Origin of the sequence: Nakamurella sp. UYEF19, from assembly GCF_040546275.1 — a bacterium.
In the GTDB taxonomy this organism is placed as follows: Bacteria; Actinomycetota; Actinomycetes; order Mycobacteriales; family Nakamurellaceae; genus Nakamurella.
In genome coordinates, this window is sequence record NZ_JBEPNO010000006.1 from 1 (window position 1) to 57671 (window position 57671).

The 57671-nt window shown below is 66.7% G+C and carries 39 protein-coding genes, 1 tRNA gene and 3 pseudogenes (1 of these 43 running past the window's edge); 24 read left to right on the forward strand and 19 right to left on the reverse strand.

Going from position 1 to position 57671, the window contains the following annotated elements; genetic code table 11:
• Together ABIB25_RS10930 and ABIB25_RS10935 are read right to left on the reverse strand one after the other, a co-directional pair.
• On the reverse strand, positions 1–3530 hold a 3530-nt coding region (locus ABIB25_RS10930; RefSeq protein ID WP_354528481.1), incomplete at its 3' end, for a LamG-like jellyroll fold domain-containing protein.
• Between the two features lie 227 nt (positions 3531–3757).
• Entirely contained in the window at positions 3758–4087 is a 330-nt protein-coding gene (locus ABIB25_RS10935) for a hypothetical protein (protein WP_354528482.1), read from the reverse strand.
• Positions 4088–5221: 1134 nt separating this feature from the next.
• Between ABIB25_RS10935 and ABIB25_RS10940 the strand changes: the two genes are divergently transcribed.
• Positions 5222–5995, forward strand: coding sequence for an O-fucosyltransferase family protein (locus ABIB25_RS10940; protein WP_354528483.1), 774 nt, complete (start codon positions 5222–5224; stop codon positions 5993–5995).
• The gene (locus tag ABIB25_RS10945; RefSeq protein ID WP_354528484.1) at positions 5992–7014 is read left to right on the forward strand and encodes a glycosyltransferase family 2 protein; all 1023 of its coding nucleotides are present in this window, start codon (positions 5992–5994) and stop codon (positions 7012–7014) included. Before ABIB25_RS10940 ends, ABIB25_RS10945 begins: the two co-directional genes overlap by 4 nt.
• Positions 7015–7068: 54 nt before the next feature.
• Here ABIB25_RS10945 and ABIB25_RS10950 read toward each other — a convergent pair whose 3' ends face one another.
• Positions 7069–7815, reverse strand: a complete 747-nt coding sequence (locus ABIB25_RS10950; RefSeq protein WP_354528485.1) for a polysaccharide lyase — start codon at positions 7813–7815, stop codon at positions 7069–7071.
• A 2807-nt stretch (positions 7816–10622) separates the two neighbouring features.
• On the opposite strand from ABIB25_RS10950, the gene ABIB25_RS10955 reads away from it, so the two are divergent.
• Positions 10623–11486, forward strand: coding sequence for a hypothetical protein (locus ABIB25_RS10955; RefSeq protein ID WP_354528486.1), 864 nt, complete (start codon positions 10623–10625; stop codon positions 11484–11486).
• Between the two features lie 430 nt (positions 11487–11916).
• Here ABIB25_RS10955 and ABIB25_RS10960 read toward each other — a convergent pair whose 3' ends face one another.
• Positions 11917–12684, reverse strand: a complete 768-nt coding sequence (locus ABIB25_RS10960) for a polysaccharide lyase (RefSeq protein ID WP_354528487.1) — start codon at positions 12682–12684, stop codon at positions 11917–11919.
• A 22-nt stretch (positions 12685–12706) separates the two neighbouring features.
• On the opposite strand from ABIB25_RS10960, the gene ABIB25_RS10965 reads away from it, so the two are divergent.
• From ABIB25_RS10965 to ABIB25_RS29210, 4 genes and pseudogenes are all read left to right on the forward strand, one after another.
• The gene (locus tag ABIB25_RS10965) at positions 12707–13048 is read left to right on the forward strand and encodes a hypothetical protein (protein WP_354528488.1); all 342 of its coding nucleotides are present in this window, start codon (positions 12707–12709) and stop codon (positions 13046–13048) included.
• 1574 nt (positions 13049–14622) lie between these two features.
• Positions 14623–14878 (forward strand): annotated as a pseudogene (locus ABIB25_RS10970) (transposase); the annotation flags it as partial.
• A 721-nt stretch (positions 14879–15599) separates the two neighbouring features.
• On the forward strand, positions 15600–16373 hold the full coding sequence (locus ABIB25_RS29205; RefSeq protein WP_502919792.1) for a reverse transcriptase domain-containing protein: 774 nt from the start codon (positions 15600–15602) through the stop codon (positions 16371–16373).
• A gap of 15 nt (positions 16374–16388) precedes the next feature.
• On the forward strand, positions 16389–16964 hold the full coding sequence (locus ABIB25_RS29210; protein ID WP_502919793.1) for a group II intron maturase-specific domain-containing protein: 576 nt from the start codon (positions 16389–16391) through the stop codon (positions 16962–16964).
• Positions 16965–17086: 122 nt separating this feature from the next.
• Here ABIB25_RS29210 and ABIB25_RS10980 read toward each other — a convergent pair.
• Positions 17087–18369, reverse strand: a pseudogene (locus ABIB25_RS10980) (IS256 family transposase).
• A gap of 114 nt (positions 18370–18483) precedes the next feature.
• Between ABIB25_RS10980 and ABIB25_RS10985 the strand changes: the two are divergent.
• Positions 18484–19111: pseudogene (locus ABIB25_RS10985) on the forward strand (IS256 family transposase); the annotation flags it as partial.
• A gap of 601 nt (positions 19112–19712) precedes the next feature.
• Here the strand turns inward: ABIB25_RS10985 and ABIB25_RS10990 are convergent.
• Positions 19713–20861: a DUF1972 domain-containing protein gene (locus tag ABIB25_RS10990; protein WP_354528489.1), complete on the reverse strand. Its 1149-nt coding sequence runs from the start codon at positions 20859–20861 to the stop codon at positions 19713–19715.
• Positions 20861–21241 (reverse strand): hypothetical protein, encoded by a 381-nt coding sequence (locus ABIB25_RS10995; protein ID WP_354528490.1) that lies wholly within the window; start codon positions 21239–21241, stop codon positions 20861–20863. The genes ABIB25_RS10990 and ABIB25_RS10995 overlap by 1 nt, the downstream gene beginning before the upstream one ends.
• 477 nt (positions 21242–21718) lie before the next feature.
• Between ABIB25_RS10995 and ppc the strand changes: the two genes are divergently transcribed.
• The 4 genes from ppc (at position 21719) to ABIB25_RS11015 (ending at position 28433) form a co-directional block, all read left to right on the forward strand.
• Positions 21719–24562, forward strand: coding sequence for a phosphoenolpyruvate carboxylase (gene ppc, locus ABIB25_RS11000; RefSeq protein ID WP_354528491.1), 2844 nt, complete (start codon positions 21719–21721; stop codon positions 24560–24562).
• Between the two features lie 107 nt (positions 24563–24669).
• Entirely contained in the window at positions 24670–25986 is a 1317-nt protein-coding gene (locus ABIB25_RS11005) for a UDP-glucose dehydrogenase family protein (protein ID WP_354528492.1), read from the forward strand.
• The gene (locus ABIB25_RS11010; protein WP_354528493.1) at positions 25983–27890 is read left to right on the forward strand and encodes a DUF4012 domain-containing protein; all 1908 of its coding nucleotides are present in this window, start codon (positions 25983–25985) and stop codon (positions 27888–27890) included. Before ABIB25_RS11005 ends, ABIB25_RS11010 begins: the two co-directional genes overlap by 4 nt.
• 180 nt (positions 27891–28070) lie before the next feature.
• Positions 28071–28433 (forward strand): hypothetical protein, encoded by a 363-nt coding sequence (locus ABIB25_RS11015; protein WP_354528494.1) that lies wholly within the window; start codon positions 28071–28073, stop codon positions 28431–28433.
• Positions 28434–28520: 87 nt separating this feature from the next.
• Here the strand turns inward: ABIB25_RS11015 and mfd are convergent, their stop codons facing one another.
• Positions 28521–32189, reverse strand: coding sequence for a transcription-repair coupling factor (mfd, locus tag ABIB25_RS11020; protein ID WP_502919797.1), 3669 nt, complete (start codon positions 32187–32189; stop codon positions 28521–28523).
• A 207-nt stretch (positions 32190–32396) separates the two neighbouring features.
• Entirely contained in the window at positions 32397–33365 is a 969-nt protein-coding gene (locus ABIB25_RS11025) for an acyl-CoA desaturase (RefSeq protein WP_354528675.1), read from the reverse strand.
• A 182-nt stretch (positions 33366–33547) separates the two neighbouring features.
• Between ABIB25_RS11025 and ABIB25_RS11030 the strand changes: the two genes are divergently transcribed.
• The 7 genes from ABIB25_RS11030 to ABIB25_RS11060 all read left to right on the forward strand — a co-directional run bounded on the left by ABIB25_RS11030 (position 33548) and on the right by ABIB25_RS11060 (position 41818).
• Positions 33548–33618, forward strand: a tRNA-Gln gene (locus tag ABIB25_RS11030).
• 89 nt (positions 33619–33707) lie between these two features.
• The gene (glmU, locus tag ABIB25_RS11035) at positions 33708–35207 is read left to right on the forward strand and encodes a bifunctional UDP-N-acetylglucosamine diphosphorylase/glucosamine-1-phosphate N-acetyltransferase GlmU (protein WP_354528495.1); all 1500 of its coding nucleotides are present in this window, start codon (positions 33708–33710) and stop codon (positions 35205–35207) included.
• Between the two features lie 39 nt (positions 35208–35246).
• The gene (locus ABIB25_RS11040) at positions 35247–36221 is read left to right on the forward strand and encodes a ribose-phosphate diphosphokinase (RefSeq protein WP_354528496.1); all 975 of its coding nucleotides are present in this window, start codon (positions 35247–35249) and stop codon (positions 36219–36221) included.
• 148 nt (positions 36222–36369) lie between these two features.
• On the forward strand, positions 36370–37866 hold the full coding sequence (locus ABIB25_RS11045; protein ID WP_354528497.1) for a glycerophosphodiester phosphodiesterase: 1497 nt from the start codon (positions 36370–36372) through the stop codon (positions 37864–37866).
• A gap of 763 nt (positions 37867–38629) precedes the next feature.
• A complete protein-coding gene (locus tag ABIB25_RS11050; protein WP_354528676.1) occupies positions 38630–39949 on the forward strand; it encodes a DUF6421 family protein in 1320 nt (439 codons plus the stop codon).
• 13 nt (positions 39950–39962) lie between these two features.
• Positions 39963–40706 (forward strand): SDR family oxidoreductase, encoded by a 744-nt coding sequence (locus tag ABIB25_RS11055; protein WP_354528498.1) that lies wholly within the window; start codon positions 39963–39965, stop codon positions 40704–40706.
• 38 nt (positions 40707–40744) lie between these two features.
• On the forward strand, positions 40745–41818 hold the full coding sequence (locus ABIB25_RS11060) for a threonine aldolase family protein (protein WP_354528499.1): 1074 nt from the start codon (positions 40745–40747) through the stop codon (positions 41816–41818).
• Between the two features lie 25 nt (positions 41819–41843).
• Here ABIB25_RS11060 and ABIB25_RS11065 read toward each other — a convergent pair whose 3' ends face one another.
• Positions 41844–42626, reverse strand: a complete 783-nt coding sequence (locus tag ABIB25_RS11065; protein WP_502919798.1) for a CDP-alcohol phosphatidyltransferase family protein — start codon at positions 42624–42626, stop codon at positions 41844–41846.
• Positions 42627–42990: 364 nt separating this feature from the next.
• On the opposite strand from ABIB25_RS11065, the gene ABIB25_RS11070 reads away from it, so the two are divergent.
• Positions 42991–44112: a glycosyltransferase gene (locus ABIB25_RS11070; protein ID WP_354528501.1), complete on the forward strand. Its 1122-nt coding sequence runs from the start codon at positions 42991–42993 to the stop codon at positions 44110–44112.
• A gap of 13 nt (positions 44113–44125) precedes the next feature.
• On the opposite strand, the gene ABIB25_RS11075 is transcribed toward ABIB25_RS11070, so the two are convergent.
• Positions 44126–45124 (reverse strand): molybdopterin-dependent oxidoreductase, encoded by a 999-nt coding sequence (locus ABIB25_RS11075; protein ID WP_354528502.1) that lies wholly within the window; start codon positions 45122–45124, stop codon positions 44126–44128.
• Between the two features lie 161 nt (positions 45125–45285).
• Between ABIB25_RS11075 and ABIB25_RS11080 the strand changes: the two genes are divergently transcribed.
• Positions 45286–46167: a sugar phosphate isomerase/epimerase family protein gene (locus tag ABIB25_RS11080; RefSeq protein ID WP_354528503.1), complete on the forward strand. Its 882-nt coding sequence runs from the start codon at positions 45286–45288 to the stop codon at positions 46165–46167.
• Positions 46168–46180: 13 nt separating this feature from the next.
• Here the strand turns inward: ABIB25_RS11080 and ABIB25_RS11085 are convergent, their stop codons facing one another.
• Genes ABIB25_RS11085 through iolC form a run of 6 tightly spaced genes read right to left on the reverse strand, consistent with a single transcriptional unit; the run spans position 46181 to position 53494 of the window.
• Complete coding sequence (locus ABIB25_RS11085) at positions 46181–47197, reverse strand: Gfo/Idh/MocA family oxidoreductase (RefSeq protein ID WP_354528504.1); 1017 nt, start codon at positions 47195–47197, stop codon at positions 46181–46183.
• 36 nt (positions 47198–47233) lie between these two features.
• Positions 47234–48769, reverse strand: coding sequence for a CoA-acylating methylmalonate-semialdehyde dehydrogenase (locus ABIB25_RS11090; protein WP_354528505.1), 1536 nt, complete (start codon positions 48767–48769; stop codon positions 47234–47236).
• A 19-nt stretch (positions 48770–48788) separates the two neighbouring features.
• Positions 48789–50690, reverse strand: a complete 1902-nt coding sequence (gene iolD, locus ABIB25_RS11095) for a 3D-(3,5/4)-trihydroxycyclohexane-1,2-dione acylhydrolase (decyclizing) (RefSeq protein ID WP_354528506.1) — start codon at positions 50688–50690, stop codon at positions 48789–48791.
• Positions 50687–51592, reverse strand: a complete 906-nt coding sequence (iolB, locus tag ABIB25_RS11100; protein ID WP_354528507.1) for a 5-deoxy-glucuronate isomerase — start codon at positions 51590–51592, stop codon at positions 50687–50689. Before iolB ends, iolD begins: the two co-directional genes overlap by 4 nt.
• On the reverse strand, positions 51589–52500 hold the full coding sequence (locus ABIB25_RS11105) for a Cgl0159 family (beta/alpha)8-fold protein (protein WP_502919799.1): 912 nt from the start codon (positions 52498–52500) through the stop codon (positions 51589–51591). The genes iolB and ABIB25_RS11105 overlap by 4 nt, the downstream gene beginning before the upstream one ends.
• A gap of 40 nt (positions 52501–52540) precedes the next feature.
• On the reverse strand, positions 52541–53494 hold the full coding sequence (iolC, locus tag ABIB25_RS11110; RefSeq protein WP_354528509.1) for a 5-dehydro-2-deoxygluconokinase: 954 nt from the start codon (positions 53492–53494) through the stop codon (positions 52541–52543).
• 213 nt (positions 53495–53707) lie between these two features.
• On the opposite strand from iolC, the gene ABIB25_RS11115 reads away from it, so the two are divergent.
• The 3 genes from ABIB25_RS11115 (at position 53708) to pth (ending at position 56117) form a co-directional block, all read left to right on the forward strand.
• Positions 53708–54445 carry a GntR family transcriptional regulator gene (locus ABIB25_RS11115; protein ID WP_354528510.1) on the forward strand — a complete coding sequence of 246 codons (738 nt, stop codon included), beginning with the start codon at positions 53708–53710 and terminating at the stop codon, positions 54443–54445.
• Between the two features lie 327 nt (positions 54446–54772).
• Positions 54773–55375, forward strand: a complete 603-nt coding sequence (locus ABIB25_RS11120; RefSeq protein WP_354528511.1) for a 50S ribosomal protein L25/general stress protein Ctc — start codon at positions 54773–54775, stop codon at positions 55373–55375.
• A 148-nt stretch (positions 55376–55523) separates the two neighbouring features.
• On the forward strand, positions 55524–56117 hold the full coding sequence (pth, locus tag ABIB25_RS11125; RefSeq protein ID WP_354528512.1) for an aminoacyl-tRNA hydrolase: 594 nt from the start codon (positions 55524–55526) through the stop codon (positions 56115–56117).
• A 22-nt stretch (positions 56118–56139) separates the two neighbouring features.
• Here the strand turns inward: pth and ABIB25_RS11130 are convergent, their stop codons facing one another.
• Both ABIB25_RS11130 and ABIB25_RS11135 read right to left on the reverse strand, forming a co-directional pair.
• Positions 56140–57024 carry an NAD-dependent epimerase/dehydratase family protein gene (locus tag ABIB25_RS11130; RefSeq protein ID WP_354528513.1) on the reverse strand — a complete coding sequence of 295 codons (885 nt, stop codon included), beginning with the start codon at positions 57022–57024 and terminating at the stop codon, positions 56140–56142.
• Between the two features lie 95 nt (positions 57025–57119).
• Positions 57120–57671: the 3' portion of a FadR/GntR family transcriptional regulator gene (locus ABIB25_RS11135; RefSeq protein WP_354528514.1), read on the reverse strand. Its footprint extends 231 nt past the window's final position; only the last 552 of its 783 coding nucleotides appear in the window; its start codon lies beyond the right edge, outside the window; the stop codon is at positions 57120–57122.

Genomic DNA, 57671 nt, shown 5'->3' on the forward strand with positions numbered 1-57671 from the left:
ATGGTTCCATCCGGATCCACGGCGGCCGAAGCGTCCACACCTACCACCAAATTGCTGGTGGACGTGGTAAACGACGCAGTCGGGAGCTGATTGGCCGCAACGACGGTCACGTCGTGCGCGATCGTGTCGGTGCCACCACGGTTATCCGTCACAGTCAGGGTGACCGTGTAGGTGTTCGCCGTGGCGTAGGTGTGCGACGCAGCGGCGGTAGTACCGGTCGTATCCGGTGTCCCATCACCCCACTTCCACGAGTACGACGCGATACTCCCGTCAGGATCGACCGAAGTCGAGCCGCTCACGCTGGCCACCAAGTTAACGGTCGAGGACGTGAAGGCCGCCGTCGGCGACTGGTTGGCCGCAGCCACCGTGACCTGCCGCGTCGTGGTGCCAATGCCACTACGGTTGTCGGTCACTGTCAGCGTGATCGTGTAGGTGTTCGCCGTGGCGTAGGTGTGCGACGCCGTGGCGCCAGTACCGGTCGTATCCGGGGTGCCGTCACCCCACTTCCACGAATAGGACCCGATGGTTCCATCCGGATCCACGGCGGCCGAAGCGTCCACACCTACCACCAAATTGCTGGTGGACGTGGTAAACGACGCAGTCGGGAGCTGATTGGCGATCCCGGTCTGGTATCGACTCGCGATCGTCGACGCCGGGAGCACGGTGGAGTAAACCGCGGCTTCATCGATCGTGCCCGCGAAGAACGGGCTGCCCGCCCAGGTGCTATCGCCACCGATCCGCCAGTACCCGGTGTAACCCTCGGACCCCGTCTCAGAGTTCGAACCGATTAGCTGACCGTCGACGTAAAGCTGCATGCCAGACGGGCCCTGCGCCGCCGCGACTTGGTGCCACTGCCCGTCGTTGTAAGTGTTCGGCGACGTGATGACCACCGCGGTCCCGGTATAGACACCAAAGTTCAGCCGGCCCTGCGGATCCATGTACACATGCCTGTCGTAATGATTGGAGCTACCCGATGCCGAATCTCCGAAGCCAATGATCTTGCCGCCGGACGTCGTCGAGGTGTTGAACCAGGCCTCCTCGGTGTAGGACGTCGGGTTGCTCACCGGCGTCTGGGAGACCACAGCTCCGTCAGCGCCGTTGAATATCGCAGCGGTGCCGGTGGCTGAGGAGATTCCAAGCACCCCGAAGGAGACGCCACCCTGAGCCTTCCCGGCGTTGCCGAACGGGCCGGAGTCGACGGCCGACGTCGCACCGGCCGACTCGTTCAACCGCCAATACAGCGCGGGGGAGTCGTTGAAGACAGACAGGCCGTAGGCGTCGGTTGGCGCGACCGGCAGGGTCGATGTGCGGCCGGCGGCAACCCAGAGGGCATCGACGTCCTGAACGCTGAGCGCGGTCGGAAAGACGGCCGCGTCGGCGATGGAGCCGTTGACGAAGTTGCTTGAGGGCGTGTTCGGCCAGCCCCCGGTGTTGTCCCCGCCAACTCGCCAATATCCGCTGTAAGGCTGCCCTGATGTCGTGTCAATGCTCGCGGCGACCCGCCGGCCATCGACCGACAGGACCATTCCGGCGGAGCTCAAGCTCGCGACTACCTGATGCCACTGGCCGTCGTTGAAGGCGGCACTGGAGTTCACCGTGCGCACGCCGCCCGGGTAGACGCCGAAGAAAACGTGGCCGGCGTTGTCCAGGTAGATGTGGCGGTCGTAACTGCCAGAGGTCCCGGTTTGCGAGTTGCCAAAGCCCATGATCTTGCCGCCGGACGTCGAGGTCGTCTTGAACCACGCGGTGGCGGTAAACGTGTCCGGACCGACCTGCGGCGTGGTGGAGCCGAGGTAACCGTTGGAGGTGCCGTCGAAGGTCGCGGCCGTGTCGGTGCTGCCGCCGATCGGGCCGGAGGCACCGAGCGTGACGCCCGGTCCGAACAGGCCGTTGTTGGCGCCGGCCCAGTCGTTGGCCGTGGTGCCCGACGCCTCGGTCAGCGGGTAGAAAAGAGACGCACCCAGGGACAGCACCTTTGCCGCGTACGGGCTGACGGTGCCGGTGGAGGCGACGGCCGTAACGGTGGCGGAGGTCTGGAAGTTGCCGTCCTTGTCAGTAGCCGTGACACGGTAGGTGTAACTGGTGCCCGGGGTGACCGCCTTGTCGGTATAGCTGAGCGACGGCATGTTCCAGAACGTGCCGTCGGCCGCGAACGTGCTGACCGGACTGGCAGTGTTGTTGTTACGGATCACGCGGTAGGTCAGCGATATGTCGTCACGGTCCCAATTGGACGGGAAAACAAGCCGGATCTGTCCGGGGACCGCGGTATTGGCGACCGGGGTCCAGGCCGTGGAGCCATTGCGTGGGCCCTGCTTCATCGGCGCGCCGGCGGCCTTGGTCGCATAGCGCACGAGTCCGTATTGAGCCACGTTGTTGACCTTCGGGAACTCGCCGCCCATCACCACGTAGGTGCCGTTGCCGGTGACGTTCCAGGCCGCCTGTCCTTGACCAGTGAAGGTGCCGGCCTGCAACTCGGGATACCAGTTGTACATCGATGCCCCTGGGCGGCCGATCCAGTTGTAGTACGTTCCGCCTGCTGCGTTGTCGTTGCCGATGAGGCCGTCCACACTATTGTCGAACGCCATTGCGCGGCGAGTGTTGGCCGCGCGCGGGTTTGACTCGTCCCACGCACCCATATTGCCGCAGTAGTGGGCGTGGGTGACGACGTAGACCGTCGACTTGTCTGAGTAAGAGTCGTAGGTATCGCCGTGGCAGGCCTCCATCCACTTGATCGTGCCCGAGTTGGGGTCAGCGGAAAATGTGCCCTCCAGGTTGCCGACGGAGCTCGCGGCGTATACCCAGCCGGTGCCGAATACTGACTGGCCGTCGGTGCTCAGTGACCATATGCCGGCCATGCCGGCACCCGACTGGCCCGGGCTGACGCCGTTCTTGATGCTGTCGGTGGCGGCCCAGGGGATTAACTGACTATTTGACGTGCTAACGGCACCCATGCCACGTTGCTCGACGCCGTTCATTTGACCGAAACGCCCGCCCACGATCACCCTCGAGTAGTCGGGGGTGATGACCATTGCATCGACCTGGGCGTCGGTAGTCGGCGTCCAGTTGAGCAGGTCGCCGGTTGCGGTGCTGAAGGCTGCGAGGTTGGTTCGGTTGACGAAATTGGCCTGCGTGAATGATCCGCCGACGTAGACGGCAGAGTCGCTGACCGCGATCGCGACAACCGGACCGTTGAGGTTGGGGTTGAAGCTCGCGATCAGAGCGCCGGTGGCTGTGCTGTACGCGGCGAGGCGGCGGTGCGTAGCACCGTCGGCCGTTGTGAAGTCACCACCGACGTAGATGCGCAAGCCATCCGGCGACTTGACGACCACCCGCACCTGCGAGTTGAGGTTCGGCGCGAAGGATGTGACAAGGTTGCCGTTCGTGATGTTGTAGGCCAATAGGTTGCCTCGGGGCGTCAGACCCTGACCCGCGATCGCCCCCGCCGTGCGCGCGTTCGAGAAACTGCCGCCGGCATAGACGGTGTTGTTTACGACGACCTGGGACCAGACCACGCCGTTGTCGATCTGCACGGTTGGCAGACCATCCGAGCTCACGACAGCCGGGGTCGGCTGCAGGAGCGGCGGCGGTGACGGCAGCGCCACGTTGTCAGCGTGTGCGGACAGCACTGGCATACCGAGCACGCACAACGCGGCGACGCCGAGCACGACAGCCCATCGGCTTAGTCGCGATCTCGGTGTGGATGTGATTAACAAGCCGGTCTCCGGTCTGGCGGTGGGATGAAGGGGACGTTGACGAGTCACGAGGGTTCTCCGACAAAAATGACTGTGGGTGAGGATGCAAACGAGTTCACTGCAATAGTGAGCGGCTTTTGTTCCGCACTGTCGAGCCGGAACAGGTAGGAACCTTCGGCGGTCTTACCTGGGGCGACGGTACCGACGAACGGAACCACGTCCGCTTGGGCAACCTGAACGCCGGGAACCCCAGACTTCCCGGTCACCTCGACTCCCACATTGGTAAGCGAGGCCGCTCGCGGACCGGAGTTAGTCACGCGCAAGGTGATCGTGACACCCGGTCCGCTGGTCTCCCCCGGTCCGCTCGCGGTGACGTTGACGGTGACGATCTTCACGATGCTGGTTGTGATCGACCCAACCTTGGCGGTGCCGGTGAGGGGCCTAGTGGCTGCCGTCGTGGGAATTCCAGAGTGCACGGTCGCTGAGATGTCGCCCGTTCCGCCTGGTGGTGCGACAGGAGTCGTCCTCACTGCCTCCGAAGTGGCGCTGGCGGCCGACACCGAGTCCGAGGTGGGGATGTCGGAAGACACCGAGCCCGTGGTCAAACCTGACGTCACCGAACCGCTGGGTCCCGCCCCCGTCGCAACGGCGCCGACCGATCCGGTAGGTGCAGCCGCACCTGTCGCGGTCGACGACGACGCTGCGATCGTCGAGGATCGAACCACCTGTGGCTGGGATGTGCATCCGGCAAGGAACACCAAGCCGATTGCGGCGGCGGTCGCCGAACTCTTGCCACCCCCGGGACTAAACTTCATGTGCAATCCTCAGGGTGGTCGGTCGGCATGGAGAGACCCGGGGGCAACGCCGCCGTTGCACACAGAATCAGGACTGGGCCGGTCGGTCGGCAGGGCATGCGAAACTCCTCGGGCGCCGGTCGTTGATTCTTCCCCACCTCGCCGACGCAAGTGATGGCTCGCAAAATGTCGCTTTCGGTATTGCATGTCACAATAACACTGGGTAGTCCGGCCGAACAGGCTAATCAGTGCTTCGGGTGCAGCGTTAACTCGGACGATTCGGACTGACCTGTCTCTTCTCCTAAATTCACCCATCTGCCGACCCTGAAGTAGGATGCTGTTCACTCATTAGGGTCCTAGATGGTCTGAGGGACCGAGCTGTTCTGGTGGGTCACGGAAATGTCGGGTCGGACTCCCCGCTAGTCGATGCCTCCGTAGATACTTGCCTACGCCCGCCGGGCACGCAGCGACCCCCTAAAGCAGACGCCGATCGGCAGACATCACGGACGCACACTCCACTGGCTCAGTACGGTCGGACCGGCCTCGCACCTCATACCGATGCGGAACCGGCGTCGAGAGTGGTTGGTTCGGAGGTAGGGTCACGAGGTCCTTGACCACCCGCCAAAGGGCGGCGACAGAACCGGATATTTTTCAATGAAAAGGCGATTCCTTATTGTTTATAATGCTGCATCATCAGGCCTCGGTAACAGAATTCGTGTAGTTCTCGGCGGAAATGTGCTCGCGAACTATCAGAAGCGCGAGTTTGTTTATGTTTGGCCGACGGGAAAGAAATTCGAGCCACGATTGGAGGATCTCTGGAATTTTTCTGAGGGCCGCCGGATCTCAAAGTACGTCTCACGAGCACTGGCAACAGTCGCGCCGTACCACGAGCGGGACCTCACGGGCACCGGCGGACCCGGGGAGGGGCCACGAATCATCCAGGTCCGGACCGGCGCCGAGCTCATCGTGCCGGCTGGACTTCGCTCTTGGCGCGAGGAGTTCTGCCATCTGATTCCGCACCCGGCGATCGCGGCACGGGTGCACCGCATCTTCGAGGAGGAATTGGCCGGTCACCCGTACGTTGGGGTGCAGATCCGCGCTCACGCCGTGTCGCACGAACAGACCAGGGCGACATCACCCGTCTCCTGGTTCGTCGAGCGAATGCAGGAAATCTCCGAAATACACCCCGGGGTCCGCTTCTACCTGTCGTGTGACGTACCCGAGGTGTTCCGCGAAGTTGCTACGAAGATTCCCAACATCGTCGGTATTCCAGACAAGGGCCTGTACAACAGCACGGAAGCGATCCGGGGTGCCATCGTCGACCTCTATCTGCTCGCTTGCTCGGGCTACCTGATCGGTCCCTGGTTCTCCAGCTTCATCCACCTAGCGGAGCACCTCGCCGCCGACCGACAACTACTCGAAACGGGAAAGGCACCTAAGACGGGGCCGATCGACTACGAGTCGCTAGGCGTCGCCGTCGACCCCCTGCGTCCTTTCGAACGACGATGACCGCATCGGGCGATCCCGGGCGGACCGCCACCAAGGCGGGAACGGTCACAGTGGCTCTCTGCACGTACAACGGCGCAAACTGGATCCGCTACCAGGTCCGCTCGATCGTAGAACAGACCATCCCGCCCCGACAGCTGGTGCTCTCCGACGATGGGTCCACCGACCGCACGGTCGAACTCGCCCTCGACGAGTTCGAGGCGGCAGGGGGCGATCGGCTCGGGATCGAGTTGGTGGTGATCCGGAACGGACAAACGCTTGGTGTGGTGGCCAACTTTGAGCAGGCGCTGCGCGCAAGCGGACGCGAGTTCGTTGCGCTCTCAGACCAGGACGACGTCTGGCACCCCCGCCGACTCGAGCGGGCCCTACTTGCATTCGACCGCCGCCCCTCGCTGCTGCTGGTGCACTGCGATGCCCAGTTGGTCGACCGGGACGGCGAGCCGCTCGGCCGCACACTAGCCCACACCCAGGGTCTGACCTCAAAAGAGCGCTCTCAGATCGCCGACGGACGTGAATTAGAGTGCCTGGTCCGACGGCGGCTCGTCACCGGTGCCACCGTTGTACTACGGCGGCAGCTGCTCATCGACGCGCTGCCCATTCCGCCACGGTGGATGCACGACGAATGGCTTGGGGTCGTGGCCGCGGCAAAGAACGGGACCGACTTCATCGACGAAACCCTTGTCGATTACCGCCAGCACGGCGGCAACCAGGTGGGCGTTCGCCGACGCACCCTCAACGAGAAGTTCGAGCTGCTCACCGGAGCCGGCGGAGAGCGAAACCGCCGGCTCGTCGAGCAATGGGCTGCTTTGGTGGACAGACTAACGCTGATCCCGGATGTGCCGCCGAGGAACCGAGCCTTCGCCGCCGGGCGCTTGGCGCACGAGACGTTCCGAGCCGGGCTGTCACGGAACCGGTTGCGTCGAATGGCCCCGGTCGGATTGCGCGCTGTTCGAGGCGACTACCGGCGGTACGCCCGAGGCTCCAAAGACGTGCTCTTGGACCTCATCCAGCCCAGTGACTGAGCAGCCGCTCGGGACGACAACTTGGTCCGGTCGGTATGGTCGGGTGCAGTCAAATTAGCCCTTCGTCACCAATAGGTTGTCGATGTCGATGTAGCCGTCGCGTGCGCCGGCCCAATCTAGCGTGTTGCCTCCCCGGAAGACCGACCAGCCGATCTGATTGACGTGGACCTTGTTGGACAGTCGATAGACCCACGCTGTGTTGTCGACAGTCTTTACACCGTCCATCCACGCCTCCAGCACACCATCAGCCCTGCCGGGAGTGTTCATCGTGTAGCACTGCTTGACGGTGTGCCACACACCTGGCTGGAAGGCACGCTCCCACCGAACATTATCGCCGTACCCTGCCGTCTGGGCCGGTCCGTACATATAACTCACGGCCATATTGGTCGGCTTTGCCCAGGAGTAAGCGCCCGGACCGACCCACATCATCCGGCCCGACCAGCCGTCAGACTGGCGGGCGCCGCCGGCGGGCGCAGTGCCAGACAATGGGTTGGTGCCCTGCAACCCGGGGAGCTTACCGCCGTCCGACCAGTCGAATGAGGCATCGAACCGCACCTGATAGGTGATGCATGCCTTATCGCCGGCGTCCGATAGCGGGATGGTGAACGCTGCTCCATTGGCGGTGCCAAATGTGAAGCCCTTCAGGGAGGTCCTGATCACCTTGCCGTGACCAGCACCGACGTCAACGACCTTCATCTGTCGGAAAGCTGAATCCCCGGCCGGAGTCGGGGCGACGGCCGCATCCCACTCGTTGCCAGTGACCGGGCCGTTGTCCATCCGGTTGAAGTCAGAGTCGATCAACGTGGAACCTGGGTTGGGCGACGGGCTACTCGAAGGTGGCGTCGACGCCGATAACTGCGTCGTGGATGGAGTAATGGTGGTGCCCGCCGTCGTAGTGGAGGTCGTGGGTGGAGTACTGCTGGTGCTCGTCGACGTAGTGGTAGGTCTATTGGGCTTTGTGGTCGTCATTGGAGCAGTCGACACCGGGTGAGTCGAGCTCGGCTCCGTCGACACCGGCTCAGTCGAGGTCGGCTCCGTCGTCACCGGCTCAGTCGAGGTCGGCTCCGTCGTCACCGGCTCAGTCGAGGTCGGCTCCGTCGTCACCGGCTCAGTCGAGGTCGGATCCGTCGTCATCGGCTCAGTCGAGGTCGGATCCGTCGTCACCGGCTCAGTCGAGGTCGGCTCCGTCGTCACCGGCTCAGTCGAGGTCGGCTCCGTCGTCACCGGCTCAGTCGAGGTCGGATCCGTCGTCACCGGCTCAGTCGAGGTCGGATCCGTCGTCACCGGCTCAGTCGAGGTCGGTTCTTGCGGTGTGGGAGCGTCCGAGCTCGGCGACGTTGTCCGGGTCGGCCCGTTTGACTCCGTCGTCGTACCAATGGGCTGGGTGATCGTCGCGGTGGCCGACGGCTGGGAGGCCGACGTGGGCTCGCTAGTCGCGGTGGGATCGGGAGCCTGCGGGTCCGACGGGTCAATGATGGGCGGCTCGGGGACTGTCGGATTTGGCGTCGGAAACACCCTCGACCGCCACAGCGTCCACCAGGCCAGCCAGGGTGGAAGAACATCAGTCTTCTCCGCGCGCGTAGTCCTGTCCCAGCTGGCCCCGTCCATCGGCCCGTCGGAATAGTCGACGGCGGAAAACCCGGTCGGATCCGTCGATACCGAACCCTGTCCATCGGTGGAGCTGACGGATGACGGCGGAGGACTGGCCTCCACCAAGCCCTGGAAGTTCGGTACCTGGAAAAGGGCAATCGCAGTGACGACCAGAGCAGAGGTCAGTACGGCCGTCCAAGGATAATGTGTTCGGTTCCAGCGGCCCACCCCATTGCCCGAGCGGCTGGCTGCCGAGGACCGATTCGAGCGCGTGCCCGAAGATGGTCCCGGTTCGATCGCCGCGACGTGACGACCGACGCGGGCGGTTGCGGCGATCCGCCCACCGGCGGCCTCCCCTGCCCTGCCCGTGGCCAAGTCGGTATTTGCCCCATGGCTAGGCACCGATGCCTGGACCGACGCCATACCGGGATCCCGGTGGGCACCCGCAACGGCTTGGGACCGTGAGGAGCCATCGGGGGTCCGACCAGCCTCACGGCGTCGGCGGTGGGCACGATGCATGGAAAGCCTTCCCGTCGGGCTCGAACGACGCCCGCACCAATCCGGCGGGGCTCCTGTGTTCTGTCATTCGAACGAGCGAATTATGCACACTGAACGTCAAAATGGACCCGTCTGCAAGATCCTTCTGGACTTCATTCGGGTCGCGTGCGCACGCAGGAAGGCAAACTATCCATCCATCCACTCGAATGCGCCCCATCGGAGTCCTCGTTCCGCACTGTTTGCCATGTGTTCACTGCGCTTGGCGCGGCCGTCGGTGACGAGTCGCATCACGGGTCGGGGCCAATCGCATGAAAGTTGAATCACAGACCCATAACAAATGCATCACACACGGTATGCCCGATTTGGTCGGGTTGACCGTACCGGGGCCCCCGCGCAGGTTCGGCCGTCTGCTGACGATCCCACTGCTCGAACTAGAAGGGACCAAGTGGTCGGGCAATTGACGACGGCGGCTACCCAACGGCCACGGCCCCGGAACCAAGGGAGTGACCAGTCAGGATCGGAGAGGGGGCGAGCTGGTAGAAGCCGTGTTGGGATAGTCGGAGCACCCAGTGCGGGATCAAGCGAGCCTTCACAAGCACAGGGGACTGCTCCAGAGCCGGTTGTGGGCAGATAGCCGCGTGGAATTTTCTCGGTATGGTCGGTCACGACGAAGTATCCCGGGAAGATCGGCCGCTGGGCGGGTGGCCCGGTCAGGTAATCCCGTGGCGGTACGTTCCGGAGCCCGTGCGTTTACTCCGCGCCTAGCAGAGGGTCGTCCTCCTACCTGCTGAGGCACGCAGGTACGCCCGTTTGAGCTGTGGCGGACAATCGTTTGTTCGACATGGCCAGCGCGAAGATCTCATTGGTCACGGTCGCCGGCATGCAGATCCCAGGCCGTACCGCTAGGTTCCCAGCCACTCAAGCGCCATTCGCAAGGCCTTTTTCGGCCCCAACTAGCATCTCGCTGCCCTATGCCGCATCGTCGTAAAACCTAGCAGGCGGCAACGGTCTTCTGCTTGGGCCCCTCAAGGGCTGAGCAAGAGCATGGCTCCCATGGGCCTCAATTCATCCACTCCGCCCGCCTCGCGATCACTGCGAACCCTTAAACGGGGTGGTCGTCCGAGATCCAGCCACACGAGGCGAGCAGTTTGCGGCCCACCAGGCCGCACCAGTCGGCGTTGGCGCGGGCCGCAGCAGCCCCGTGGAGGTGGCGGCCGGAACTTCAACCCATGCTCTCAAACTTTGGTGCCAACGGCGAGCTTGTCCAGCATGTCGGCCACCGCACCCCTCTACCTCCCTCACATTGGCGCTGACTGCAATATCTCAGACCGTACGGCCGTTAATGCGGTGTTCGGCCCGTCCTACGCTGACCAGCGGACCTGTCGGCGCGGTGATTCAACACCGAGCCCGAATCGGCTGAACAAGGGACACCACCATCACGACGGGGGTTGGCGCATGGCGACTCCCGCACTTGCAGGGATGACCACGGTCAGCAACCACAATGCCGGTACGATTCGTGGGTGATATTCCCTGTAAGACCGCTCTCGGGTCGTTGGCCGGCGTGGCTCGAACGAAGCGCGAAACGATTCTTCTGGGACGATCCGCGAGCCCTGCTCGACGAGAACGTGTCCGCAGAGTTGTTCCGCCGCTTGATGGCCGCCGTGCACGTCGGCGACACTATCAAGATCACGGAAGCGAACCGGCACCCGATGGCCGACACCCTGCTCATAGAGTCGCTCGACCTCACAGACGCGTCCATCGTCGACATTGGATGCTCCGACGGATCGACGTCGGTCGACCTAATCGCGAAACTGCCCACTTTCGGCACCTACACGATGGCCGACCTCTACTTCCATCTCGACACGATGACGGTGGGTCGGACGGTGTATTTTTACGACCCCGATGGCTCGTGCATCCTCATGTCCGGCCGACGGTTCGTCGCTTGGCCCACCCAGTCAAAGCTGATCCGCTTGCTCAGTCAGCCGCTGATTAGACGCGCCGCTCAACGGCGCGGGGAGCATCGACAGGTGCTGCTGCTCAACCCAGACGCTCGCGCCCTGATGGCTGGTGACGAGCGGATAACCTATCGGGTGCACGACGTGTTCACGCCGTGGGAAGGTGCTCGCCCCGACATCATCAAGGTGGCGAACCTGTTGCGTCGCTTCTATTTCGACGATGAGAAGCTGATGCAGGGCGTCCTTACAATCCTGCGAGTGCTACCGGAGGGTGGCCACTTCCTAGTGGTGGACAATGGCCGAGACGGCTTCCCGCCGCGCGCCGGGCTATACCGCCGGGTTGGCGACAGCTTCGGTTTCGTGGGCAATTCGGGCCTTGACCCGGAGATCCACGACCTGATCACGCAGGTAAGTGTCGCGACTGCTTGAGTCTCCGGTAGGACTCGGCGGCGGCGCCATCGCCCCTGGTCGCCCAGCCAAACTTCTGGACGAACGGACGCCAGCGCGAGCCGGTCACGCTGGCTAAACGATCCCCAGGCCCAGGTCGCCGGTCACCTTCAGAGCGAACGACCAGCGAATGTCGTCCTGCCGGTCGGTGTTCTTGTCGCCAAGTAGGTCGGGTGCAAACCGTGGCTGATCGCTCGGGTTCTGCGTCGATATCCAGCCTCGCGGCGAGGCTGGCACACGTTCGCCCAACGTCCCACCACGACCCGGTGCGGCTGATCAAAGCCAAGAGCGAACGACAAAGGTCTTTGACGTTGTGACGTCGGCCCTCCGTGACGCGACAGAAGCCAGCCGGTCCGAGAGGTTCTCCCGGACCGGTCGGTGGTGATGGTCGTTCAGTCGTACGGAAGCTGCCTCAGCGGCCTGTGACGACAAGGTTGTCGATGTCGACGAACCCGCCCCGGGCCCCTGCCCAGGCGGCGGTGTTACCGCCGCGGAAGAGCGACCAGCCGATCTGGTTCGCATGCACCGACGCGGTCTGACGGTAGAGGAAGCTGTGGTTGTCCTGCACCAACGTGCCGTCCATCCAAGCCTGCAGCACGCCGTCGGCCGTGCCGGGGGTGTTCATCGTGTAGCACTCCTTGATGGAGTGCCACGTGTTGCGGACGAACTCCTTGTTCCAGCGCATGTTCTGACCGTAGTCGTCGGGCTGGTTGGGGTAGTACATGTAGCTGACGCCCATGTTGTTCGGGCCCGCCCAGCGGTAAGCGCCAGGTCCCAGCCACATCATGCGGCCCGACCAGCCGTCGTACTGACGAGCACCGCCGGCTGGCGCGGTGCCGGTCTGGGGGTTCACTCCCTGCAGGCCAGGGAGCTTGCCGCCGTCGGACCAGTCGAAGTTGGCGTCGAAGCGCACGTCGTAGCCAATGCAAGCATAGTCGACCGCCGTGGGCAGCGGGACAGTGAAGGCAGCACCGTTGCCGGTGCCGAAGGTGTTGGCGGCCAACGAGGTCCGGACAACGTTCCCGTGGACACCGCCGACGTTCACGACGGTCATACGACCGTAGGCCGCGTTGCCGGCCGGGGTGGGCGCTACCGCGGCGTTCCAATTATCGCTGGTGACAGCACCAGCGGCCATTGAGTTGAAATCAGCGTTGATCAGGACCGCTGCGGGAGTGGTCATCGGAGGTGTCACGGACGCGGTCGTGGTTGACGGAGCGGTCGAGGTCGACGTCGCAGCTGACGTGGACGGCGGGGTCGAGATCGACGTCGCAGCTGACGTGGACGGCGGGGTCGAGGTCGACGGCCCAGCTGACGTGGACGGCGGGGTCGAGGTCGACGGCCCAGCTGACGTGGACGGCGAGGTCGACGGCCCAGCTGACGTGGACGGCGAGGTCGACGGCGCAGCTGACGTGGACGGCGAGGTCGACGGCGCAGCTGACGTGGACGGCGAGGTCGACGGATCGAGCGACGTCAAGCGGTATATGGAGAGATCGTCGAACTCGGCAGTCGCACCACCGGCGGTAACGTCGGCCGCGGCCGCTTGACCGGAAGCACCAATCCGTGCGGTCGAGCTGTCGACAAACTGGGCCTGCCAGTCGGACGGCGGTTCGGAACCGGCGATCCAGGCGGAGGCCATAATGCTAACTGGGTCCTTTGCGACCACCCGGTAGCGCACCGCCAGGCGGCCGTCGACTGGCACGGACGCAGTGATCGTCTTGTTGAGCAGGACTACCTCCGTTTGAGCGGTGGCCCGGACGAGCTCCAGCGAGATACTGCCCCGCCGGTTGACTACATGGATCCGATAGGCGCGGCCATCGGCCTGGCTGCGGAGCTCGACAGCAACATCGGATACCGCGGGCACTGACTTGTAGTGCAACGTCAGTTCGGCCTCGACATCTTTCAGGTTCAGGTTGGTCCACCGCTGGACTACCCGCGATGTGACCTCCTGGGGTGCCATCGCGGCAGACTGGTGAGCCGGGGCAGCAAGCACGATCGCCTGGGGATCGGAGTTCGAGAACCCGGCCGCGATGCGGTTCGGGCTGGCCGATGCGACGAGCGACGCCCGGTAGCCGTCGGCGGGTGTCGCACTGGCTGAAGCACCCGTAGTGAGGGCCGCGGCCAGGATCGTAGCGGGGATGAGCAGTAGCACTGAACGGCGCCAGCGCGCGATAGAACCCGTTGCGGAAGGGGCGGCCGTCATCAGAGATCTCCCAGTCATATGGGTGAATCCTCAGATTTCGAGGCTTCGATTCGTCTAGATACTTGCTGTAGTCGGAACTCTAAAGGCATTGACTACCGATAGTCAATTCCGGCTACTTTTAGTAACGTATCTATGCAAAATTGCAGGTCACCGTTCGTCACGAAACGCTGGATCCCGACTCACGAGCTGGGCTACTAGGCGGCTTGAGCTCACTTTAAGTGATCTGAGCTTGAGGCACTCAGAGGGCAAACCGTGCTCCGGGGCCAGATGGCGATGCACTATTCGGGTGAACCAGTTCTACCTGAACGAGTCCTGTCAACGTGCCGACGTCCGGGGCCGGCCCCTGCAGGATCGGTACCGGGTAGGAACTTTAACGGCCTGAAGGTCCGCACCGCCCGCCCGCAGGAGTTGATCAAGGTACTGACGGCAGCGATACCGACAGCTAGCTGATTCGGAATCTTCGACATGTAGGCGGTCGGTGGGAGGGGAACAGAATGGGCGGCCGCTGGTCATGTCAGCCGGACCAACTCGGACAGATATGCAGCATCTACACAGGCGGGCCAGACCAGGACTCGTCAGGCATGCGTATTCCCCCGGGATGCGCGTGCACCCGGCCGGATTGCGGATTCCGAGCGCCGCTTCGACATGGGCAGCGCCGATCGCGCTGCTGCTAAGAGGTTGCCCTTGACAGCAGCGGTCGGCCGCAAGTGCTGACGCCATCACCGGAGCAGTCAGCGGACATTGCATTGGAGACCCAGCAGGTCCATTCCGACACGGTATAGGTCGCGCTTGACCGGCTTGTCCTCGAGCAATGATTGAGACCTGTGGATCTGCCGGGGAGGACGTACCTTCCCGATAGACCCAAGTAGCCACTCAAGCAAAGGCCGGCGCGCCAACGCCGGTCGGGATGGTACGTCCGTGCTCACGGTAGTTGCATCGCAGGACGCTTTGAAGTCGACCGATCAGGTCGGCGGTTCGTTGTTGGATGAGATCGTCCGGGACGGGGCCCGCAAGATGTTGGCGGCGGCGTTGCAGGGGTGAGGTTGCCGCCTACATCGACGCGCACGCCGATCAGGTCGACGAGCTGGGTCACCGGTTGGTGGTCCGCAACGGCTCGGCCGTCGCGCGGGAGGTGGTGACCGGCGCCGGCGTTGTGACGGTGGCGGCGCCGAGAAATAGTCAAGACATGTGGATGTGCGCCATGAGGCGCTGCTGGTGCGAGTGGAGGTGAGAGACCTTCGCCGCTGACCCTGTCGCAGCAGGGCGGTGGAGCTGAGGGCAGTCGATCCCGGGAGGTGCCGGGATGGATGGGAGCAGCCCTGACAAAGCCGGGACGGGCCAGTACTGCCAGATGGTGTGGGTCCGGCGAGCGTGATGAAAAGGAGTACGACAGGAACCTGTGATTACGTCCCTTAAGTCTTGACCGGCCCGGAATCTGGCGGATGTGGGCCGGGTGCGGTGCGCACCCTGTGCAGGTGAGTTGGTCTGCGCCAGGGGAACTCTCGGGTGGTTTTATCCACGACTGCCAGGAGGCCACGGTGAAGTGCTGCGGGTTGGCCGTGGCGATACCGCAGGGATACCAGCAGGGCTCCTCCTTCATCGAGCGTGCAGCAGTGAACATGGGAACCGTTCCGGCCCTCACCCTGATCCTCGTGGCCAACGGGGTTGTCTGGGGTTGGGTCCATCGTCGGCCGATCGGGTCGGGACGGGGCGGAGCCGCCGTAGTACTGCGAGGCCGGGAGAGCCGGTCACATCGGGAAGGGCGGCAGCGGAGATGAGGAGGGAAGGACACTGTGATGCCGAAAGATCCACCGGTGAACACCGGCGGTCCTGACCCAGGGCGCGAACCTTGGATCAGGGTATCGGGTATGCAGACCAAACTTCACCGTTGGGCGGTGGCCGATCATGACCGCCGGTTTGATGATCTGTTCAACTTTGTGCACGACCCGGCGACGCTGTTGGTGGCGTTCGCCAGGGTCGCTGGGAATACCGGCGCGAACACGCCCGGGGTGGACGGTCTGACGGCCGACCACCTCGAGCAGGTCGTTGGTGTTTCCGGGTTCCTGGACGATCTGCGCGTCTCGGTGAAGGACGGCTCGTTTCGTCCGTTGCCGGTGCGTCAACGGTTGATCTCGAAAGGGCACGGCTCGGGGAAGCTGAGAAGTCTCGGTATCCCGACCATCGCCGATCGGGTGGTCCAGGCCGCGTTGAAGCTGGTGCTGGAACCCATCTTCGAGGCCGACTTCCAGCCGGTCTCCTACGGGTTTCGGCCCAACCGGCGGGCCCACGACGCGATCGCCGAGATTCAGCACCTGGGCACCCACGGTTATCAATGGGTGCTGGACGCCGACATCGAAGCGTGCTTTGACCAAATTTCGCATTCCAGCCTGCTGGCTCGAGTGCGAACGCGGATCAAGGACAAACGCGTCATGGCGTTGGTGAAGGCGTTCCTCAAGGCCGGGATCATGACCGAGTCCGGCCGTTTCCAGGACACCAACACCGGCACTCCCCAAGGTGGGATCTTGTCTCCGTTGATGGCCAACATCGCTCTGTCGGTGCTCGATGAGCACCTGCACGGGCCGTGGCGGCCGGGCGGGACGATGTCGACCCCTTCAAGGCGGGCGCGGCGTCGCGCGAAGGGTCTGCCGACATGGCGGATCGTCCGCTAAGCGGACGATTTCGCTGTGCTGGTGCACGGCAACGAGAGCGACGTCCATGATCTGCGCAAAGAGATCGCACAGGTGTTGGCGACCGTGGGACTGGCCTTCTCGGAGGCCAAGACCAGAGTCGTTCACATGAGCGAGGGGTTCGACTTTCTGGGGTTCCGCATCCAGTGGCGCCGCAAGATGGGCGCGAACAAGTGGCACGTCTACACCTTCATCGCCGACCGGCCCGTCCGGTCGTTGAAGGCGAAGATCCGGGCCGCAACGAACAGGTCCTCACAGCAGGACCCGAAAGCGGTACTGATCCGGCTCGGCCAGATCATCCGCGGCTGGTCCAACTACTTCCGGCATGCGGTCTGCAAGCACACGTTCACCCGCCTCGCCCACTTCGTGTGGTGGCGGGTCGCGCGGTGGCTTTCGACATTGCATCGCTGGACCTGGACGGACTTCCGCAGACAATTCACCCGCCCCGATGGACGGTGGAAACCATTGTCAGCGGAAGGGATCAATCTGTTCGACCTCTCAACGGTCCCGGTCACCCGGTACCGATACCGAGGCGGGATCCCCACACCCTGGGCCCTGCAACAACCAGCCTGACGGCAGTCACCGTGGAGAGCCCGTTGCGTGGAAACACGCACGGCGGGTTCGGCGAGCGGCCTGGGGAAACGGATCGGGAGCAATCCCGACACCGCGCCCCAGGCCGACTCAACGAAGATCTTTTAGGCGACCTGCGTCTTGGCATCGTCGGCTGGCCGTTCGACGAGTTTGCCGTGGTGGAACGTCGCTCCGGCCCGAACCAGCGCCACCAGCTGCGGCGCGTTGACCGCCCGCCACCGGACCTGGGCGGCTTCGATCAGCTTGAACGCCATGGCCAGACCGGCGGCGCGGGAACCCGGCCCTTTGGTGACCTTGGTGCGGTGACGGACGGTCGCGAACGTCGACTCGATCGGGTTCGTCGTCCGCAGATGCACCCAGTGCTCGGCCGGGTAGTTGTAGAACTCCAGCAGCACATCCAGGTCGTCGATGATCTTCGCGACGGCCTTGGGGAACTTCGCGCCGTAGTCGATGGCGAACGCCTTGGCCGCGACCCTGGCCAGGTCGCCGTCCTCGGCGTTGTAGATGTCCTGCATCGCCCGGACCGCCGCCGGGTGAGCCGACTTCGGCAGCGCAGCAAGCACATTCGCCAACTTGTGGAACCAGCACCGCTGAGCCTTCGTCTCCGGGAACACGTCCTTCACCGCCGCCCAGAACCCCAACGCGCCATCACCCATCGCCAGCACCGGGGCCCGCATCCCACGGCGTTTCGCATCGCGCAGCAGGCCGGCCCACGACTGGCGTGGACTCCCGGTAGCCGTCGGTCAACGCGATCAGCTCCTTCTTCCCGTCGGTGCGGACACCGATCATCACCAGCAGGCACAGCTTCTCCTGCTCCAACCGGACATTCACGTGGATCCCGTCGACCCACAGATAGACGTAGTCCACGCCGGACAGGCTGCGGTCAGCGAACAACCGGGCCTCGTCCTGCCACTGCGTCGTCAGCCGGGTGATCGTCGCCGCCGACAACCCGGCCCCGGATCCGAGGAACTGCTCCAACGCCGGCCCGAAGTCCAGACTGGACAGCCCGTGCAAATACAGCAGCGGCAAAACCTCGGCGACCTTCGGCGACTTCCGGGCCCACGCCGGCAAGATCGCCGAGGAGAACCGTTGCTGCACAACGGTTTCTGGATCGACCCGCTCGTCGTTCACCCGCGGCGCCGCCACCGTCACATCGCCGGCGCCGGTGACGACCTGCCGCGCGGCGGCCGAGCCGTTGCGGACCACCAACCGGTGACCCGACTCGTCGACCTGGTCGGCGTGCGCGTCGATGTAGGCGGCGACCTCACCCCTGCAGCGCCGCCGCCAGCATCTTGCGGGCCCCGTCCCGAACGATCTCATCCAACAACAAACCGCCGACCTGATCGGTCGGCTTTCCAGCGTCCTGCGATGCAACTACCGCGAGCACGGACATACCTTCCCGACCGGCGTTGGCGCGCCGGCCTTTGCTTGAGTGCGGACCGGATCCATCAGGAGGTGCGTCCTCCCCGGCAGATCCACAGGTCTCAATTATTGCTCGGCGGCGCCGCGGGTGAACGACAAGCGCGTTGATCCGGAAACTGTTGTGCGGCAGCGGTTCTCCTCGGCGATCTTGCCGGCGTCGGCGCGGAAGTCGCCGAAGGTCGCCGAGGTGTTGCCGCTGCCGTACTTGCATGGGCTCTCTAGTCTGGACTTCGGGCCCGCGTTGGAGCAGTTCCTCGGATCCGGGGCCGGCCTGTCGGCGGCGACGATCACCCGGCTGATGACGCAGTGGCAGGACGAGGCCCGGGTGTTCGCCGACCGCAGCCTGTCCGGCGTGGACTACGTCTATCTGTGGGTCGAGGCGGATCCACGTCAACGTCCGGCTGGAGCAGGAGAAGCTGTGCCTGCTGGTGATGATCGGCGTCCGCACCGACGGGAAGAAGGAGCTGATCGCGTCGACCGACGGCTACCGCGAGTCCACCGAATCCTGGGCCGGGTTGCTGCGCGATGCCAAACGTCGCGGGATGCGGGCCCCGGTGCTGGCGATGGGGGATGGCGCGTTGGGGTTCTGGGCGGCGGTCAAGGATGTGTTCCCGGAGACGAAGGCGCAGCGGTGCTGGTTCCACAAGTCCGCGAATGTGCTTGCTGCGCTTCCGAAGTCGGCGCATCCGGCGGCGGTCCGGGCGATCTCATCCAACAACGAACCGCCGACCTGATCGGTCGACTTCAAAGCGTCCTGCGATGCAACTACCGTGAGCACGGACGTACCATCCCGACCGGCGTCGGCGCCCCGGCCTTTGCTTGAGTGGCTACTTGGGTCTATCGGGAAGGTACGTCCTCCCCGGTAGATCCACAGGTCTCAATCATTGCTCACAAGCAAATCGATGACTGCGTAATTCACGTCCTAGATGAGACGCACGGTTGGACCTGGACGGATGGGGTCTGGGTCGCCGATATTTGAGCGATTGGATCAGGTGGTCCCTGGTGAATGGTGCCGCTGTTCGTCGCCTTCCTGATACCGAAGCGGTCCACCTTCCAGCCCGTATGACCTGCATCATTGCTGACTGCGTTCTCCAGGGACACGCTGCTCGACATCGTCGACGACCCGAGGAAGCGCATACCTATCTACTACTTGACAGCGGCAAGGCCAGGAGAGCGGCGTAATAGGCTCGGGCACCTCCAACTTTTCTGCGCCAACATCAGCCGCGGACGACCTTGGCCATTAGAGCCGGTGGCAGGGAGGCTCCATCGCCGGCCGCGGCGTCTCCCGAGTGTCGGTTGTCAGGCTGCTTACATGGCTAGTGCGGGCAGCGACACTCCGGCCAGCCTGCGGCACAGCGACTCGTACCCGTCCGTTACCAGTTCCCAGTCGTACAACTTTGCCCGTTCCGAGGCCTGACCGCGGCGAACGTCGAGCGAGTCAGAATCGGCCTCGGCCGACTCCAACAGCGCGGTGAGGTCCTCAGAGGTCGAAAAATAGCGACCGGACTCGACAAGCACCTCGCGGTTGAAGTTGACATCGAAAGCGGCGGTCGGGGCACCGGCCCCGATGGCTCGCAGCAGCGAAGGATTGGTGCCGCCGACGGAGTGTCCGTGGATGTACGTGGCTGCCCCGGCGTAGAGCTGGTCGAGTAATTCCTGATCCCAGACCCCGCCCAGGAAACGAACCCGGCGGTCCGCGGCATCATGCACCCGGGCCGTGTACTCATCCGAGTATGGAGCCGATCCGACCACCACCAGCGGCAGTTCGGAATTGCTGGCCACATAGCCGCGGACTGCCTCTTCGACATGGTTCTCCGGTTCGAACCGAGCCACTATCAGATGGAAGCCAGCGGCGGTCAGGTCGAGCTCGGAAAGTCGGTCGGTCCGCCGATCCACGATCGGAGCGCCGTAAGCTATTAGGTCGGTGTCGGCTCTATGGTTGGCGGTGTAGTAGTCAGCAATGCCCTGAGCGTCGGCGATCAGCGCATCGGACCAACGGACCGACATCTTCTCGGCCAACCGGTAGTAGCGCCGCCCGGCCTTGCCCCACTTGGCCCGTTGCCACTCCAAGCCGTCGACATGGGTTGCGAACGGGATACCCCGAGCGCGCAGCAGGGGCAGTAACGGCGCGTTGGCGCAATTGAAGACGACGGCCACGTCGGTGCGGTGTCGCATCAGATGACCCGCCGATAGAGCGGTGTGACTCAGGGTCTCCAGCGAGCGCTTCTTCATCGCCGGAAGGTGGACGAGCGACATCCCTCGATACTCGGCCAGCCGCTCCGCACCTCTGGGCGAACGGCAGTAAACGACGACGTCGTGTCCGCGGTCGGCCAAGCGTCGGCCGACCTCTTCTACACAGGTCTCGAAACCGCCGTAACGCGCAGGGACGCCGCGGGTTCCGACCATGGCGATCCGCAGTGGACCTTCGCGACGGTCGATGCCTCGAGCCGCCGCCATCATGTGACGGCCAGGGTCGCCTTCGTCAGGTCGCCCTGAGATGGCGCCGGAACCGCCGAGGACTCGTACATCCGGCGAGCGCCGGCCGCAGCGGGTAGAGCCCGCGGCTGCGCCCGCTGGCCGGGCTTGGAGGCGGAAATCAACCCGACTACCAGCAGGCCAAGGCCGATGGATACCCAGGTCAATGTCCCGACTGACATGCCGAGAAGGACGCTGTGGTGCGTGGCGCTCAGACCGAGCGCGCCGTCGGCGGCGGCATCGGCATTCGACGCCTCGGACGCTGACGCAACCTCAGTCGACACTATGAGGGTGAACGCTGCGATCACGGTGACCATGAGTGACCGGCCAAACGCGAGGCGCATGTAGACATGCTGGGACATCGGGGAACCCCTTCAGCACTGCGGATTGTGCGCTGCTCTGGCTCAAAAGTGATCCCCGACGTCTCACCTTGGAGCTGCAGCCTCCCTCTGGAGTGCGCCAAATCTAACACTTAGTAACGAGAAGGCCAATACACGCATGCCAAATCGTGACATTTGCAGTCGTTCGGGTGAAAGTTGTCATTCCTTTGACTACAGCCAGCAGAAAATGCGCGCTGCGAGGACTCAACCCACCCGCTTCGGGCGACTCCCACGCAACAGCCACCCAGAAGGGTCATGCAGCCCGATCGGTGTACGGCGCGCAAACTCTAAACCGCACCCCGATGAACGGCGAGCGCCACGAAAGTGGCGGACATCGCACTCTGCGTCATCCCCAGCGCTCATCACCAGCAGCCGCACCCGGCCGTGACCCTCGCCCCGGTCGCACGTGGTCGGGAGGGCCGCAATATCCCTGTCATCCGGGTCAGGAAGGATCCCACCATGCCCAACGACGCCCGCGAGGCTTCAGCCGATCTGGCCGCACCGGCTGAGCCAGCGCACCCAGATTCCTCTACCGACCAGGCCGCCCAACTGCGTGCCGACGTCAGGCGGGTCGGAGACGTGCTGGGCCAGACCCTCCTGCGTCAGGAGGGTCAGGAGCTGCTGGACCTGGTCGAACAGGTCAGGGCGCTGACCAAGCAGGCCCAGGAGTCGGACACCCCAGCCGATCGCCTGGCCGCCACCGACCAGGTCAGGGCCATTCTCGCGGGCCTGCCGATCAAGCAGGCCACGTCCCTGGTCCGCGCCTTTGCCGCCTACTTCCACCTGGCCAACGCCGCCGAGCAGGTGGACCGGATCCGCACCCTGCGCAAGCGCCCGGCGGAGGAGGGCTGGCTGGCGCGCACCGTCGCCGAGGTGGCATCGGCTCTTGGCCCCGAGGAACTCGAGCGGTCGATCGCCGACCTGGACGTGCGGCCCGTGTTCACCGCCCATCCCACCGAGGCCAGCCGGCGGAGCGTGCTGACAAAGCTCCGCCGGATCAGCGACCTGCTGTCCACCGAGACCATGCCCGGCTCGACCGCCCGGGTCCGGCAGGATCGACAGCTGGCCGAGATCATCGACCTGATCTGGCAGACCGACGAACTCCGGCAGATCCGGCCGACGCCGATCGACGAGGCCCGCAACCTCCTCTACTACCTGCGGCAGATCGGCGGCGAGAGCCTGCCAGCCCTGATGGACGACCTGGCCGCCGAACTGGCCGGGTACGGCGTCACCCTTGACCCGGAGTCGGTGCCGCTTGCACTCGGCACCTGGATCGGCGGCGACCGGGACGGCAATCCCAACGTCACCGCCGCCATCACCCACCAGGTGCTCGCGCTGGACGGTCTGCTGGCCATCGAACTGGCCATCGCCGGGGTCGACCGCCTGATCGCCAATCTCTCGGGTTCCGTTGCCATCGTTCACGTGTCCGACGAACTGACCAGTTCCGTCGAGCAGGACCTGGCCCACCTGCCCGGCCTGGATCCGCGGGTCAAGGAGCTCAACAGCGCCGAGCCCTACCGCCTCAAGCTGACCTGCATGAAGGCCAAGCTGCTCAACACCAGGGTGCGTTTCGCGAAACGGAGCCCGCACGAGCCCGGCCGCGACTACGCCGAGCGCGCGGAACTGCTGGCCGACCTCGAGGTCATCGCCGACTCGCTCGCAGCCAACGGCGGCGAGCTGGCCGTCACCGGCATCGTGGCCACCGTCCGTCGCAGCATCGCCGCGACCGGCTTGCATGCCGCGACGATGGACATCCGCGAGCACGCCGAGGCCCACCATCACGTCGTCGGGCAACTGGTCGACCGGCTGGCCGAGCAACCGACGTCCTACGCCGAGCTCAGCCGCCCCGATCGGATGAAACTACTGTCGGCCGAACTGACCTCACACCGGCCGCTGACCTACCGTCCCGCACCGCTGGATGGCGCCGGGGCCAAGACCTTCTCGGTGTTCACCGAGATCGTCGACGCGCTGGACACCTACGGCCCCGAGGTCATCCAGACCTACATCATCTCGATGACGATGGGCGCCGACGACGTGCTGGCCCCGGCGATCCTGGCGCGCGAGGCCGGCCTGCTCGACCTCTACACCAGCCCAGGCGACTCCACCCGGAAACCATTCGCCCGCATCGGTTTCGCGCCGCTACTGGAGACCGTGGAGGAGTTGCGGAAGTCCGGCGAGGTGATCGACGAACTGTTGTCCGACCCCACCTACCGGGAGATCGTCCGGCTGCGCGGCGACGTGCAGGAGGTGATGCTCGGTTACTCGGACTCCAACAAGGACGCGGGCATCACCACCAGCCAGTGGGAGATCCACAAGACCCAGCGCGTCCTTCGCGACGTCGCAGCGCGCCACGGTGTCTCTCTGATCCTGTTCCACGGCCGCGGCGGTACCGTCGGCCGCGGCGGCGGGCCGACCTACGACTCGATCCTGGCCCAGCCACACGGTGTCCTGACCGGCGCGATCAAGTTCACCGAGCAGGGCGAGGTGATCAGCGACAAGTACGCCCTCCCCGAACTGGCCAGGGAGAACCTGGAACTCACGGTCGCCGCGGCCCTGCAGGCCTCCGCCCTGCATCGGGCCCCCCGACTGTCGGACGCGCAACTGGCTGCCTGGGACGAGGTGATGGAGACGGTCAACTCGTCGGCCTTCACCATGTACCGCACGCTGATCGACGACCCGGACCTCCCGGCCTACTTCCTGGCCTCCACTCCGGTCGAACAGCTCGGGTCCCTCAACATCGGTTCGCGGCCGTCCCGGCGCCCGGACTCCGGGGCCGGCCTGTCCGGGCTGCGCGCAATCCCGTGGGTTTTCGGGTGGACGCAGTCCCGGCAGATCGTGCCGGGCTGGTTCGGCGTCGGGTCCGGGCTCAGAGCAGCCCGCGATGCCGGTCACGACGAGCTGCTCGACGAGATCTACCGCAGCTGGCACTTCTTCCGCACCTTCATCTCGAATGTCGAGATGACCCTGGCCAAAACAGATCTCGAGATCGCCCAGCTGTACGTCTCGGCCCTGGTCCCGGAAAGGCTCCAGCATCTCTTCGAACTGATCAGGACCGAGCACGCCCTGACGGTGTCCGAGGTGCTGCGGCTCACGCACTCCACGGATCTGTTGGCGTCCCAGCCGGACCTGAGCCGGACGCTCACGGTTCGCGAGCCGTATCTGGCCCCCATCTCCTACCTCCAGGTGGACCTGCTGCATCGGATCCGCGGTCTCGAAGCCGGGGTGGAGACCGATCCGGAACTGCAGCGGGCGATGCTGCTGACGATCAACGGGGTCGCCGCCGGGATGCGCAACACCGGCTGACCCTGCCGTCACTCGGTACGGTGGCATCCCACCGCGCATCCCGAAGGAGAAGGTTCGGACTGCGAACGCCGTATCTCGACGACGATCGAACAAATGGGGAATGACGCATGACGAAGATGACCGTGATCGGCTGCGGCTACCTGGGTGCCGTGCACGCCGCCTGCATGGCCAGGTCCGGGCACGAGGTCATCGGGATCGACGTCGACGCCCCCAAGGTGGAGTCGCTGCTGGCCGGCAAGGCCCCGTTCTACGAGCCCGGCTTCGAGGACGTCCTGGTCGAGGCCCTGGAGAGCGGGCGGCTCACGTTCACCACCGATCTGGGGGCGGTGAAGGGCAGCACCGTGCACTTCGTGTGCGTCGGAACACCGCAGCGTGCGGGCGAGAACGCTGCGGACATGACCTACGTCGATGCCGCCGTCAACGGCCTCGCGCCCCACCTGTCCCCCGGCGACCTGGTCGTCGGCAAGTCGACCGTGCCGGTCGGGACGGCGGCGCGACTGGCGAGCATCGTCAGCGCCCACCAGAGCACGGCCCTGCTGGCCTGGAACCCGGAGTTCCTGCGCGAGGGATTCGCCGTCCAGGACACGCTCTCCCCCGACCGGCTGGTCTACGGACTGCCGCCGGCGCCGCACGCCGAGGTGGCGAAGGCGATGCTCGACGAGGTCTACGCCCAGCCGTTGGCCGCCGGCACGCCGCTGGTCACCACCGACTACGCGACGGCCGAGTTGGTCAAGGCCGCCGCGAACTCTTTCCTGGCCACCAAGATCTCGTTCATCAACGCCATGGCCGAGGTGTGCGAGGCCGCCGGAGCCGACGTCGCCCAGCTGGCCGACGCCATCGGGCACGACGTGCGCATCGGTCGCCGTTTTCTCAACGCGGGCCTCGGTTTCGGCGGTGGGTGCCTCTCCAAGGACATCAGGGCGTTCATGGCCAGGGCCGGCGAACTGGGAGCCGATCAGGCGCTCGCCTTCCTCCGCGAGATCGACTCGATCAACATGCGCCGCCGGGTGCGAATGGTGGATCTGGCCAGAGAGGTCTGCGGAGGCTCCATCGTCGGGCGCCACATCGCCGTTCTGGGCGCGGCGTTCAAGCCGAACAGTGACGACATCCGCGACTCGCCCGCCCTCAACGTGGCCGCCCAGATGCAGTTGCAGGGGGCGACCGTCACCGTGACCGACCCGGAGGCGCTGGCCAACGCCCGCCGGGTCTGGCCGAACCTGCACTACGCGGACACCGCGATGCAGGCGGCCGCTGGTGCCGACCTGGTGCTGCTGCTGACCGAGTGGGAGGAGTACCGGACCATCGATCCGGACGAACTCGCGACGGTGGTGGCCGGTCGGCGCATGCTCGACGGTCGCAATGCACTGGAGCCCACGCAGTGGCGGAATGCCGGCTGGACCTACCGCGCGCTCGGCCGTCCGTGAGCGCGGGAAGCGAGCCCGGGCCCGAGAGCTCGGATAGTGGCCTGGAGGCGACCACGTCGGCGGACACCAGTACCCCCGTCGAACCCGAAATGCCGGCCGTGCCCTCCGCCGAGTCAGCGGAACCGCTCCGGACCAGGCGGAAGTGGATCGGTCGAGGTCTCGCGGCTGTCGGCATTTTGATCATCCTCTCGGCCGCGTGGGTGGGATGGCGGACCTATCAGGCCTACCGCCACCTGAATGCCGCGGCCTCGGAGGTGGCGTCATTGCAGGGGCAGATCAAGAACCTCGACGACATCGACCTGGTGAAGGCCCGCAGCGCTGTCGACGGCCTCCGGAACGAGTCGGCCGGAGCGGTGAGCGCCACCTCGGATCCGCTGTTCTCCCTGGCGAAGCACCTTCCGTGGGTCGGCTCGAACCTGAAGGCGATCTCGCAGGTGGCGTCGATCATGAACGGACTGGCCGACAACACTGCCCCGGCACTGCTCGACGTCGCGACCACGGTGCAGCCTTCGGCATTGGCGCCGCGCAACGGAATCATCGACGTGGCACCGATCGCAGCAGCCGCCGGCGCCCTGCAGAAGGCGGATGCGCAGGTGGGCTCCGCCCTGCTGGCGGTGTACGCCATCGACCGCAGTGATCTCGTCGGTCCGCTGGCACGGGCGGTGAATACGTTCCAGGAGAAGCTGATCTCGCTCTCCGGGTCCACCAGCAGCGCGGCCCGCATCGGCAGGCTCGCACCGGCGATGCTCGGCGCTGACGGCACGCGTCGTTATCTGGTTGTCTTCCAGAACCTGGCCGAAGCTCGAGCGACCGGCGGCATCTTCGGGTCGTACGCCCTGCTCACCATCGACCACGGCAAGCTGACGATCGGCGGTCAGGGCTCATCGAGCATCGATCTCGGCACCTACGATCCGGCGCTCCCACCCAGGGCCAATCTGCCCACCGCGCTCTACGGGACGCTGCCCAACACCTACCCGACCGACGTCAACCTGACGCCGGACTTCCCGACCGCCGCCAGTCTCATCACCGCGATGTACGCCGACCGCACTCACGTCCAGCTGGACGGCGTCCTCGCTCTCGACCCGGTTGCGCTCTCCTATCTGCTGCAGGGTGCCGCTCCGATCGAGATAGGGCACGACCTAAGGCTGACCTCCTCGAACGTGACGTCCATCCTGCTGTCCAGGGCCTACAAGCTGTATCCGGGGTCCAAGGACGCGAAGGCCCGAGACGCCTTTTTGGCCGAAGCGACGTTGCGGGCGTTCACCTCGGTGACGAATTCTCCGGCCAACGCGAAAGTCGCCCTGCGCGGTCTGACGAAAGCTGCTGTACAGCACCGGCTTCAGCTGTGGAGCACCCACCCTTCCGAGCAGAAGGACCTGATCGAAACCGATCTGGGCACCGCGTTACCTTCCAAGGATGGGGCGATCCCGACCATCGGGGTCTTCCGCAACGACGGCACCGGCGGAAAGCTCGGCTACTACGCATCCGGCTCTGCCTCGCTGACGGCCGGATCCTGCGTTGCCGGCAGTCAGCGCCAGCTGACCCTGACCGTCGACCTGAGCTACGCCGCGCCGAGCAGCGGTCTCCCCGCATACGTCCTCGGCTATCAGAAGGCCGGGCCCTACGTGCTCCGAACGAACCTTCTGGTCTTCGCCCCGCTCGGCGGCGACATCAGCGCCATCACCGTCGACGGGGTATCACTGCCAGTCACCTGGGCCACCGAGTCCGGACGCAAGGTCGGGACCGTGACCATCGATCAGAAGCCCGGCCAGAAGACGGTCGTGGTTGCGAGGATGAGCGCATCCGCGGCGTCGTCGGTGGCCACGCAGTTCACCCCTCAGATCGCCATCACCCCAGGTGTGACGACGTGGAAGACCACTGCGGCGAGCTTTCCGGCCTGCTGATCATGATCGGTCGTTCACTCGAACCCACCCTGAAGGGTGGCGGCGACCACTCGGACGGGTTGTTTTGCATCAGTTCATCACGAAACCATCACGTATCGTGACAGGATTCTCCGGGTTGGCCCTAGGATAAGCCCGAGCGCGTCCATAGGTGGGTAGCGCAGCAACCATCAGGAGATCATCATGTTCCGCAAAATCGCAGCTGTGCTCGCCCTCGCCGTTGCTGCCCTGTTCCTGTCCTTCGGCGTTGCCTCAGCGGCCCCAGCGGCCGGCGACTACCCGCCGTCGTCCGTGACCGCTACCTCTCAGTCCGTCCTGCCGACCTCGCAGTCCGTCCTGCCGACGACGTCCGCGGTCAATCCGCCATCCACGTCCATCTCGGTGCTGGGCACCAGCCAGGACGTGGCCGGAAACCTGTCCTACACGGGCTCCGGCATCAACGTCGGCCTGTTCGTCCTCGTCGGCGCGATCGTCCTGCTCCTCGGCGTTGCCCTGCTGATCGTCGGCACCCGGATGACGCGTAGCAAGTCCGCTCGCCACATCTGAGAGCAGCTGCTCCTACGACAGCCCGATGGCGCCGACGCACACCGCGTCGGCGCCATTGCTGTCTCCGCCGGCTGTTTCCGGGGCCGCTCACACGCCCCGGGTGGCGGGCACCAGGTTGTGCAGGAGCTGCTGGCAGAACTCCAGCAGTGGCAGATCCCGCAGGGTGTCGGCGGCCAGGCGATCGGATTCGGTCGGCGGCCGGATCGTCAGGGTGTTCGTGAGCTGCCGGTACTTCGAACCCGGATACAGCCGGGCGGCCCGCATCTGCGCCGACTCGGCCAGCACCAGCGGTGAGAAGCGCAGGCCCTGCGGCCCGAGGGCCACCTCGGACACCCCGGCCTCACGGCAGATCTGCCGGAAAGCCGCGACCGCCAGCAGGTTCTCGGACTCGGTTGGCAACGGGCCGTACCGATCGACCAGCTCCGCCCTCACCGCCGAGATGTCCTCCGCGCTCGAGGCGCCGGCGATCTTCCGGTAGGCGTCGAGGCGCAGGCGCTCGGAGGGGACGTAGTCGTGCGGGATGCTGGCGTCGACGGGCAGCTCCACCCTGACCTCCAGCGCCTCCACTTCCTCCTCGGCGCTCTCCTTCTCACCCGGTGCACCACTGGCCTTCTTGAAGGCGGCCACCGCCTCACCGACGAGGCGGATGTACAGATCGAAACCGACGCCGGCGATGTGCCCGCTCTGTTCGGCACCGAGAATCGAGCCGGCGCCACGGATCTCGAGATCCCGCATGGCCACGGCCATGCCGGCGCCGAGATCGGAGTTCTGCGCGATGGTGGCCAGCCGGTCGTGCGCGGTCTCGGTCAGCGGCTTCTCGCTCGGGTAGAGGAAGTAGGCGTAGCCGCGCTCGCGCCCACGACCCACCCGCCCGCGCAGCTGGTGCATCTGCGACAGGCCGAGAATCTCGGCGTGGTCGACGATCAGGGTGTTGGCGTTGGAGATGTCGAGCCCGGTCTCGACGATGGTCGTGCAGATCAGCACGTCGGAGGAACGGTCCCAGAATCCGTCGATCACCTTCTCCAGCCGGTCCTCGTTCATCTGTCCGTGAGCGACGGCGACGCGCGCCTCCGGCACCGCCTCGCGAATCCGCCCGGCCACCGCATCGATGTCGGAGACGCGGTTGTGGACGAAGAACACCTGGCCGTCCCGCAGCAGCTCCCGCCGGATCGCAGCGGCGACGAGCTTGTCATCGTAGCCGCCGACGTAGGTGAGGATCGGGTGGCGCTCCTCCGGCGGAGTGAGGATCGTCGACATCTCGCGGATGCCGGCCAGGCTCATCTCCAGGGTGCGGGGAATCGGGGTCGCCGACATGGTCAGCATGTCGACATGCGCACGTAGCGCGGTGATGTGCTCCTTGTGCTCGACACCGAAACGCTGTTCCTCGTCGACGATGACCAGCCCGAGGTCCTTGTAGCGGACGGTCGGCTGGAGCAGCCGGTGGGTCCCGATCACGATGTCGACGCTGCCGTCGGCCAGGCCCTTGATGGTCTGGGTGGAATCGGTCGCCGAGGTGAAGCGGGACAGCCCGCGAACCGTCACCGGGAACGCCGACATCCGTTCGCCGAAGGTCGACAGGTGTTGCTGGGCCAGCAGCGTCGTCGGCACCAGGATGGCAACCTGCTTGCCATCCTGGACGGCCTTGAACGCGGCCCGCACGGCGATCTCGGTCTTGCCGTAGCCGACGTCACCGGAGATCACCCGGTCCATCGGGACAGCCTTCTCCATGTCGGACTTGACCTCGTCGATGGCTGCCATCTGGTCCGGCGTCTCGGTGAACGGGAAAGCGTCCTCGAGTTCGCGCTGCCAGGGGGTGTCCGGGGCGAAGGCATGGCCGGGGGCGGAGGCTCTGGCCGCGTAGAGCTGCACGAGCTTGGCGGCGATGTCGCGGACGGCCTTGCGAGCCCGGCCCTTGGTCTTGGCCCAGTCCGCTCCGCCGAGCTTGTTGACCGTCGGGAGCTCGCCGCCGATGTAGCGGGACAGCAGGTCGAGGGCATCGGTCGGCACGAAGAGCCGGTCACCGGGGTGGCCCCGTTTGCTCGGCGCGTACTCGACCACCAGGTACTCGCGGACCGCGCCGCCCGAGGTGCGGCTGACCAGGTCGATGTACTTGCCGATGCCGTGCTGGGCGTGCACCACGTAGTCGCCCGGCTTCAGCGCGAGCGGGTCGACCATGTTCCGGCGCCGCGACGGCATCTTCGTACTGCCGGCCGCGGCAGCGGTTCCCCGGGTGCCCGTCAGGTCCGACTCGGTGATCACGGCGAGCCCGGACCCGGTGATGATGAACCCGTCCTCCAGCCGGCCGCGGGCGACCGTCACCATCCCCGGCTGCGGTAACCGATGCATGGTGTCGCCGGTGACGACGACGGCGAGGTCGGCCTCGGACAGGCGCTCGGCCGCCCGGGCGGCGGTCCCTGCCGCGGGCACCACCACGACGGTGATCCCACCGCCGGCGGCGCGTTCGGCGGCATCGTTGATCGCCACTGCGATCTCGCCCCGGTAGGACGGTGCAGCGACGACGGCCGCGCGACTGTCGAGGTCTTCATCGCGGAGATGGTCCGACTCGTCAGGGATGTCGACCCCGAACGGAGCAATTCGCCACAGCGGCAGCTCCTGGTCCCGGATCAGGTCCTGCACCTCGCCGAGCGAGCGATAGGCGGACTCGGCCAGATCGATCGGCGCCTTGCCTCCGGTGGCCGCCGCCATCCAGGACGCGGCCAGGAAGTCGGCGCCCGTGCGCACCAGGTCCTCGGCGCGGGTGCGGATGCGTTCGGGGTCGGCGAGCACCACGTGCGTGCCGGCCGGCAGCAGCTCCGGCAGCATCGTCAGGCGTCCGGGGACGAGGACCGGGATCAGTGCTTCCATGCCCTCGACGGCGACACCGGCGGCGAGTTTGCCGAGCATCTCGGCGAGGGTCGGGTCGCCGGTTCCGCCGGCCGCGAGCAGCGCCGCTCGTTGGCGTACCTCGGGCGTCAGCAGGATCTCGCGGCAGGCCTGGGCGACCACCGTTGCGGCCTCGTCCCTGTCGGCGCCGGTGTCGTCCGTGTCGATGGCACGCTGGTCGGTGACCGCGAAACGGCGGATGTCGGTGATCTCGTCGCCGAAGAACTCGATGCGGACGGGATGGCTGTCGGTGGGGGGGAACAGGTCGAGAATGCCTCCGCGAACGGCGATCTCACCCCGCTTCTCGACCATGTCGACCCGGGTGTAGGCCAGCGTGACCAGGCGGCCCACCAGTTCCGACAGGTCGGTCCAATCGCCGACCCGCAGGACCACCGGAGCCAACTCCCCCAAATCCGGAGCCATCGGCTGGATCAGCGAACGGATCGTGGCGACGATGACCGCCGGAGAGCCGGCCGGGTGCTCCTCGGGGTGTGCGAGCCGGCGCAGGGTGGCCAACCGCTTTCCCACGGTATCGGCGCGCGGTGACAACCGTTCGTGCGGCAGGGTCTCCCACGACGGGAAGATCATCACGCGGTCGTCGCCGATCAGGTCGCCCACCGCGCAGGTGGCCACCTCGGCCTCGCGGCCGGTCGCAGTGACCAACAGCACCGGGACCCCGGCGCCGCCGGCCGTCTTCGCGGTGGCCAGTGCAGCGGCGAGGAACGGCCGGATGCCCGCCGGCGCGACGATTCGCTGGGAGGGCGACCCGGCAGCCGCCACCACGTCCCGAACGGTTCCGGTGGCCAGCACGGCGGCGAGAAGCCCGCTCAGCACCGGACTCTCGGGTGCATCAGCGGGTTGGTGCTGGTTCACCCGAGCTGCCGATACCGGCTTGTTTGCCACCTGCTGTGCCACTGGTACTCCCCTTGGGTCTGTCGCCGGACCAGGCCAAGGTGGCCGGCCATCACCGACGGGCCGGGTGACCGGCACGCCAGAAAACCCCCGGCCGACGTGGCACGGGGGTGACTGGGTCCAACAGTACCGCCGACGACCAGCAGTGCGGTGGGCCGAAGGGACGGGTCAGTGCCCCATCTCACCGGCGGTGGCCTGGATACGGGCGAGGCGCTGGGGGTTGGACCACCGGACCTTGGTGGCCCAGCCGAACTTCTCGAAGAACCAGATCGCCCTGGCCGAGATGTCGATCTGTCCGCGCAGCACGCCGTGGCGCGCGCAGGTCGGGTCGGCGTGGTGCAGGTTGTGCCAGGACTCCCCGAACGAGAGGAGCGCCAGCGGCCAGAAGTTGGCCGACTTGTCGCGGGCGGCGAACGGTCGTTCGCCGATCATGTGGCAGATCGAGTTCACCGACCAGGTGACGTGGTGGAGCAGTGCGATGCGGACGAGTCCGGCCCAGAAGAACGCCGTGAGCGCGCCGTGCCAGGACATGGTGATCAGTCCGCCGGCCACACCGGGGCCGAAGATGGAGAGCAGGGTCCAGACCCAGAAGTACTTGTTCTGCCGGACGATGTCCTTGTCCGCCAACAGATCCGGAGCGAAACGCTGCTGGTTGGTGCTGTCCCGGTCGAAGATCCAGCCCATGTGGGCGTGCCAGAAACCCCTGGCCAGCGCCGGCACCGAGGTGCCGTACAGCCAGGGCGAGTGCGGATCGCCCTCACGGTCGGAGAACGCGTGGTGACGGCGGTGATCGGCGACCCAGATGATCACCGGCCCCTGCGCGGCCATCTGTCCGGCCGCCGCCAGTGCAATCTTGAGCGGGCGGTTGGCCTTGAACGATCCGTGCGTAAAGTAGCGGTGGAAGCCAACCGTGATACCCATTCCGGAGATGACGTAGAAGACGGTCGCGATTGCTAGATCGGTCCAGCCCAGTCCCCAACCCCAGGCGAACGGCACTGCCAGCACGACGGCCAGCAGGGGGATGAGGGAGAAACCGTAGACGGCGATCTGCGCGGCGATGCCGCGTTCGCCGTCGAGGATCGGCCTCGGCCCGACGGTCGTGCGGGGAGCGGCGACATCTGCGACCGGGCCGGCCAGCACTTCAACAGACTGCGGAGGGGTCACAGGTGCTCAATCTTCTCGGGCCGCAGGATAGAACCGGAAGGAATCCGTCTGCGGCGGTGTAGGTGGAACGCTACCGGGTGGAACGTCAGGGCGTCATGAACTGCAATCGGTCTCTCACCCCGGTGCGGGGCGTGGGATGATGTTCTCCGCAGCAATCCGCCGTGGTGTAACGGCAGCACCTCTGATTTTGGTTCAGATGGTTCAGGTTCGAATCCTGGCGGCGGAGCGATGGTCGGCGGCTAGCATCGCCGTGGGCGCAGCAGGTCGGGCGCACCCGGACCCACCGCCGCGCAGCCGCCACAGGAGGAATCACCGATGCCGGATCTTCGCCCTTCCAGTGCGCCGACCGCCCCCGTCTCCTGGGTGATCGTGTTGGCGGCCGGCTCCGGAACCCGGATGCGGTCCGTCCTGCCGAAGGTGCTGCACCCGATCGCCGGGAAGCCGCTGCTGTGGCACGCGCTGACGGCGGCGGCCGCGTTGGAGCCGGATCATCTCGTCGCGGTCATCGGCCACGGCCGGGAGCAGGTGGGCGCCTACCTCGCCGAGCAGCACCCCGACGTCGACCAGGCGGTCCAGGAGGAGCAACTGGGTACCGGACACGCGGTGCAGAGCGCCCTCCCGGACGGCGCGGATGTCAACGGAACGGTGCTGGTCACCTACGGCGACGTTCCCCTACTCACCGGCGAGACCCTCGGCCTGCTGGCCGCCGAGCACGAGCGGGCCGGGAATGCGGTCACCGTCCTGACGGCGCTGGTGGAGAACCCGACCGGCTACGGGCGCATCGTGCGGGACGCCTCCGGCGCCCTCGCGGGCATCGTCGAGCAGAAGGACGCCGACGAGGGCGAGCGTGCCATCAAGGAGATCAACTCCGGCGTCTACGCCTTCGACGGAACGGTACTGGTCGACGCCCTGAGCCGACTGACGCCGGCAAATGCCCAGGGCGAGCGCTACCTGACGGACGTGGTCGGGTTGGCCCGTGCCGACGGCCATCCGGTCGGCACACTGCTGGCCGCGGACGCCGCGGAGACCGAGGGGGTCAACGACCGGGTGCAGCTGGCGGAGTTGAGCCGGCAGCTGAACGCCCGGCTGATCCGTCGCGCCCAGCTGGCCGGCGTCACCGTCACCGATCCGGCCACCACCTGGATCCACGCGGACGTCCGGATCGGCACGGATACCCAGCTTCTCCCGGGCACGTCGCTCGAGGCCGGCACGGTGATCGGCTCGAACTGCGTCATCGGGCCCGACACCACCCTGTCGGCCTGCGAGGTTGCCGACGGCGGCTCGGTCGTGCGTTCGCACTGCTCCGGCGCGACCGTCGGACCGGGGGCAACGGTCGGACCGTTCTCCTACCTCCGTCAGGGCGCCGTGCTGGCGGCCGGCGCCAAGGTCGGCGCGTTCGTCGAGATCAAGAACTCGACGATCGGCCCGAAGGCCAAGGTGCCGCACCTTTCGTACATCGGCGACGCCACCATCGGCGGCGGCACGAACATGGGCGCAGGGTCCATCACGGCCAACTACGACGGCGTCCACAAGTTCCCCACCGTCATCGGCGAGAACGCGTTCATCGGGACCGACTCCACCCTGATCGCCCCCGTCACCATCGGGGACGGCGCCTACGTGGCCGCCGGATCGACGGTGACCAGCGATGTCGCGGCCGGCGACCTGGCCGTGGCCAGAGGACGCCAGCACGCTGTGAAAGGGTGGGTCCTGCGACGCTTCTCCGGGAGTGCGAGCGACCGTTCAGCCAGAGCGGCCGGCGCGACCGACCGGGCCGTGGCACCAGCATCGGACGAAGCCGCCGCGACAGCCTCGTAAGACTCCGACGTCGATCGTCAGCGAAGAGGACCCCACCGCGTGAATGCCATCTTCACCAACACCCGCAAGAGCATGCTGCTCTTCTCCGGCCGGGGGTACCCGGAACTGGCCGACGAGGTGGCCAAGTACCTCGAGGCGGAGGTCACCCCGCAGTCGATCTACGACTTCGCGAACGGCGAGATCTTCGTCCGCCCCGAGCTGTCCGTCCGCGGCACCGACTCGTTCATCATCCAGTCGTGCGGCGTGCCCATCAACAAGTGGGTGATGGAGACGCTGATCATGATCGACGCGCTCAAGCGTGCGTCGGCCAAGCGCATCACCGTGGTCCTGCCGTTCTATCCCTATGCCCGTCAGGACAAGAAACACCGTGGGCGCGAACCGATCTCGGCCAGGCTGATTGCCGATCTGCTGAAAACGGCCGGTGCCCACCGCCTGATGACGGTCGATCTGCACACCGACCAGGTCCAAGGTTTCTTCGACGGTCCCGTCGACCACCTCTTCGCCCAGCCGCTGCTCACCGAGTACATCTCGGCCAAGTACGGCACCGAGGATCTGACCGTCGTCTCGCCGGACTCCGGACGGGTGCGCACCGCGGAGCGGTGGGCCAACCGGCTCGGCGGGGCGCCGATCGCCTTCATCCACAAGACCCGCGATCCGTCCAAGCCGAACTCGGTGAAGGCGAACCGCGTGGTCGGCGAGGTCACCGGCCGGACCTGCATCGTCGTCGACGACATGATCGACACCGGCGGCACCATCGCCAAGGCGGTGCAGGAGATCATGCACGCCGGCGCCGAGAAGGTGATCGTCGCGGCCACCCACGGTGTGCTGTCCGATCCGGCAGCCGAGCGACTGAGCACCTGCGGAGCGGTCGAGGTGGTGCTGACCAATACCCTGCCCATCCCCCACGAGCATCACTTCCCGCAGCTCACGGTCCTCTCGATCGCCCCGCTCCTCGCCCGCGCCATCCACGAGGTCTTCGAGGACGGGTCGGTCACCTCGCTGTTCGACGTCTGATGTCGTTCGACGTCTGATCCGCATCGACGCCTGATCGCCGCCGCGGCTTCCGGGCTTGACCCCACCGCTACACCCCGGTCCCGATACTCGGCTGGAGACGGACGGTGGACGGTCCTTTGGTGACGTGCGCGAGATGACGAGGTGGCTGATGACCGGTGTGAGCCGCCGTGCCGCGCTGGGCCTGTTCGGCATCGGTGCCACCGGGATCGGTGTCGGTGCCGGCGTGCTGATCGACCGCTCGTCTGGCTCGGTGAATGCCGCGGGGGCCGGCCAGGCCGCGGCCGCATCGACCGCTCCCGTCACGGTTGCGTCCTGGGCCGCGACCCGTGGGGACCGCTACTACATCGGGCACCGAGGGAGCGGCGACGTCTATCCCGAACACAGCTTGGAGGCCTATCTCGGGGCCCTGGCCGGCGGTGCGGCCTGCCTGGAGATCAGCGTGGGCATGACCTCCGATGGCGTGCTGGTCTGCATGCACGACCCGACCTACGACCGGACCACCACGGCGAAAGGCATCATCTCCGCCCTCCCGTCGACGGTGCTCCGGGGGATCCGGCTCTCGTTGCCCCAGCTGGGTCCGGCCTGGGCGGCCGATCCCACCGTGCAGGTGCCACTTCTGGAGGATGTGCTCCGAGCCGTCGGCGGCCGGGCTGTCCTGTGCCTCGAAGCCAAGAACGGGAATGCTTTCCCGGCTGTGCTCGCCGCGGTCCAGGCGCACGGACTGAAGAACAGTGTGATGATCAAGCTCGGCTACAACAGCGCGCGGATCGCCAAGGCGAAGGCGGCCGGCTACCCGGTGTTCGCCTACTTCGGCGCGACGGCCGACGTCACGGCGGATCGGATCAAGACGCTGGCCGGCCAGCTGGACCGCACCCGCGATTGCCTGGTGATCCCCACCCTGGACGACGACAACCTGGTCAAAACGGCCGTCGAGACCGGGATCCCGGTCTGGGCGTTCGCCGTCCACCGCCGGTCCGAGGCCGCGCACTTCTTCGCACTGGGCTGCAAGGGCATCGTCGCGTCCAGCCTCAAGTACGTCTCGACGGCCGAGCCCAGCGCGACGGCGGACACCTGGTCGTTCGGCGCGATCGCACCCGGTGAGATGACGAAGGACCCGTCATCCGCGGCCTACGCACCGACCTGGTCGGAGGACGAGATGCGGCTGGGAGCCAAAGGCAGCCAGCACTTCCTGACCCTGGGCCAGCTCGGCCCGGTCGCCGCTGCGGCCGCGAGCTACACGGTGGAGTTCGAGAGCTCGTGGCCGACGCTGCCGGGAACCACCGACGACAACATGAGCCTGGTCTTCGGGCATGCCGACGACGCCTACTACCAGCATCGATCCGGCCTCGGCACCGGCTATCACGCCATCCTGCGCGCCAACGGCTCACTCGAGCTCTTCCGTCACCAGGACGGGCAGCCCGACGGCGTCCAGCTCGGCAGCACCGCGAAGACCCCGGCACCGACAGCCGGCCAGTGGATGAAGTTTCGGCTGAGTGTGACACCGAGCGACATCACCTGGGCCAGGACGGACGTTGCCGGGGCGACGATCTCCGCCTCCGACCGGACCGTTCGCGGCGGATATCTCCACCTCGGCCGGAGTTCGACGGACGGCGTGCTCGCCTTCCGCGGCCTGTCCGTCAGCTGAACGAATCTCGCCATCACCACCCCTTTGACCGTATAACTTCCTGCCTGTAGCCTAGGAGACAGGAAATTCTTACGCAGGAGAGGTGATCATGACGCAATTTCCACGTGTGTGGTTGAACGACAGCAAGGTCTGGGCCGAGAACGGCTCCTCGCCGGAGATCATGCTCGGCCACCGGGGGTACCCGGTCGCCGAGCAGCCGGCCTCGGCTGACGTGCTCGTGATCAGCTCCGACGACCTTCCGCTGACGGCCGACTGGCTCGACGCCTTGGCCGCCGGCGCCGGACTCGTCGTGGTCGCCGCCCCCCGCATGGCTGCTGGAATGGCCACTGCTGCAATGGATGTGCTTACCACGGCTGGCTTCGGGACGGCTGGCTTCGGGACGGCCGTCCTGGCCGGTTCCGGTCTGCAGATCACCGACCCGATCGAAGCCGGTCGGTCGGGCCTGGCCGCCGCGAACACCGACACCGCGACCGCCGGCCTCCACCCGCAGGACGCGGGCACTTCGCACCCGGTCGTCGAGGATCTGCTGGCCAGGGTGGACGTCGACCGGCTGACTCCGACTGTCGCCCTCGACCTGTCCGCACCGGCGTCGGCTCTGCTACGCCTCCCCGGTACCTCCCGCACCCCCGGCCGGGCCGTCGCCGCCACCTCCTGCGTCGGCGACACCCGCGTCGTCGTCCTGGGGGTCGAGATCGGCGAGCACTCGGGCGACCTGCTGTTCAACGCCATCACGCATGCCGCGCGCCGCAATCCGGCCGGTTCGATCGAGCGCCGGGAGCGGGCCGACATCACCCGGCACCCGGCGTGGATCGACCTGAAGGACGCCGTCACCACCCTCCGTCCGCTGCAGCAGGCGGACGGTTCGGTCGCTACCGAGCACCGGATCGCGACAGCGCTGGTCGCCCGCATCACCACTGCCATCGAGCAGCTCGCACCCGAATTCCCCTACGACGCGGACTATCTCGCCGCCACTGTCAAAGACCTGAGCCGTTGGTCCGACGGCGGATTCGGCGTCCCTGACTTCCTCGACTCGCTGCTGGCCTTCCACCCGGAGGTCGACCGGACCGACGGACGTCGGCACCTCGTGCTCTTCCCGATGTACACGCAGAACGGCAACCCGGACCGCAACGTCGAGGCCGTCCTGATCGAGGTCATCTGGCCCGAGTTCATCGACGACCTGGAGGCGGGCGACTACTCCAACAAGCTGTTCGTCCCGATCCGCTTCCTGGATTTCACCCCCGGCTACGACACCAACTCCGCGGTCCTGTTCCCGGAGACGATCGCCATGCGCGAGATCCCGAAGTTCAGCTGGGGGGCCATCTTCGCCGACCGCGAGGCTGCCCGTTTCCGGTCGGTCGTCACCGCCGCCGCCGATATCACCCGTTTGGCTTTGCCTCCGGATGCCGCCCGGCTCTTGGCCGATCAGCAGTTGGCGGAGCAGACTTTCGTCATGTGGGACCTCATTCACGACCGCACCCACATGCACGGCGATCTGCCGTTCGACCCCTTCATGATCAAACAGCGGATGCCGTTCTTCCTGTACACGCTGGAGGAGCTGCGATGCGATCTGACGGCGTTCCGCGAGTCGGTGGCCCTGGAGCGCCAGGGCGTCCCGCACGCCCGGCTGGTGCAGTACGCCATCCTGTTCGACCGCATCTTCCGCTTCGCCATCACCGGGAGCCGCGTCCGCAACTACGACGGCCTCGGTGGCCAGCTGCTCTTCGCCTGGTTGCACCAGCACCGGGTGCTGCACTGGACCGACAACCGGCTGACCATCGACTGGGACGCCGTCACCGAACCGGTGCTGGAGCTCTCCCGTCAGATCGAGCAGCTGTACTGGCAGTCGATCGATCGCTCGAAGACGGCCCACTGGCTCGCCGCATACGAGCTGGTGTCCTCGACGGTCGCGCCCGCGCCGCGGTCCACCTGGGCCAAGGGCCCCGATGCACTGCCGCTGGAAGGACCACCGAAGGGACTGACCGACGCCGTGCTGCCCGACGAGTTCCCGCTGTCGATGTTCTACGAAGCGTTGAACCGCAAGCTGTCTCCGGTCATCGCCGCCACGGCGGGCATCACCGGATGACGGGCCGCAGTCGATGAGCCGCCGTCCGGCCGGTGAGCTCGACGGCCTCGTTGTCGTCGTCACCGGCGCCACCGGGTCGGCCGGTCGTGCCGCCGTCCGGGCATTGGCCGCCGGCGGCGCCGAGGTGGTGGCCGTCGGGCGTGACGAGCACCGGTTGGCAACCCTCTTCGACGGGATCGACGGCGTCCACCCGCAGGTCGCCGATCTCGGTGACGGTCCACGCTGCCTGGCGCTCGCCGAACGCATCCGTGGGCGTCACCACCGCATCGACGGGCTCGTCCACCTGGTCGGCGGATGGCGCGGCGCACCGCGGTTCACCGCGAACTCCGACGAGGACTGGGCCTTCCTGAGTCACACCCTGGTCGACAGCCTGCGTCACATCACCGTCGCGCTCCACGACGACCTGGCCGCCTCGCCGGACGGCCGCGCCGTCATCGTGTCGGCCACCGCGGTGGGCTCCCCCACCCCGGGCGGCGCCGGCTACGCGGCGGCAAAGGCGGCCACCGAAGGCTGGATGCTGGCCATGGCCGAATCCTTCGTCCGGCTGCAGTCCCGCGCCAAGACCGATCCGACCCCGCAGCGCTCCGCCGCGACCGTCCTGGTGATCAAGGCGCTGGTCGACCAGGGCATGCGGGATGCCGCTCCGGAGAAGACTTTTGCCGGTTTCACCGACGTGGCGGTGCTCGCCGACCAGATCGTGGAACTGTTCACCACCGAGGCCGCCGACATCAACGGCGCCCGCATCGTGCTCGCCTGACCCTGCTGCGGCGAGCCCCCCGTGTCGAGCAGGAGAGAATGAACCTCGTGACCAGACTTCATGACGTGAACCAGCGGGGCTTCGCCTCCGACAACTACGCCGGGGTACATCCCGAGGTGCTCCAGGCCATCGCCGACGCGAACGGCGGGCACCAGATCGCCTACGGGGAGGACCTCTACACCGAGCACCTGCAGACCGTGATGGCCGCCCACTTCGGGGCCGGCGTCCAAGCGTTCCCGGTCTTCAACGGGACCGGCGCGAACGTCCTCTCGCTGCAGTCGGTCCTGCCGCGCTGGGGCGCGGTCGTCTGCGCCGAGACCGCCCACATCAACACCGACGAGAACGCGGCCCCGGAACGGGTCGGCGGCCTCAAGCTGCTGACGGTCCCGACGACCGACGGAAAGCTGACCCCGGACCTCGTGGATCGGCAGGCCTGGGGCTGGGGTGACGAGCACCGCGCGCAACCGCTGGTGGTCTCGCTCACCCAGACCACGGAACTCGGCACCGCCTACACACCGGCGGAGATCACCGCGATCGCCGACCACGCCCACGGCAAGGGCATGCTGCTGCACATGGACGGCGCCCGGATCTCCAACGCCGCGGCATCTCTCGGGGTCCCGCTGGCCGAATTCACCAGTGATGCGGGCGTCGACCTGCTGTCCTTCGGCGGCACCAAGAACGGGTTGTTGTTCGGCGAGGCCGTCGTCGTCATGCGGCCACAGGAGTCCGCCGCCGCCGCGGCGCTACCGTTCCTGCGCAAGATGAACATGCAGCTGAGCAGCAAGATGCGGTTCGTGTCGGCCCAGCTCATCGCGCTGCTCGAGGGCGATCTATGGCTCCGCTCGGCACAGCACGCCAACTCGATGGCAGCCCGCCTGGCGGCCGGCGTCAAGGACCTGGACGGCGTACGGATCACCCAGCAGGTCCAGGCGAACGCGGTCTTCGCCGTCCTGGACGCCGCGGTGGCCGATCGTCTCCGTCAGGTCTTCCGGTTCTACGACTGGAATCCGGCGACCGGCGAGGTGCGGTGGATGTGCGCCTTCGACACCACGAAGGCAGACGTCGACGCCTTCATCGCGGAGCTCTCTCGACTGCTGGCCAAGGCCGCCTGATCCGTGCGTCTCCCGATTCAGCGAGTCAGGACAGGGCCTTCATGTCGCGGAACCATTTGACCGCCGCCAGCGCCATGAATCCGGCCGAGGCGGCGAAGAGCGCGGTGTAGACCCAGAAGAACACCTGGGGAACTCCGAGCAGGATGAAGACCACGCACAGCAGGCCGTAATCGGTCGGGATCACCAACAGGGATCGGACCAGCGAAGTTCCGCCTCTATCCAGTCCTTTCCCGGTCTTGGATTCGTACTGGCGGCGGAGCTGGTCGTTCAGGATCATCCCGAAGAACATCACCGCCGCAACGATGGTGAATCCGATCGGAATCAGAAGGGCCGCTTGCGGTACCGGGATGAACCGGTAGGCGCAGATCAGCACGGCCAGGTGCAGGCTCGAGATCTTGGTGGCATCAACCATGTGATCGAGCCATTCACCGGACGGGCTGCCACCGCCCCGCAGGCGGGCCAGTTGACCGTCCGCCGCATCGAATGCGTAACCGAGCACAAGGCACAGGCAGACGGCAATGCCGACCCACCAATTCGGGCGGACCACCGCGATCAGAGCGACACCGGCAAATGAGAAAGCCGCACTGATCGCAGTGACCATGTTCGGCGTCAGGTGCATTCGGAAGGCCTGCGCGGCAATCAGACGGCCGAGCCGGCGATTGACGAACCGGGAATAGGCGGGCGCGCCCTTCGAGGACTTCTGCGCGGCGGCGAGCGCCCGCACGATGTCGCGATAACCGGACTCTGGCGTCGTCCCGAATGGGACTGACGTCGCCGGGGAGGTCGTCGATGTGGTCGTGGTGGCCATGTTCAGGCCGCCGCTGACGACGGTGCGAATCGGTAGAGCATCAGGAACATCCATCCATGGGTGACAGTCGGTGACCAGACATCAGGCCAGCGTTGGAGAGACGTCGGGCTCAGGCTTCGGAACCACGACGAACGTAACACTGAGTGGTCATTTGCCGTATGAAAGCTGCCGTCATCGGAGGATGTTCACACCAACAGGTGAGACCTATCACCCCGCAGTGACACCCGGGGCGCACAGTAGAGTGATGTGTCCCGCCCCGCAGCCGGGTGGGCCAGGGTCGACGGCTACAGCACGTCGGGACTGGCGCCGCGGGCAATGGGAGACTTGGGCACCTCGAGATCAAGCTCAGGACGAAGGAGGCGACGTGGCGCGGCGCGAGCAGTTGATCTTCCTGCACTCCTCCGACGAGCTCTACGGCGCCGATCGGATGCTGCTGGAGATGGTGGCCGCCGCCGGCTCCGAGTTGGACGTCGAGGTCTGGCTGCCCAACGACCTCGCACATCCGGCCGCGCCGCTCTGCGAGGAACTGACGGCCCGCGGGGTCAGCGTCCGGCATCTCGCCCTGCCCGTGATGAGGCGCGCCTACCAGAATCCGCGTGGGCTGGCGCGGTTGGCCGTCAAATCGGTGAAGCTCGTCGCCGAGCTCCGCCGGGCCCGACCACAGGCCGTCTACTGCACCACCAGCGCAGTCCTGCTGGCCGCCCCCGTCGCGCGGCTGGCACGCGTGCCCCGGGTGATCGGGCACATCCAGGAGATCTGGTCCCGCTCGGACCGCGCGGTGATCGGCACCCCGGCCCGCGCCTGCCACACCGTGCTGTCGATCTCGGAGGCGGTCAGTGCGTCATTGCCGGACGGTTTGCGCGGTCGAACGGTGGTGGTGCCCAACGGGACCGGCGAGCCGGCGGAGACGGTTCCGCTGGACGGCCGATCCGGAGAGCTGACCTTCCTGGTGGCGAGTCGCTGGAACGCCTGGAAAGGCCACCGCACCCTCCTGGCCGCCTGGGAACTGGCCGGTGCGCCCGGTCGGTTGCTGGTCCTGGGGGGACCGCCACCGAGCGGGGAGACGGTCGACGTCCGATCGCTCGTCGCGGATCTGGAGCGCCCGGGATCGGTGACGATCGTCGGTGAGGTGACCGACCCTGCGCGCTACCTCGCCGAGGCCGACGTGGTGATCATGCCGTCGGACCAACCGGAACCGTTCGGGCTGGTTGCCATCGAGGCCTTCGCCAGGGGGCGCCCGGTGATCGCCAGTGCGGCGGGCGGGCTGCTCGACATCGTCACCGAGGACGAGAACGGCTGGCTCTATCCGCCGGGTGACAGTGCGGCGCTCTCGGTGATCCTGCAGGGGCTCGACCGCGATCACGTCGCCACTGCCGGCTCGATCGCCCGCAAGACCTACGAGGAACGCTTCACCACCACCCGATTTGCGGCCACCTGGTGGTCAGCGGTGGTGCGTGGGTGGAACCGGCGATCGCCGACCACCTGACCCAGACCGCCCGTCACTGCAGCGGCACCGGCGATTCCAGCCACCAGGGGCGGTGGTCGTGCTCGATCCGGTCGACCCACTTGACCCAGTGGAATCCCCGCCGGCCGGGGACGACCAGACGGACCGGCGCACCGTGCCCTGCACTCAGCGGCGCTCCCCCGACCGAGACCGCCAGCAGCAGATCGTCGCCGAGCGGCAGACGCCGGGTGTAGCCGGTCGCACTGGTGACCTCGACGCTGCCCGTCGACCCGGGCGGGAGCAGTCGGGACATCCGGACGCCGCTCCACCGTTGTTCCGCCCACCATCCGCCGGTGCAGTCGATGACGGCCGTCACCTCGTCGGTGAACGCCCGCAGCTGGGCCAGATCCCAGTCCGTCGACACGCCACCCGAGACGACCGTCAAGCGCCAGGTGGACTCGTCGATCGCCGGAACCTGATCGAAGAGCCAGGAGGTGTTGGGCATTGCGGTGGGGTCACCGGATCCGAGTTCGTACGAGCCGGTCGACCTCCGGCGGGATCCGGGTAGCGCGAACAGGGCGGCCGCACCCTCCAGCGCCGCGTAAAGCGACCCGGCCGCCACCAGCACCAGCCCGCCGCGGACGGCGAACCGTCGGGACAGGTCGGTCGTCCGGGGACGGATCCGCCGCCGGCGCACGTGCAGGACCGCGGGAACCAGGGCAACGAGGGCCGCTCCGACATGCACCTGCAGCGCGGTGATGCCGAAGGCCTGGATCAGCAGCCCGGTGGTGTGCGCGAGGCCGGTGAGCAGGGCCACGACGACCGCGAACGCCAGCACCAGGGACGTCACCTGCCCCGGCCGGCGCCGTCGCAGCCCGCGCCGGACGACCATGGACTTCCACGGCACCAACACCACCAGGGCGAGACCGACCACGCCGTGGGCGATGACGACGAGGCTGATCGGTCCACTGCCGACGAGGAAGGTCACCGCGCCGGTGACGACGGCCAGCGGCAACAGGGCCAGGAGTGCGAGGTTGGTGCGGCGCCCTGCCATCTCACGACCATACGGCCGACCGGGCGGAGAGGATCGGACGCGATATGTCTTAACATACTGTTGACAGTGACTGACCGGCATACCAAGGTGGAGGCACAGACCTGCGTCGACCACAGTCCTGCGTCCCACGCCCTACATCCTCGACGGAGAGGCCCTCGACAGTGACCGACACCAACCAAACCGCAAAGATCGCCGGCGCTCCGATTTCGTGGGGCGTGTGCGAGGTACCCGGGTGGGGCTACCAGCTCGAGCCGGATCTGGTGCTGTCCCAGATGGCGGACCTCGGACTCGTCGCCACCGAATTCGGCCCCGACACGTTCCTGCCGTCCGAGCCGCAGGCGAAAGTGAGCACCCTTGCCGCCCATGGGCTGCGGGCGGTCGGCGGCTTCGTCCCGGTTCTGCTGCACCAGGCAGACCACGACCCGCTGCCCGGCCTGATCACCGAACTCGACAACTTCCTCGCCGCCGGCGCGGGCACGCTGGTGCTCGCCGCGGCGACCGGTGTCGACGGCTACGACCAGCGGCCGGATCTGGACGCCGCCGGGTGGAAGACGTTGCTGGCCAACCTCGATCGGCTGGCGGCCGCCACCACCGACCGTGGGATCGTGCCCACCCTGCACCCCCACGTCGGCACCATGATCGAGAAGCCCGACGAGGTCGACCGGGTGCTGGCCGGCTCGGGCATCGCCCTGACGCTCGACACCGGGCACCTGCTGATCGGCGGGAACGACGTCGTCGCCCTCGCCGCGTCCGCTCCCGACCGCATCGCCCACACCCATCTCAAGGACGTCAGGGCGGATCTGGCCCAGCAGGTCCAACGTGGCGAGCTCAGCTACACGGCGGCCGTGGCAGCCGGGATGTACGTACCCCTTGGCACCGGCGACGTCGACCTGGTCGGAATTCTCGACATCCTCTCGGGCGCAGGCTATGCCGGCTGGTACGTGATGGAGCAGGACACCATCCTGTCCGGCCCGGCACAGGCCGCGGCCGCCCTGTCCGACGTCGCCGCGTCTCTCGCGTTCCTGACCGGCGCCCTGGCCTGAGATCAACCAGGATTCACCCCGAGATCTCGTAGAGGGAGGGCTTCTCACCCAGGCTGACCTCGACCCGGCCGAGCCCGCCGAGCAGCGATGTCACGGCCGCGTCGGACACCACGGCAGCGGCATACCCGTCCCACGCGCTCGGCCCGAACCGCCCACCGCCGCGAACAGCATCGATCCACTCCTGGAACTCGACGTCGTAGGCGCGGATGAAACGCTCACGCCAATCCTCGGGCACCCGTCCCGAGTACATGTTGTTGCGCCGCACCACCACCGGGCTCGATTCGCCGAGCGAGGCGGTGCCCTCCTCGCCGACCACCTCACCTCGGATGTCGTAGCCGTAGCGGATGTTGACGGAGATCTCGACATCGATCAGTGCGCCGCCCTCGACCTCGAGCAACAGCATCAACGGGTCCTGCAGCTCACCGCCCAGCCGGCTCTTGCGCGGCGTCAGGACGGTCACCGCGACGATCTCCTCGCCGAAAATCCAGCGGGCCAGGTCGATCTCGTGCACGGCCGTGTCGGTGATCGCCATGTCCTTCGTGTAATGGCCTGGCACACTGGGGTTTCGGTGGGTGCAGTGCATCATCAGCGGAGTCCCGATGTCGCCGCTGTCGACGACCGCCTTGAGCGCCCGGTAGGACGGGTCGTAGCGCCGCATGTAGCCGACCTGCACCAGCCGCCGACCCACCGCGGACTCGGCCTCCAGAATCCGCCGGCAGGCCTCTTCGGTGGTGGCCAGCGGCTTCTCGCAGAAGACCGGCTTGCCGGCGGCGATCGCTGCGAGCACGTACTCCTCGTGGGTAGGTCCCCACGAGCACACGACCACCGCGTCGACGGCAGGATCGGAGATGACGTCCTGACCGGTCGGGTGTGCGACGGCGCCGGACAGACGGGCAGCCACCTGCGCGGCTTCGGCGGCATTGACATCCGACACTGCGACCACGGCTGCACCCGCCAACACGGTGGTCAGACGTCGGATGTGGTCCTTGCCGATCATGCCGACGCCGATGACCCCGACGTTCACTGTCATGTCACTCCTACGTTCGGATGGGTTGGGTACCGCTGGTCAGACGCTCTGCGGGAAACCGAGATTGATCCCGCCGTGGCTCGGATCCAGCCAGCGGGTGGTGATGACCTTGCCCCTGGTGAAGAAGTGGAAGCCCTCCACGCCGTGGGCGTGGGTGTCGCCGAACAGCGAGTTCTTCCAGCCACCGAACGAGTAGTAGCCCACCGGCACCGGGACCGGCACGTTGATGCCGATCATGCCGACCTCGACCTCGTTCTGGAACCGCCGAGCGGCGCCCCCGTCGTTGGTGAAGATCGCGGTGCCGTTGCCGTAGGGGTTCGAGTTGATGAGGTCCAGTGCCTCGTCGAAGGTCTCGACGCGCAGGACGGACAGCACCGGCCCGAAGATCTCGTCGGTGTAGATCGACATCTCCGGCGTCACCTTGTCGAAGAGGGTCGGCGAGACCCAGAAGCCCTCCGGCGCACCGTCGACCTCCTGGCCGCGGCCGTCGACCACCAGATCGGCGCCGGAGTCGACGCCCTGCTGGATGTAGCCGGCCACCTTGTCGCGGTGCGCACCGGTGACGAGCGGACCCATGTCGCAACCACGACGGCCATCGCCGGTCCGCAGGCCGGACATCCGATCGGTGATCCTGCCGACCAGCTCGTCGGCGATGGAGTCGATCACGACGAGCGCGCTGATGGCCATGCACCGCTCCCCGGCCGAACCGAATCCGCCGTTGACGGCCGCGTCGGCGGCAAGATCCAGATCGGCGTCGGGCAGCACCACCATGTGGTTCTTGGCGCCGCCCAGGGCCTGCACCCGCTTGCCGTTCCTGGTGCCGTTCTCGTAGACGTAGCGAGCGATCGGGGTCGATCCGACGAACGAGATCGCCTTCACCTTCTGGCTTTCCAACAGGGCGTCGACGGCGACCTTGTCGCCCTGCAGGACGTTGAAGACACCGTCGGGCAGACCGGCCTCCTGCCAGAGCCGGGCCAGCCAGATCGCGGCCGACGGATCCTTCTCGCTGGGTTTGAGCACCACCGCGTTGCCGGCGGCGATGGCCACCGGGAAGAACCACATCGGCACCATGGCCGGGAAGTTGAACGGCGAGATGATGCCGACGACGCCGAGTGGCTGGCGGAGCGAGGAGACGTCGACCTTGGTCGAGGCGTTCTCCGTCAGGCTCCCCTTGAGCAGATGCGAGAGGCCACAGGCGAGTTCGACGATCTCCTGACCCCGGGAGACCTCACCGAGCGCGTCGTCCAGCACCTTGCCGTGCTCGGAGGTGATGATCTCGGCCAGCTCGCCCTTGCGGGAGTTGAGCAGCTCGCGGAACGCGAACAACACCTGGGTGCGGCGGGCCAGCGACGTGTCGCGCCAGGCCGGCCAGGCCTTGGCTGCGGCGTCGATCACCGCGTCCGCATCCCCCCGCGAGGCGAGCGCCACCCTCTTCGTGACCTGTCCGGTGGCCGGGTCGTAGACGTCCGCGGTCCGGTCGCCGGTTCCGGCGGCCGGAACGCCGGCCACCCAGTGCCCCACCACGGGCAGCTCCGGCGCGGTGGCCGGAACGGGGGCTTCCTGTGTTGCTGTCATGTCCTCGAGTCCTCTCGAATCACTGGGTGGGGGCGACATACGGCCGTTGGGCCGCCTTGTGCTTCTCGTACATCGTGCGTGCCTGCCGAGTGGATTCGATGGTGGACACCTCCGCCACCGGGACGTCCCACCAGCCGTCGCCGGACGGCGACTGCTCGTACAGGTCGGTGTCGACGTGGACCATCACCGCGGTGGTCGCCGCCTTGGCCTTGGCCAGGGCGGCGGTGAGTTCCGCGAGCGTCTTCGCCCGGTACACCGTGACGCCCAGACTCTCGGCGTTGGCGGCCAGGTCCACCGGCAGGACGCCGCCGTCGAGCCGGCCGGACTCTGCAGAGCGGAAGCGATACTTCGTACCGAACCGTTGTCCACCATGGGATTCCGAGAGGGCACCGATGGAGGCGTAGCCGTGGTTCTGCAGCAGCACCACGATGATCTTGATGCCCTCCTGGACGGCGGTGACCAGTTCGGTCGGCATCATCAGGTAGGAGCCGTCGCCGACGGTCACGAAGACGTCCCGGTCGGGTGCCGCCAGCGAAACGCCGATGCCGCCGGGGATCTCGTAGCCCATGCAGGAGAAGCCGTACTCGACGTGGTAGCCCTTGCGCTCCCGGGTCCGCCACATCCCGTGCAGGTCACCGGGCAGGGACCCGGCCGCGCAGACGACGACGTCACGCGGATCCATCGCCGCCTCGACGGCGCCCAGCACCTCGCTCTGCGCCAGGACGCCGTTGCTGGCTCCATAGCCGTTGTGATGGGAGGCAACGACTCTCGCGTCCCACTCGCCGGCCAGCCTGGTCGCCAGGTGCTGGTAGTCCGTCGCCGTGCGGTAGCCGGCCAACGCCTCCTGCAGCGCGGGCAGTGCTCGTTTGGCGTCCGCGATGACGGGCAGGCCGGCCTGCTTGACGGCGTCGAGCCCGGCGACGTTGATGTTGATGAACCGGACCCCGGGGTGCTGCCAGACGGTCTTGGAGGCCGTGGTGAAATCGGAGTACCTGGTCCCGATGCCGATGATCACGTCGGCCGAGCCGGCGATCTCGTTGGCCGCCGTCGTCCCGGTGGCCCCGATGGCGCCGGTGTTCAGCGGGTGGTCGTAGGGCAGGGATCCCTTGCCCGCCTGGGTCTCGCCGATCGGGATGCCGGTGGCGTCGACGAAGGCCCGCAGCTCTTCGTTGGCCTCGGCGTACGTCACTCCGCCACCGGCGACGATCATCGGGCGCTCTGCACCCCTGATGATCTCGGCGGCCCGCTCGATCACCTCGGGCTCTGGCACCGGCCGCGGGATGCGCCAGACGCGCTCGGCGAACAGCTCCACCGGCCAGTCGTGCGCCTCGGCCTGGACGTCCTCGGGTAACGCCACCGTGACCGCTCCAGATTCAACAGGGTCCGTCAGCACCCGCATCGCCCCCAGCAGGGCGGCCGGCAGCTGCTCCGGCCGCCACACGCGGTCGAAGAACTTCGACAGCGGCCGGAAGGCGTCGTTGACCGAGACGTCATACCCGTAGGGCTGTTCCAGTTCCTGGAGCACCGGCGAGGCGATCCGGGTCGCGAAGATGTCGGCCGGCAGCAGCAGGACCGGGATGCGGTTGACGGTGGCCAGGGCGGCGCCGGTGAGCATGTTCGCCGCGCCGGGCCCGACCGACGCCGTCACGGCAAACGTTTCCAGCCGATCCTTCTGTCGCGAGTAGCCGACGGCGATGTGCACCATGGCCTGCTCGTTGCGGCCCTGGTGGTAGGGCAGCGCGTCCGGCTCGTCCAGTTCGGCCTGCAGCAGGGCCTGCCCGAGACCGGCCACGTTGCCGTGCCCGAAGATGCCGAAGCAGCCGGCGAAGAATTTGCGGCGCACGCCATCGCGCTCGGAGTACTGCTGGCCGAGGAACTTCACGATCGCCTGTCCGACCGTCAGCCTGATGGTTGCGCTCACGTCGTCTCTCCTTCGGAGGTCTCGTAGAACGGAAGTCTGGGGTCGACGGCCTGGTCCTCCCAGGTCTGCCGGATCCACCCGTGGTCCGGGTCGTCGCTGATCAGCCACGCGCGCTCGGCGGCGGGGCCGGCCATCACATTCAGGTAGTACATGTCGTGGCCGGGAGCCGCCACCGCCGGGCCGTGCCAGCCGTGCGGGATCAGCACGACGTCGCCGTCGCCGACCTCTTCCAGCACCTCGATCGGACGGTCCGCCGTCCCGTAGACACGTTGGTAGCCCCCGGCTCTCGCGCCCTGTCCCGTGGGAGCGTTGGATCGGAACGCGTAGTAGTAGATCTCCTCCAACTCCGATTCCGTCTCGGACACCTCGTCGTGCTTGTGCGGCGGGTAGGACGACCAGTTGCCGGCGGGCGTGATGACCTCGCATGCAATCAGCTTGTCCGTCTCGAAGGCGGCCGGGATGGCGAAGTTGTTGACCTGACGACTGCAGGCGCCGGCCCCTCGCAGCTCCACCGGGACTCCCGACGCCGGTCCGTACCGGAACGGCAATGCCCGGGCGGCCTTGGCCCCCGGCAGGGCGATGACAGCCCCGTCGGCGCTGAGCAGGGTGGCCGAGCAGTCCCGGGGCAGGTAGGCGAAGTCGGTGGCCGCATCGAAGACCCCGGTGCGGCCGGTCAGTCGGAAGGTGTTGCCGTCCACCGTGACCGCACATCCCCCGGACAGCGGCAGCACGATCATCTCGTCCTCCCCCGTGTCGACGGTGACGGCCACGCCCGCGGCCAGGGTCAGCACCCGCAGGCTGGAGTAGCCCCAGCCCGCCGACTCGGGAGTGACGACGAGGTCGAAGACCCCGTCGGCAGCGGAGCCGGCCGGCAGGTACAGCTGGTTCGGGTTGGCGCTCATCGGACCATCGACACGGCGGTGTCGACCGCACCGGCCACGTCGTCGTCCGACGGGTAGAGCAGGGTGCGGCCGACCACCAGGCCGCGCACGGACGGCAACGACAGCGCGTGGCGCCAACTCTGGAACGTCTCCTCGGGACTGGTCGCCGGATCGCCGCCGAGCAGCAGCGTGGGCAGCGTGGTCGAGTCCATCACCCGGTCCATCTCGGGAACGACCGGCAGCTTCATCCAGGTGTAGGCCGACGTCCGGCCCAGGGCGCTGGTGATGCCGACCGACTTGATGACGGCGTCCGCGGTGAGGTCGTTGTACACGCGGCCACCACGGCGCGAGGACCAGAACGGTTCCACCATGGCCATCAGCTTGCGGTCGGAGAGTTCGTTCACCGCTTGGGCACTGGACACCATGGTGGCGACGGTGCCCGGATCGTCCAGGGCGATGCGGGTCAGCATCTTGCCGCCGTTGAGGCGCATGTCGGCGCAGCCCTGCGCGTCGTAGCCGGTGAACCGGTCGTCCAGTTCGAACTCCGCTCCCTGCAGGCCGCCGCGGTTCATCGACCCGATGACCACCTTGTCCTCCAGCGCCCCCAGCAGCAGCAGGTCCTCCAGGATGTCCGGCGAGGCGAGCAGACCATCCACCCCGGGACGACTCAGGGCGGCCACCAGGCGCTCCAGCAACTCGACGCGCGAGCCCATGGCGAGCGGGCGGTCACCGACTCCGAAGGCCCCGCGTGCCGGGTGGTCCGCCGCGACGATCATCAACCGGCCGTCACCGCGGACGAGATCCCGCCGGGTCCGGGTCTCGGCAGCGCGCCGGATCGCCTCCGGATCGTTCACCCGGATCTCGGTGATCTCCGCGATGCGTTCGCGGAAACTTCTCGCCGCCGCGAGAATGGCTGTAGCGGAGGACACTTCGGCCACTGCGCTCATCGATGCCCCGGCGTTGACGGTGTCAGGCATCGCCGACCTCCTTCAGCAGAGCCTCCACCTCGGCGGTGGTCGGCATGGCACTGGAGCACTCACGACGGCTGGCCACGATCGCGCCGGCCGCGTTGGCGAACCGCAGTACGACCTCCAGGTCCCAGCCGGCGAGGAGACCGTGGCACAGTGCGCCGCCGAAGCCGTCGCCCGCCCCCAACCCGTTGATGACGTCGACCGGTGTGGGCGGTACTTCCAGCGTCAGGTCCCTCGTCATGCCCAGCACCCCTCTCGGGCCCTGCTTGACGATCGCCAATTCGACGCCCGCATCGAGCAGTGCCTTCGCCGCGCGGTGCGGATCGGTTTCACCGACGGCGATCTCGCACTCCTCCCTGTTGCCCACCGCGACGGTGACGTGAGCCAGCGCCGCGTTGACCTGGGCGCTCGCCTCCGCCGGGTCCGTCCAGAACATCGGCCGGTAGTCGAGGTCCAGAATCGTCAGCGGACGGCGAGCACGAGCCTCCCAGGCCGCGAAATGCGCTGCCCGGCTGGGCTCCTCGGAGAGTCCGGTGACCGTCGACCAGTAGATGCCGGCGTCGGCGATGGCGTCGAGGCCCAACTCATCGGCGCGGATCTGCAGGTCCGGTGCGCTCGGCAGCCGGTAGAACAGCAACGGGAAGTGGTCGGGCGGGTACATCTCGCAGAAGGTGATGGGCGTCAACAGGTCCGGCACCACCGACACGAAGGAGTCGTCGACGCCGAACTCCCGAAGCGCCTTGTGCACGTACCGGCCGAACGCATCCGGCCCGGTGCGGGTGATCACCGCCGACTTCCGACCGTGACGCGCTGCGGCGACCGCTACGTTCGTCGCGCTGCCGCCGAGATACTTGCCGAAGGTCTCCACGTCCTCGAGGCCCACGTTGTCCTGGAGGGGGTACAGATCGACGCCCACCCTGCCGATGGTCACCACATCGAGATGCCTGCTCACGTCGCTCCTCTGCCTGGTGTCGGCCGCACGAGAAGGGACTCGGGTGGCCGCGCTGCCGTGATGCCCCAAGGGTGGCGAATCCGAGGTCACATGTCAACAGTTTGTTAGTACATTCTGTCATTCGGCCGTCAGGCGTTGAGGGCGTACGCTGACCCGACCTTGGTGCAGGTACCGATGACCGCATCTGCAGGTACCGATGATGGAGAGCAACCAATGACGGACCTGTTCATGGACCTGGATCGGTCGAGTCCCGTTCCCCTGTACTTCCAGGTTTCCCAGCAGATCGAACAAGCCATCTCCTCCGGGCAACTCGGCCCGGGCGCGCGACTGGACAACGAGATCAGCCTGGCCGATCAGTTCGGGCTGTCCCGGCCCACCATGCGCCGCGCAATTCAGGAGCTCGTGGACAAGGGTCTGCTGGTCCGCAAGCGCGGGGTCGGCACGCAGGTCGTCCACGGTCAGGTGACCCGCCCGGTGGAGCTGACTTCTCTGTTCGACGACCTCGCCCGCGGCAACCAGGCCCCGCGCACCACCCTGCTGGTCAACGAGATCGTGGCCGCCACGGAGATCGTCTCCCAGTTCCTCGACGTCGGCATCGGCTCCGACGTGCTGCACCTCCGCCGGCTCCGGTTCGCCAACGGTGAGCCGCTGGCCATCCTCGAGAACCACCTGCCGCGGGATCTGGCCGAGGTCGGCCGGGGCGACCTGGAGGCCCGCGGTCTCTACCAGCTGATGCGCGCCAAGGGCGTGCACATCCGGGTGGCCAAGCAGCGGATCGGTGCACGCTCCGGCACGATCGAGGAATGCCACCTGCTCGGTGAGCGCCGAAACAGCCCGCTCCTCACGATGGACCGCGTCACCCACGACGACTCCGGCCGCCCGGTCGAATGGGGCCACCACGTCTACCGCGCCAGCCAGTACTCCTTCGAGGTCACCCTCGTCGACCACTGACCCGCGCTCGGCCCCTGCCCCTGCCTCCTGCCGTTGCCCCTGCCTTGCGTCCTGCAAAGTGCGCGCTATAGCGACCGCTTTGCAGGACGTCCGGGTGCGGGCGGGGATTCGGCGGCGGGGGTGCGGGCGGGATTTTGCCAGGCTGGGATCAGCGAGTACTCTTCGGGGGTTGCCTCGGCGAGGGTGATCGTGCTGACCTGCAGTTCTTCGAGGTCGCCGGTCACCGTGATCGACGCGGTGGGTCTGTTCGATGATCCCCTCGTGTGTTCCCCTGCTGTCGCAACCGAGCCGGTTTCATCCAGGTCCACTGTCATCAAGGAGCACCACGTGTCCGAGGTCCGCCTCTCCGCCGAGTCCCGCAGCGAGTTCGGCAAGGGCTTCGCCCGCCGCATCCGCGCCGCCGGGAAGATCCCGGCCGTCCTCTACGGCCACGGCACCGATCCCCGTCACCTGACGCTGCAGTCCCGCGAGTTCTCCCATGCGATCAAGGGCGGCGCCAACACCATCCTGACGCTCGCGCTGCCGGACGGCGACGAGCTCGCGCTCGCGAAGTCCGTCGTCCGCCACCCGCTGCGCGACTACTTCGAGCACGTCGACCTGATCATCGTCCGGCGCGGCGAGCGCGTCACCGTCGACATCCCGGTCGTCCTGGTCGGCGAGGCCGCCCCCGGTTCGACCGTGCTCACCGACGCCAACACCCTGTCCATCGAGGTCGAGGCGCTGCACATCCCGCAGAACCTCGAGGTCTCCATCGATGGCCTGGAGATCGGTTCGCAGGTGCTCGCCTCCGGCGTGACGCTGCCGGACGGCGCGATCCTGATCAGCGATCCGGAGACCCTCGTCGTGGCGATCTCGATCGTCGAAGAGGCCGACAGCGGCGAAGAGGCCGAAGAAGCAGCGCCGGCGGAAGAGACCCCCGAAGAAGCCTGATTCCTCCCCGTTCCATCGCCGACGGGCGCGTCCGGAACTCCGGGCGCGCCCGTTGGCGTCTGCACGATCGTGATCCTGCAAGTACCAGGTCCTGGACTATTCAGGCCGTGGACGATCGCCACTCCGAACCACCGAGATGGGAAGCCCGATGAGCTCGCCGAACCCAGGGCATCAGCTGCCGGAGCAGGTCCTGGTCATCGGTCTGGGGAATCCCGGCCCGGCGTACAGCGGAAACCGTCACAACATCGGTGCCATGGTCGCCGACCTGCTCGCCGAACGGTTCTCCGGACGTTTCAAGTCGCACAAGGCCGGCGCCGACATCGCCGAGGGACGCCTGGCCGGGATCAGGGCGGTGGTCGCCAAGCCCCGTTCCTACATGAACCTCTCGGGTGGACCGACGGCCGGTCTTGCCCGGTTCTTCAAGATCCCGGCCGGCGACATCATCGTCGTGCACGACGAACTCGACCTCCCGGCGTCGGTGGTCAGGGTCAAGCAGGGCGGCGGCGAGGGCGGCCACAACGGACTGAAGTCGATCTCCGCGTCGCTCGGAACCAAGGACTACCTCCGGGTGCGTTGCGGTATCGGTCGTCCGCCGGGCCGGATGGACCCGGCGGACTTCGTCCTTCGCGACTTCTCGGCCGCGGAGCGCAAGGAGCTACCGGTCGACCTGGAGAACGCAGCGGACGCCGCCGAATCGTTGATCCGGCTGGGGCTGCTCGAGACCCAGAACCGCCTGCACTGAGCCACCTCCTGTGGTGCGCGGGTCAACGCGACAGCGCGCGCCCGTCGCTGTCCAGGTAGTCACGCCACGACCGCTTCGGTGTCCACCCGAGAACGTCCATCGCCTTGCGCGAGGAAATTCCGGAGGCATCCACCCGATCGAGAGCACGGAGTTCGATCTTGTCGCCGTAGTACTGCTGGAGAATGGCGGCGAAATCGTGCCCTCCGACATTGTCCGGCGAGGCGATGTAGAAGACCTCGTGCCCGGGCAGGTCCGATTCCGCGGCCAGCACGATCGCATCGGCTAGATCATAGGCATCGATGTAACTCCAGAGATTGGGGCTGACGACGGCGGCGTCACGGATCTGCGGTCCGAGATTCTGCTCGTAGTTGCCCTCGTACTGGACCCAGCTGGGCCGTAGGGAGATGCAGCGGATGTCCGAACGCTGGACAGCCGCGTCCATCAGTTGCTCGCCGAACAGTTTGGAGAGCGCGTAGGGATCCTGGGGACGCGCGGGATGCAACTCGTCGACGGGGGCGTAGTCGGGCAGGAAGTCGCGCTCGGGGAAGAAGAAGCCGGGAACGGTCTCGGAGGAGATGTTGACGAAACGTGTGACGCCGAAACGGACTGCCGCTTCCAGCACGTTGAAGCAGGCCATCAGATTGGTCCGGAACACGACCTGGGCCGGGTTGCCGGTCGGCTCCGGGATGGCCGCGGTGTGCACGACCGCGTCGGCTCCGCGGATGACTGCGAACGCCTCTCCGGCATCGGTCAGATCGGCCATCACGTACTTGGCCGATCCGACCTCCGGACGTTCGAACCCCGAACGGGTGAGGTCGGTCGCCAAGACCTCGTGGCCGGCGGCGAGAAGAGCCTTGGTAGCGGCGCGCCCGACTTTGCCGTGCGCTCCGGTGACGACGATTTTCATGACAGTTCCTTCGGGTGTGCGAATGGCAGCCGGCGACGACGCGCCGGCTGTTGCGGATGAGAAGTTCTGGGATCAGTGGAATTCGGTGAAGCTGGTCAGGAAGCGGACGGCTTCCGACCGTTCGGCGTGCCATTGAAATCTTCGGCCTTCATGGCCAGGAGAGAAGCGCTGGGGTTCAGCACGTATCGATCCATGTCGACCTCGGTCTGGCTGAGGTGCTCGCGCATGGCCCGGCCCGCTTTGGTGGCTGTCCCCCGTCGCACCGCCTGGAGAATCCTGGTGTGATCGGCGATGGCGTTCTCCCGCACCGGAGCATAGGACGACGTCTGGTGCCTGGTCAGCTTGAGGATCTGGGAGATGGGATCGAACAGCGAGGCGATCATGCTGTTGTTGGCCGCCTCGATGATGCCCTGATGGAAGGCCATGTCCGCCTCGACGAACTTCACCACGTCGGGAACCGCTGCAGCAGCGCGCATCTGGCCGAGCGTCTCGTCCAGCTGCGCCATGTGCGCGTCCGTGCGTCGCTCTGCGGCCATCTCGGCGACGGCCACCTCGACGACCTTCCTGGCTTCGATCAGCTGGCGGGGAAGGGCCAGCCGGTCGGAGCCATGGGCCGACCGGGCCACGAAGAGCACCGGATCCAACGT

Coding starts and splice junctions, on each gene's coding strand:
- ABIB25_RS11130 (WP_354528513.1), bottom strand. CDS start 57,024: ATGAAAATCGTCGTCACCGGAGCGCACGGCAAAGTCGGGCGCGCCGCT.
- ABIB25_RS11075 (WP_354528502.1), bottom strand. CDS start 45,124: ATGGCAGGGCGCCGCACCAACCTCGCACTCCTGGCCCTGTTGCCGCTG.
- iolB (WP_354528507.1), bottom strand. CDS start 51,592: ATGAGCGCCAACCCGAACCAGCTGTACCTGCCGGCCGGCTCCGCTGCC.
- ABIB25_RS11005 (WP_354528492.1), top strand. CDS start 24,670: ATGACGAAGATGACCGTGATCGGCTGCGGCTACCTGGGTGCCGTGCAC.
- glmU (WP_354528495.1), top strand. CDS start 33,708: ATGCCGGATCTTCGCCCTTCCAGTGCGCCGACCGCCCCCGTCTCCTGG.
- ABIB25_RS11045 (WP_354528497.1), top strand. CDS start 36,370: ATGACCGGTGTGAGCCGCCGTGCCGCGCTGGGCCTGTTCGGCATCGGT.
- pth (WP_354528512.1), top strand. CDS start 55,524: ATGAGCTCGCCGAACCCAGGGCATCAGCTGCCGGAGCAGGTCCTGGTC.
- ABIB25_RS11055 (WP_354528498.1), top strand. CDS start 39,963: ATGAGCCGCCGTCCGGCCGGTGAGCTCGACGGCCTCGTTGTCGTCGTC.
- ABIB25_RS10990 (WP_354528489.1), bottom strand. CDS start 20,861: ATGGCGGCGGCTCGAGGCATCGACCGTCGCGAAGGTCCACTGCGGATC.
- ABIB25_RS11060 (WP_354528499.1), top strand. CDS start 40,745: ATGAACCTCGTGACCAGACTTCATGACGTGAACCAGCGGGGCTTCGCC.
- ABIB25_RS10945 (WP_354528484.1), top strand. CDS start 5,992: ATGACCGCATCGGGCGATCCCGGGCGGACCGCCACCAAGGCGGGAACG.
- ABIB25_RS11090 (WP_354528505.1), bottom strand. CDS start 48,769: ATGACAGCAACACAGGAAGCCCCCGTTCCGGCCACCGCGCCGGAGCTG.
- ABIB25_RS11115 (WP_354528510.1), top strand. CDS start 53,708: ATGACGGACCTGTTCATGGACCTGGATCGGTCGAGTCCCGTTCCCCTG.
- ABIB25_RS10960 (WP_354528487.1), bottom strand. CDS start 12,684: ATGACCACTCCCGCAGCGGTCCTGATCAACGCTGATTTCAACTCAATG.
- ABIB25_RS11085 (WP_354528504.1), bottom strand. CDS start 47,197: ATGACAGTGAACGTCGGGGTCATCGGCGTCGGCATGATCGGCAAGGAC.
- ABIB25_RS11065 (WP_502919798.1), bottom strand. CDS start 42,626: ATGGCCACCACGACCACATCGACGACCTCCCCGGCGACGTCAGTCCCA.
- ABIB25_RS11015 (WP_354528494.1), top strand. CDS start 28,071: ATGTTCCGCAAAATCGCAGCTGTGCTCGCCCTCGCCGTTGCTGCCCTG.
- ABIB25_RS10995 (WP_354528490.1), bottom strand. CDS start 21,241: ATGTCCCAGCATGTCTACATGCGCCTCGCGTTTGGCCGGTCACTCATG.
- ppc (WP_354528491.1), top strand. CDS start 21,719: ATGCCCAACGACGCCCGCGAGGCTTCAGCCGATCTGGCCGCACCGGCT.